The following is a 51,113-nucleotide window of genomic DNA, read 5'->3' as shown; positions in this document are numbered from 1 at the left end:
TCAGCGGGACGGAGCACTGAGCCTAGTCTGGAAATATTCTTCTCCCCACCGCAGCCACTGCATTCAGAAATATAAAAAAGCACATCACCCTATACGGGGGAATGTGCTTGGAACGTCCTCTATTCGTCTATGTATCCAGCTACTCCTTTTTTAATCAAGTATTCCATCTCTACATCCAGGATCTTCTCGACGGTGATCTCATCTAGCTTCACATCTGACTTACCCATGACATAATCTACGAGATCATCAAAATCAACGTCGACATCACCTTTTGCATCTGCCTTCGCACTGTTCATGTACGCTTGCTCATGCTTGAGTACGATCCTGATTTTTTCCGGGTCTACTTTTGTTTTCGAAGCTACATGCGAAACGAGTTCGGTTTCGTTTACTTGCTTACTCATTTGTTGTCATCTCCTATTTCTCTTACCTTCTGTCATTTTACACTATCATTGCGGAAGAAAATATTGTTTCCAAGAGACAATTTGCCCTTATGTCGAGTTGGGTATTCGGGTAATCACTTTTCTGTGAACCAATAAAATCGAAAAAGAAGCTGGGAAAAACGAAACTGTTTTTCCCAACTTCTTTACTTTTGAAGGACTTCTTAGGCTGACTACTCTTCTCTTACGGATAACCAGATGTCTTTGACGAGCTCCATGAAGGTTTGGATTGCGGGTTCTTCTCTTCGGCGCCCCAGACAGACCAGTGATGTTTCTGCTTTCTTGGAAAAGCGGTACAGCTCAATTAGTTCTCCTGTACGAAGTTCTTTTTCCACTAAAACCGTACTGAGCAGGGCTATGCCTGTTTGATTCAGGACTGACCGTTTGATCGTTTCTTCGCTGCTACATTTAATGACAGAAGGTGGGATGTAGTTTAACTCCAACAGGCATTGGGTAATAAATTCATCGAGATTGCACCCCTCCTGATAGGACAAAAAAGGAAAGGTCACGAGTGCATCTGCCAGAGTTTTGTCCTTCATCAAATCAGGAGAAGCAATCAAAGTGAATTGTTCTAAGTCCACGACACTGGAATGAATACCTGGGTGCGAGGTGGTGCCCGCAATGATCCCAATATCCGCCTCGTGGGCTTGGATTTTTTTCAAGGTCTCCTGACTGGTGCATGAAATCACCTGTAGATTGACCTGTGGGTGTGTCTCCACATATGCTTTCAGAATTTGAGGCATGTATTGGATGCAATAAAACTCCGGGGCCGCCACGACCAGCGGCCCTACAGGCATGTCTAAGTAATTAAGTCCCTCCGCCATGTGCTGGAGAACGTAGAAAAGCTGATCCGTATGCTGTTTCACTATTTTTCCGGCCGGTGTCAAAAACGTGCGCTTGCCTACCCGATTGAGCAAAGGATGTCCCAATTCCCGCTCCAATGCTTGAATCTGGAGAGTAATCGTAGGCTGGCTGTATCCGAGTTGCTCTGCAGCCTTCGTCAAGTTCAAATGCTCGGCAACGACCTGAAATGTCTTCAGATTGCGTAACTCCATAATTGATTATCCACTCCCTCACCGAACGACACCCATTCTTCCTGTAAGTGCGTGTTCAAAAAGTCGGCTTTTTGAACAACCTCTGTTAGAAAAAGTGTAGCCGAGAGTAGCTCTATGTTCAACCGATATACCCTATGCGTGCTTCTCTATAATCACTGCCAGCTTGCGAGCATCTACGTTACTGCCGCTCACGATCGTCAGTACCTTTTTCCCTGCCAGTTCGGGTACCGTTCCTTGCATGAGTGCAGCGATACCTACCGCCCCAGAGCCTTCCACCATCAGATGATGCTCCTTTGCCAGCCAGCTCATGGCTTGGGCAACATGTTCTTCCTCTACCAGCAGGAAGTCATCGACGATTTGCAGGGCCAAGTCCAGATTGCCTTGTGTTATTCCCCCATGAAGACCATCTGCGAGCGAATCGCTGTATACCACATCAACCAACCGTTTTTCGCGGAACGAATAGTACCAGGGCGGAGACGCATGTGTCTGAATCCCAATCACCTGCACATCCGGATTGATTGCCTTTGCTGCGAGCGCTACTCCGCAAATTAACCCTCCGCCGCCAGCAGGTACGAGAATGACGTCAAAATCCGGCTCTTCCAAAAGAGCTTCTAGGGCTGCCGTTCCCTGCCCTGCTATGATTTCGTTGTCTTCAAAGGCGTGGACGAACGTTCGCCCAGTTTCTTTCTCCAGTTCATAGGCATATCTTTCTGCGTCATCATAGCTGTCTCCATACACGACCAACTCCGCACCGTAGCGCTTGATCCCCGCTTTTTTGGTCTCTGGTGCGGTTTTTGGCACGACGATCAAGGCCGACACCCCTCGAAGCGAAGCCGCATACGCGACCCCTTGCGCATGGTTGCCTGCTGAAGCGGTAATTACGCCCCGAGCTAGCTCCTCTTCCGTCAAGGATGCGATTTTGTTTAGCGCACCGCGCGCCTTGAATGAGCCTGTTTTCTGCTGGCATTCCAGCTTCAGCCAGACATCAGCATCTGCGATGGCAGACAGCGCGGGTGATGAAATTAACGGGGTATGGACAACCTGCCCCTTTAGATTCTTGTGAGCCTTTACAATATCGAGAAAGGATACCGTCAACGACATGAACCATTCCTCCTTATTAAAATCTTTTCACTAATTGAATCAATAGTTCAACAGCGGTCGGAATGACATCCTCATCAATGTCAAAACGCGGATGATGATGGGGATAGCAGCTCTTTTCTCCACGCATTCCTACAAAAATAAAACTGCCAGGCTTGCGCTCCAAATAGTAAGAAAAGTCCTCGCCACCCATAACCGGCTCTACAATAGCAAGACAGCTCTCGCCAAATTGATCGGTTACGACATCAGCAACGAATCTACTCATTCGCTCATCGTTGACAACAGGCGGGGTCCCCCAATCTACCATGACTTCGGCATCTGCGCTCCATGCCGAACACAATGTCTCAATCGTCTGCTTTAGCTCGCGAGCCAAGAGTTGCCTCGTCTTTTCTGACTGCGCCCGCAGTGTTCCATATAAAACGGCCTGATTCGGGATGATGTTATAGGTCGAGCCGGCTTCCATCCGACAGATGGAAATGACCGCAGGTTCGATTGGGTTGATGCAGCGCGCCACGATTCCTTGAATCGCGTTAATCACCTGGCTTGCCACATAGATCGGATCAACGGTTTCGTGTGGCATCGAGCCGTGTCCGCCACGTCCGGTTATGACGATGCGCAGGTCATCAGCAGACGCCATCATCGCGCCCATACTGATTCCGATCTTTCCTCTCTCAAGAGGCTGCCAGAGATGCAGCCCAAAGACAGCGTCCACATCATCAATCGCACCCTGACGGACGATAGCTTGTGCTCCACTTGGGAGCATTTCTTCTGAGGATTGAAATAGAAAAAGCACATTTGGTGCTACGTCTGCGCGGTTTTCCGAGAGCCATTTGGCTGCCGCTAGCAAAATGGCCGTATGTCCATCGTGACCGCATACATGAGCGACACCTTCATTTTTCGAGAGATACGGCTTCTCTCCCTCTTCAACGACCGGTAGTGCATCCATATCTGCCCGTAACGCAATGGTTTTCTTGCCATCCGTCCCCCGCAACATGCCGACCACATTCGGCGCCTCACATGGAATCAGTTCCATCTTCCATTCCTGTAAATACTTCCGAACATAAGCCGCTGTCTGATACTCCTGACCAGACAGCTCTGGATATTGATGCAAGTATCGCCGTTCACTGATGGCCCATTGTGCAAGAATGGGTGTGCAGAGTGCCATTCATGATCTCCCCCCGTCAATATGGTCCATAACCAATCAGATGCGCGATAACGACTGCTACTGTCGCAATCCCGTACTGCATCAGGATCAGCGGCATAATCCATTTCATCCAGCGTAACCACGGGATGCCAGCCAAAGCCAAACCAGCCATGAAATAGCCTGATGTCGGAATAAAGATATTGGATATTCCATCCCCGAACTGATAGGCAAGAACTGCGGTTTGACGCGTAACGCCAACCAATTCTGCCAAAGGCGCCATGATCGGCATGGTCAAAGCAGCCATTCCGCTGCCGGACGGAACAATAAAGCTGATCACGGTTTGGAGGACGAGCATGCCAAACGCTGTAAGTGCACTAGGCAACTGATTCAAGACACCAGCAGAATAGTAAAGAATCGTATCGAGTATGTGACCGTCATTAAGCACCACAACAACTGCCCGTGCAACTCCAATGACCAAGGCCCCGGCTATCAGGCCAGCAGCACCTTTCATGAAGTTGTCTACCATTTCATTGATACCGAGTCTTCCCACGATTCCGATGATAATGGCCAGCAACAGAAAGATTCCGGATAGCTCGGTGAGATACCAGCCGTATTGAATGACACCAAAGACCAACACGACAAAATTGAGAACAAAGCAAGTCAAGATTCCTTTATGTCTGGCCGTCAGCTTCAAATCTTCACGCAAAAGCTCAGCCGTGTTCTTCCCTTCAAACAACCCGAAGAAGCCCTGCGAACGGTCTTTTTTGACTTTCGACGCATACCGCAGGACGAATGCAGTCGATACGAAGTACATCACGACAAAAACAGCCATTCGATAACCCATTCCCGAAAAAGTGGGCAGCTCAGCGATGCCTTGGGCAACTCCCACCGTAAACGGATTCATTAGTGCAGATGTAAACCCGACCGACGCTCCTACCAGCACAATGGCAGCACCAGTCATTGCATCAAAACCAAGAGCAATCGCCAGCGGAATCATGATCGCGATGTAGGGTAATGTTTCTTCAGCCATTCCCATGAGCGAGCCGCCTGCCGCAAAAAACAGCATCATGATGGGAATAAGCCACTTCTCTTGATTCCTAAGTAGACGCGATAGCGTAACGATGAGAGCTTCAATCGCGCCAGTGGCTGTTAAAATGCCGAATGTTCCGCCAATTATCAATACAAAAAAGATAATGCCTGAGGCCTCCACCAAACCGGTATGCACGCTGTTTACCAGCCCGAGCGGCTTGACTGGAGATGATTCAATCCACTGAAACGACTGTGGATCTATGACACTCCTGCCGTTTACCTCGACTCGTCCGTATTCTCCGGCAGGCAAAATATACGTCAAGATGACCGCAATCGCAATCACGCCAAAAAGTAACGCGAACACATTGACTTCCCACAGCTTCTTCTGCTTTTTCGGCTGCAAATCTACATTAAGCTGACTCATGATATCCCCCCAGTTAGGAATCGTGATCAGAAATGCCAGAATGGTAGAATTTAGGACAAGAGTGTCCCTTTGCTCTCGCCGAAGGGACACTCCTCCTCCCGTTTTATCCGTTATTTGTTTGACTCCAAAAACTCCGATACTTTTGCCAGACCTACTTGAAGCACTTCCGTCGAGCAGGCGTACCCGATTCGTACCCACCCTTCCATGTCAAAGCAACTGCCTGGTGTCAAAAACGCCCCTGTCGTTTTAAACAGGTCAATGCAAAACGTTTCCGAAGGGATATCCAGCTCGTACTTGAGCATTGCGGTTGTTCCTGCCTGCGGCTTTACGTAAGAGACCAACGGCTCCTTCGCCACCCACTCATCGAGAATCTGCAGGTTGTCGCGCACGATCTTCAGGCTGCGCTCCATAATCTTGTCACGGTTTTTCAGTGCATGGACAGCCAGCATGTCATCCAGCATCCCGCAGCTGATGGTCGTATAATCGCGGTGCGTAAAGCAGCTTTTGATCACATCCTGAGGTGCTGCAATCCATCCCAGACGCAAGCCCGCCAACGAAAACACTTTGGACATGCTGCTTGTCGCAATCCCTTTTTCGTACAGGTCGACGATGGATGGTACCACAACCTTCGGGTCTTGGTGCAAATTTCGATATACCTCGTCACACAACAGGTAGGCATCAACGGAGCGGGCAATCTCTACGATTTCTCGCAGCAACCCTTCACCCATCAAAGCTCCGGATGGATTGTTCGGATTGTTGATACAGATCAGCTTGGTCTTGTCTGTAACGAGCGAGCGCAATTCATCCAGATCAGGCAGAAAATCATTTTCCGGCAAGAGTCTGAGCAGCTTGACCTGCGCTCCGAACGACTCCGGTACCGAATAAATTTGCTGATAGGTGGGATGAACGGTAATGACTTCGTCACCAGGCGCAACGAGCGAGAACAAGGTAAGAAAATTCGCTCCAATCGCCCCGTTCATCGCCAAAATGTTCTCGGGCTTCATCGTTTGATACATACTCGCGACGAGGCTGCGGAATTCCGGTGAACCCTCGATATGTCCGTACGTCAGCTTCTTCTGGGCCATCTCGCGGAAAAAATCCTCCGGCTCATCGGAAAGGCGAATCAACTCTTCTACCGTCAGTGAATCAACGCATGTTTCGGCAATATTGTAAACTGCCTCCATCTCGTAGGCGTTCATCCATTCTTCTACTTTAAAAGGTGCAATTCTCATCGTCGTTCCTCTCCTTATCCTTTCACTCTTACAGATCAACTATCGTACCTACACCGCGTTTATCCGCCACTTTCAAAATGTGTGCAGCTGTAAGTAAATCTTGGAACGCGATCCCGGTGCTATCAAAAATCGTGATTTCTTCTACATGTTGTCGTCCTTGGGCATTACCGGAGATGACATTGCCGATCTCTGCTGCGATATCGCCTTCTGTTAACAGACCCTTTTTTACAGCTACCTTCGTCTCTCCCAGGCGTACAGCCTGTCCAACATCATCAACGAAGACGCGCGCTTTTGCAAAAAGCCGTTCATCGATTTCCTGTTTTCCTTCCATGTCTGCCCCTATGCAAGTAATATGCGTCCCCGGCTTTACCCACTCCGCTTGGATCATCGGTTCACGTGAAGAGGTTGCGGTGATGATAATATCTGCTTGTCTAGTCGCTTCTTCGAGGTTCTCCACTGCAATAAACTGCACGTCACAACGGCTGGCAAACCGCTCGTACTCTTCTCCTGCATATTTGGAGACGAATCTGGTCAATAAGCTTTCTTTGATGTTGGCGGCAAAGCTTTGCGCCTTTTCTGGTGATCGCGGATTGCAGATGTACACCCGCTTGATCTCTGTCATCGTCATCAGTGTCGCCATGATTTGAAAAGGAGCCTGATGTCCCGTCCCGACAATCAGCAGGTTCTCTGATTCGGGACGTGCCAAATACTTTGCCCCGATTCCACCGGCAGCTCCTGTACGCATACAAGTGATGTGCTCTCCACTCAAAATCCCCTGCGGTACGCCAGTTTGGCTATCCAATACCATCACCGTACCCACTAATTGTGGCAGGCCTTTCTTGTCATTGTCACCGAACCACGAGACGAGCTTGAGTCCAAATATATCGGCTTGGGGCAAATGACCGGATTTGATATCCATGTCGGCTTTCCCCTCTACGAACTCATGAAAAATGAGCGGAAACAACGTCGCCTGCTGACTCGATTTCATTTGATAGGCTTGCTCGACCACTTCAATCACGCTGGCCATATCCAGCACATCTTCCGTGGTTTCCTGATTGATGACGCGAAATGGAAACATGTCTATCTTCCCTCCCCACTGTTTCTTTCACACTAACACAGTTTTTCAGGGCGAAAAAATTGAAAGATCCAATGGTTCCTATTAAAAAAAGCAAACCCTCCACCAACAGATGCTGGAATGGAGGGTTTGCTTATGCTCCGCCGATTCTTGCCGAAATCGTCGCAGCCTGACGCTTCACTTTTTCGATGAGTTGGGGCAATCGATCTTCTGTCACCCGAAAGCACGGAGCATTGATCGAGAGCGCTCCGACGAGTTGATTTCCGTAGCCGATGATCGGTGCGGCAACTGCCATGGTGCCTTCCGTCTTCTCCTCGTAGCTGATCGCATAGCCACTTTTCTTGGCTTCACTCAGCTGCTCCAAAAATGACGGCTGCTTGTCTCGGGCAAGCTGGGCGGAAACGACTTTTGTAATCGCATCCTGTTTCAAATACGCGAGAATGATTTTACTGGGGGCGCCGATTGTGAGAGGTATCCGCTCCCCCAGGTTCTCGTCGATGCGTATCTTCAGTGGACTTTCTACTTTTTCGATCGGCATCGAATCCGTCCCCGCCAATACGTTGAGGAAGATACTCTCCTCGACTTCATTCGCCAGCTCCTCCATGAAAGGTTTCGCCACAGCCCGCAGGTTCAGCTTTTCATGCAGGATAAAACCGATTTCCATCCACGTATATCCCGGTTTGTAATGCTTGGTGACTGGATCCTGCTCAACCAATCCGAACTGGATCATGGATTCGAGAAAACGGTGGAGCGTACTGATTGGAAGACCTGTTGCGCTCGCCAGCTCCGAAATCGGCCAAGCATGTTTTTCGTCTGAAATCAGTACCCGAATAATTTTCATCGCCCGTTCGACTGATTGAACCATCCTTCTTTCGTCCTCCATGACATAAAGTTACGCTGCAACACTCGTGTTATCTTTCGTTTGTTTAGTGGGGGCTTTTCCTTTGGCAAGTCTTGCTTCCAGCTTGTTCACGAAATACGAGAAGATCATGATCAGCACGAGATAGTACAACCCGACGACCATATACGTCTCCAACTGCTTGTAGTTGGAAGCTGCTTCACCGAGGCCCGTTCCCCATAAATCCTGCATCCCTACGTAGGCGACCAACGACGAATCCTTCAACCCGATAATGAACTGGTTGCCAAGCGATGGGATCGCCCGACGGAACGCCTGCGGCAAAATGATTCTGCGCATCGCCAACGGATACGACATTCCGAGTGATCGGGAAGCCTCCATCTGCCCGCGATCGATTGACTGGATGGAGCCTCGGAAGATTTCTGCAATATACGCACCATTATGAACCGCAAGCGCGATGGCCCCTGCCCAAAACTGGGACAATGTCACCATATTCGCCAAGCCGAAGTACAGAATACAGATTTGCACAATCAAAGGCGTTCCACGAATGACGGTAATGTAGGTGTGTGCGATGTAGTTCAACACTTTGGAATCGGATATTCGGAAAAAGGCAATGACAAGACCTACCCCACAACCGAGGATCAGGGCAACTGCCGTCAACTGAACCGTGAGCCATGTCGCTTTTAGAAAAAGGGGATAACTGGATAGAAAAATATCAATAATCACGTTCAATCCTCCTCACATGAAGCGTTAAAAAGGGGGGCGTCCATCACGGACACCCCGTTGCCCACTCACTGTTTTTGCAAGATATTGCGACCAAACCATTTTTGGCTGATCTTTTCATAGGTACCGTCTTTGACGATCTCATCCAATGCCTTGTTGATCCGCTCCACTGCCTCCTGGTCACCCAAGCGCACAGCAATCGCTTGCTCGTCAAAGCTGAGTGGTTCACCTACATCAATCACTTTTCCGCCGCCTTCTTTAATGAAACGCAAGCCTACTACCTGGTCGGTAATCACAGCATCGAGACGTCCTGTCGGCAAGTCCAGCAAAGCGGTGATATCGCTATCATACTGAGTAATTTTGTCTTCATCGGTCAGCTTTTTCGCCCAATCCAAGTAGTTGGATGCTTTCACGACGCCGATCTTTTTGCCTTTCAAATCCTCTTTGCTCTTGATCGCTGTATTGCCTTCTTGCACGAAAATTTGCGAACCGGAACGGTAGTATGGATTCGTGAACAGAACAGCTTTTTGGCGTTCAGGTGTGACGGTCAAGCTCCCGATGACAGCGTCGTATTTTTTCGCGTCCAGACCGGGGATGATCGTTTCGAATGGATTGGTGATCGGCACTGCATTCATGCCCATTTTTTCTGCCAGCGCTTGTCCGATCTCTACGTCAAAGCCGGTCAATTGCCCGTTTTCCTTGAAACTAAACGGCTTGTATACGCCACTCATGGCGTACGTAAAATCTTTCTTTCCCCCGTCTCCAGAAGCTTGTCCACCTGCTGCTGGCGCACTTTCCTGTGATCCACAAGCCGAGAGCAACAACGAGCCTACCAGAACAGTGGACAACAAAATTCCAGACCATTTTGCACGTTTTTTCATTGGTGATTCCCCCTGTATTCATCTCTATTATTCGTGATCAAAAGACGCCTTTTTGAACTAGCTTTTTCGTGGATTTTAACGGATGCTGCCTAAAAATTGCTTGGTACGATCATGCTGCGGATTTTCAAAGAATTCTCTCGGCGGTCCTTGCTCGAGGATTTGCCCATCGTGCATGAACACCGCCCGATCTGCTACTTCACGAGCGAAGCCCATTTCATGCGTCACGACGATCATCGTCATTCCTTCTTTGGCGAGCTGCTTCATGACCTGTAACACTTCACCGACGAGCTCGGGATCGAGTGCAGAGGTAGGCTCATCAAACAGCATGATCTTCGGCTTCATCGCTAGTGCCCGTGCGATGGCAACCCGCTGCTTTTGTCCACCGGAGAGCATGTCCGGGTAGACATCGGCTTTGTCCTGCATATTTACTTTTTTCAGGAGCTCATACGCTAATTGTTTGGCCTCTGTTGGATTCATCCCTTTGACGTGAACAGGTGCCTCGATCACGTTTTCTAACACGGTCTTGTGCGGAAACAGATTGAAGTGCTGAAAAACCATGCCGACCTCGGCTCGGAACTGATTCAGATTCGTCTTGTGTGGATCAATCTGCTGACCACCGATTCGAATCTCTCCGCTGTCATAAAATTCCAGAAAATTCAAACATCGGAGTAAAGTACTTTTGCCTGAACCACTGGCCCCAAGCAAGACGACAACTTCCTTTTCTTCCACCGTGAGCGTAACGCCCTTCAACACGGTTAACGGGCCAAAAGATTTGACAAGCTGCTTAACCTCAATCATCCTGCTATCCCCCATTTATCTCCCGGATGAATTGCGTATTAGTTTTTCCGAATACCGGAAATGATTTCTGATTTAAATTATAATTATATATTTTCTGATATTCAAGAAAAATATGTTTTATTGAATAAATATTCATGATAGGAATATGGAATAGTTTTCCTCCTTGCGTGGAATGAATAAACGGGAGTGTTTTATACATCAAGGAGGACCGTGATGAAAGCAGCAACGTATTTCTCTGTAGGACTCATCATCATTTTTCTGTTCTCCGCCTGTTCACTGCCAGGTCCACAAGCAGCACCACCGCCACAGCAAACGGCTCCATCTGACCCTGAACGAGAAGTGAAAAGACCTGCAACCGATGAGATCAAAGGTCGAACCATAAACAATCAGTTCACGGTGCCGATCCCGATCACCGAGACATTTACTTTTACCATTCCGCCCTCTTGGACAGGAAATTACATCGTGAAGGAGTTTTCATCAACACCAAAACGTCCGCCTCGCCAACAGCCACTGGAGGGCAAGCTGGATGTGCCGACGAAATACGAAGTGCATTTTATGTTCGCTCCCAACCAGCGAAAGGAGGAACAATCCTCACTCCTTACCATTTTTGTCATGACGGTACCCCATTGGAATCACCTGTCCCAAATGGAAGGACCTCCGCTGGGGGATGTACTGGAACAAACACATGGGCTTGTCTACGCTGTTTCCTTGCCCCAGTCCAATCCGTATGATCCCGCAACTCCAGACGGGAAGCTGTATGGGCAGATGGTCATGTCGCTTGATCAGGTAAAAAATGCATTTTCCGTTCAGTAGATAGAAAAAAGTGGTCGACAGCACAACGTCTGCTCAACCACTTTTTTTCGTAAAGACAAATAGCTTCCCATCCGCGTTTAACACTTGTGTCCCTTGGGCAAGCTCGATCCAAGACCGCTCCCAGTGAACATGCCCACAGCAGACGAGTACTGGAGGATACTGCTGCAAGCACTCACGAATTTCAGGCAAGCCTTGCAGATCGAATGAAGGCTCATCCGGACCTTGATGAAGTAACAAAATGTCAGGCTGCTTCCGAAGCAGTTCCCGCATTCCATTCAGGAACTCCTTCCTTTCCCTCCGATTCGGTTTATCCGCACGACCTACGATTCCACCCAGGCCCGCAATACGGAGCTGGCTGATTTGCACCATTTCAGGATCATTGATTACGGTGATGTCTGCCATGCGTTGAAGCTGTGCGAAGGAACCCGAGTCAAACCAATCGTGATTGCCAACAACCCCGACCACCTCTCCAAACTCGCGTTGAAAGGCCTGCCATACGGAGGAAGGGTCCCCGCTACTTCCCCGTTTCCAAGGATCGGCATACAAGTCTCCGCATAGCAAGACCAGAACGCGTTCCCTTGAAATGGATGACTTTTCGATCTGGAGTAACAGTGATACTATCTCTGGCAACGCTTCGCCAAGCAGTACCTGCTGCTGCCCGTGCCAAGACTCTATCACCCCTTGCAGATCGGAAGTAATGATGATCGCCTCATAAGCTTCAGGAATATTCGCCATTTCCCCAAAAAAGATAGGCAACATGCTCGGAACAACACCTTTGCCATTCGCGCCTGCTGCTAGATAGGGAACCTGCTCGACGGGTTCTTCTCCGATTTTGGTAATCCGAATCACGAACGCAACTGCTCCCTGACTGCCATCAATGCAAAACCGAGCAAATTTTCTCCCCGCCATTTCTCGGGCTGTTCCGCATGCGGATGATCTTGGGCCATCCCGATTCCCCATATCCGATCATAAGGACTCGCTTCGACAATAATGCGGTCACCTGTGTCCAAGAGGTATGCTTTCAAATCGGCATGCTGGCTGAATTTTAACAGGTTTGCCTGACGTACAATCGCCGTCTTGTTCGCATTCCACACAGCCTCGTCAAAGGAATGAACCTTTCGTCCCAAATCCTTCGCTTGTTTTGGATGGCTTTTCTTGAGTATTTCATCACGGATGGCAAGATCGCCGAACAGCTCAGCCTTTTTCGCCATCATGTAATGCTCAGCGGTCAGGTACGTGATACCGTCCTCTACAAATGCGGCCGGATACCATTGGCTGAAGCAAGATTTATCGATCGTGCCTGATTCCTTCTGTGTATGTCCCCAAAAGAACAAGTATTTCACTCTGGTCTTTTGCGATTCTTTGATTAAGGTTTGGACGTCATGTATGTGCGCCATCGTTGTATCCCCATCTTTCTTTTATAAACAATCCCATGTATACGAAGCCTTTGAAAAATCCCGACGAAGCAGATCCTCCCTGCGAACGAAGAAGTTGCCCACTCCGCTATCTCCCCACGAGACATAGCTGAAAATTCACCGCCTGTGGATCTCGATGAGGGACGTACTGCGACTCTAGTTTTCCTGTCAGCTTGTATGGCCCACCTAGTACCGGACTGTACACATCAGGATCCTCTGGTGTAAAGGGGGGGTTATTTGCATCTAAGAAGTTCAAGGAAGATCACCTCGGATATTGAACCATATGGAAAATGGTTACATTCATTTTATCTGAACCATCTACCTATCCGCAAATTTCTTACATCACTTGCGCAGCAGGATGCCAGCCTGTGGTATACCAAGCCAGAAGCCAGAGGTAGGCATGGCAATTACCCCGACCACACATATCCCGAGTAACGTCCACCCAAAGGCAGCTGGCGTCTCCATTCCCTTCTTTTTCATCAGCCAATCCGCCATATATCCGAGCAACATCAACAAAAAGCCAAACATCAGAAACCAGAAAGCAGCACCCTCTTCTTTCCCTACCGCATTCCAAAAGCCGTTTACGACGATCTGCTGAAGCGGCTCCGCGTATAAAAAGAAACCAACAACCGTATGCAGCAGTCCTGTAATGATTAGAGTGAAACCCATTTGGCGCTTGATCCCACTTACCATGTCAATTCTCTCCTCTCAAGTTGGCCTATTCCTTAGAAATGTTGATTTTATGAGCTCTCGGACGGTCTTGTTCATCCTGTAACACATCAATCATGCTGTCGATCACTGATCGCGATGCGAGTAGCCATTCTTGGCAGGCATTTTTCACATGGCGCTCGGTTCCGTACTGTTCCATGTTCGTAAGAATTGTCAGCACCCGATTCAATCCTTTACCTCTCAATGCTGAGCAGCCCCTTCCCTTGCGCTAAAACGAATGATCAGCCGATCTTCCGCATATTTCGCTCCTGTAACCCGTCGTCCCATTAATACGCGTGGCAAGATGACTTTTCGTTTGTAGGCACCTGCATTTACGGTCAATTCATCCCCTGTTTGCGTTAAATCCAAGGCTGCTTTATCCACAAAAGGAATCATCAGCTCCAAATGCAGCTCGCCGTCCACTTCTCGAATCAGTTCCGTTCTGCCCTGATAAAGCCTGGCCGATGGGTCTTCTGTTCCAAAAACGATATCTGCCAATTCTTCTAAAACAGGAAGCCCAATCACTTCTTTTGGCATCATCGGTGCTTTCAAAATCGGCAGCGGCTGAAAGTTTTCCACGATTTCGTTCTCATACTTTCGTTGCAGCTCTCGCCAGTGGGCAAAAAAGCCTTCTCCTGCTTCGTCCGGAAGCACCCGATTCACGATGATGGCATCCGTATTGAACCCGAACAGATTCAAGTACGTGAACGATCGCTTTGCTTCCGCAAGCACCATTTTCTCCGGGTTTACTACGATCCTCACTGATGTAATCTCCGGGTCCAAAACAATGCGTTGCATTTCCTCCAGCCCTCGAGCGAGCTGCTCGACACTGTCTAGTACATCATCAGAAGGAAGCTCTACTTTGTTGACGATCTTGGCCACTGGGCGAACCAGTTTGATTAGCTTGCGCTCGGTCGGAAAAATTTTCTCCAGCCACCAATTCAATACATTCGGATAACTAAGCAGACGCAGTGTTTCCCCGGTTGGGGCACAATCCACTACCAGGACGTCGAACTTCCCGCTCATGGCGTGTTCCTTGATCTGTAGTAAACTGAACATTTCCTCCATGCCAGGAAAAACGAGCATCTCTTCCGTTGTAATATCAGTCAGCTGTGCTTTGTCGAGCAGTGTTGTCAGCCATCCCTGAACGGCTCCCCAGTTGCGCTCGGTTTCCCGCAAGCTGTTTACTTCCTGGCCCCATAAATTTTCACTGATTGGTACGGGATCTGGTCCGATCACAGTCCCCAATGAATCTGCCAAACTGTGTGCGGCATCCGTACTGAGTACGAGTGTCCTCTTTCCCTGCTTTGCCAGCTTCACAGCCGTTGCTGCTGCAACACTCGTCTTCCCAACCCCACCTTTACCGGTGTAAATGACGATTCTCATCTCGACTCTCTCCTTCACGATCCATTTAATACGATTTCGTAGTAATTAGACAAAAAAAGAAGCAGGCTCGATCAGACTATTCCTCAATGTTGATCTTGATGGAACGAACCTTTGTTTCACGAGGCTTGACAGGTCCTCCGTCCTGAAATACCTTGGCGGCTTTGAGTAAAAGGGTAGTGAATTGCTCCATTTCTTCCGGCGTAAATGCCTCTTGAAGCCTTCCCAGCATCGTCAGCATCATTTGCTCCGATTCTTTGGCGAGCTGTTTGCCTGGTTGTGTCAGCGTGACGAGCTTCACCCGTTGATCCTCTACAGAGGTAGCCCTCGCGATGTATCCCTTGCGTTCAAGCCGTTTCGCGATGCTAGTCATCGAACTAAGCGGCGCCCCCATCTCCGCAGCCAGCTCTGACATCGTCAAGTCTCCGCGGAAAAGCAGGATGAGGAGGGTCGACAAATCAGAGCGAGTCAGTTTTTCTTCCAACTGCATCGTATCGGACATAAAGGCGAACGGACGTAAACCGGTTTTCAGAAAGAGGTCGTATAGTTGATGCATACCGGCGACTCCTTTTAGTACGATTTCGTAGTAATTTCTATCTTCAATTTATTACATATTTTAGGGAATGTCAACAGGCGTAAAAAGTATACCATGCTGGGCTGACGTACATATTAAAACTGTTACAAATGACAGGAGGAATCAAAATGAATATACAGCGCGCGAAAGAAATCGCCGCTTCGCCCGTTATGGCGAATGTTACCTGCGACGGAATACCTGTATACATCCAGCATATCGATGATGACAACGACATGGCGAGGATTTACCCGCTCAACCAGCCGGATCAGGAGATGAGTGTTCCTGTAGCCAGCTTGCGGGAGCATAGTGAGTACTGATTTTTGTCACGACAACGATGGAGGGGACCTGTAGCGAATATGCAGGTCCCCTCGTCTTTTTCTTTTTCATTGTACAAATGGCCTTACAGCAAGCCTTGGATGAACGGCAGCTCCAAATTCTCGATCATTTTTTTCTGACTCGCCGCCAATTTTGCTGCGATCTGCTCCTTGCGTGCGATTGCCTCCCAGGTGCAGGAAAGAATTCGTTCACCTAATTGCGGCTCGCCTGTTGACACGATGAGCTCTGGGAGATCCAGTGAATAAGCGAAGTCTATGCCCTTAATGCGGTACGCCAAACAAACGAACGGAACACCCGCAGCGGCACTCAGCACATTCGCATGCAACTTAAAGTTGATCGTCGCCTGAAAGCCTTTCATCAGTTGCAGCATTCGTTTATGATCGTGCAGCTCCAGGTCGAGGATTGTATGAGCTGGATCGTCGATTTTTTTGTACAGTCTTTTAATGGCTTCCCGATCCGGTCCCCACATGGTGAGCAAGTGGATATCGTAGCCTGCCTTGATCAGCTTCTTGGCTGCATGTACAAGCCCATCCTCTACTGCGGTCTCGTTTTTCCCATAAATCCGGTTATAGGACGTACCCCAGTTGATGCCAATCGTGGATCGCTTGCTTTTATCTACCACTGTTGGCAATGATGCGGGGAGAAGCAGCATCCCCGGGTCTCCGCTAATCGCTGCCCTTTCTCCCACTCCCGCTTGCTGGAGGTATTGGAGTGTAAGTGGTCCGCGTACACCAAAAAACGTGGCGTGCTCAGCGATTTTTTGCAGCATGTGGCTCATTTTATCTTGGCCAGTTATCAGCTTGTTCGTCAATCTGCCGGAAGAATCCAGCTCGACTTGATCTTGCGAATCAAATCCGCTTCCCCAGACCCATAGATTTTTTTTCTGTTCAACAGCACGATAAGCTACATCCACATACCCCGGGATGAGAAGCGATCCTCCCCCCAAAACGACGGTGTCATATGGGCTTAAATCCTTCAGATCAACCCCGGGCAGGGAAGGTATTACCTTGTATTGTGTAGGGTCGAGGTATTTGCATGACAAATCGTAAAAGGCATGCCACATCAGCTCATCGCCCAAATTGTTGAAACCTAACCAGCCAACGTACAAAATTTTTTTCATGCTTGTCGCCCCCCCTCCATTCTTTATTTGTGCATAAACGGTAAGCAAGGAGGCACATTTTTGCGTGATATGAAAATGGTTTTGAATCCACGCTCTTCCTTTACCTCCTATTTCCTTCAAATAACTCCGGTCGCTACATGCTTGACGCAAAGCACTATCAATCAACGAAGGAGACGGCTTCTGCACGGAGGAATGGTCACCGAAGTAACAGTCCCAAGCCAACTCGTAAGACGAAGGTTCGACCAAACCGACGTAGCCATGATTACCGATTGCAAGCACAGGCTTTCCACACGCCATCGCTTCGAGTGCGACCCTCCCTGTTCCAATCACCAAATCACTGATTTCGTAATACGGCCGGACATCTGTTTGCTCCCCCACAATGTGAATATAGGGCTCCCCAGCGGCTTTATTCAGAGCTTTAGCCAACTCATGAACATGAATGGCCTGGGCACCTGAACCCACCACCACGATATGCAGGTTGGGGATTTCACTCCGCAGTGTTTTGGTTGCCCGCAACACCATGTTGCACACCGTCGCTTTTTGCCAAGCCAACCGGCTCACGTACGTAACCACCATGGCATTAGGCGGCAATGACGGCACATCAGCCTTACTTGCAGAGCCAGACTGAAACTCTTCTACATCAACCCCATTGGAAATGAGTGTGGTTTTTACCCCTCGCCTTTGCCAGAATAGTTGGACAGGCTTACTCACACTGATAACAGCGGAGCAGAGCTGGGCTACTTTTATCGCCTCATCCTTTGGATAGTACGTTCCATGCAAGGTGAACACGACAGGAATGCCGAGCTCATTGGCTGCCGTAGCAGCAAGAAAACCTGATGGCGTCTGGTGCACATGGACGATGGTAATACGATGCTTCTTCATACATGCACGGTAACACTCGATCAGATGCTGTCTGCGTGCCTGGAGCGGCTCACGTGCGGATTCTATTGGTTCTATCAAAAAGCCTGCATCAACAAATTCTTGGTAAAAAGGGCCATTGCCACCTGCATAAAACAGTTGCACGCCTTTTTTCCTCAATGCTTTACCCATGCTAAGAACATATGTCTCCGTTCCGCCTGTCCTCAAACTGTCCAGCACCATCAATATCCGATCATTACTGCTAGTCAACTTTTTACCCTCCCTTCTTCCGATAATAGTGGGCCGAACGCTGCTCAGCGTGGGTGCGGTAATAATACAATGCTTCTGCTATATTGTTCACGCCTGCTCTCGCATTCAAAGCTTTGGCGATAAATTCGTAGTCTTCTGCACCCTCAATCCGGCGTGTCGGGCCACCAATCTGGTCAAACAATCGCCCTCGAAACATGCAGGTTCCGTGACAGACGCAGTGTCCCCCGTTTCCGTATACTTTGCGAATGTCATCGCCGTACTTGATCCATCCAGCAAGCTGCTTATTTTCCGGCTGATCGGACGAAAACGCGTAGTAATTCGTACCGACCAAATCGACCTGGGGATGATTTTTCAAGTATTCAACCTGCCGCGAAAGACGCAGGATATGGGAGAAATCATCCGAGTCCTGAATCGCGATGAACTCGCCTCTGCTCAGGTAATGCCCGACGTTGATGGCACCCGAAAAGCCAATATTGCGAGGGAGCTCATGAATCAGCACCTGATTCTCTCTTGGAAAAAAACTTTTACTCTCTTCCAGCCATTCTCTGGCCACTTCTACGGAATGATCTGTCGATGCATCATCGATCAGGACAATCTCCCAATTCTCATAGGTTTGCTGGAGGATGCTGTCCAAGCATTCACGTATATAAGCAGCCCTATTGAAATTGGTAATGACAACACTTACCAGACCTTCTATTCTCTCTCTTGCCACTTTCATTTCCTCCTTCCAGTCTTCTTGTTTTCAAATCGCATCACGTCACCGCTCATTTGCCAGAAACTGCAAAGCTTCCACGTGGTCACCCGCAATCTGTTCGACGGCAGGGGGCATTCCAGAGCTGGCGAAGTGTTTTTCTGGCCGGAGTCGGTTGGAGGTGAAGCTGTTCACCTGATGAACCAATTCCATCTTTACACCTGCTTGTGCGTATGCTGCTTGGGCTTTTGGCGGGCAGAGCAGTATGGGCCACCCGAGCGGAGCAACCGCTTCCCTTCGTAAGGCAAAGGGGACGGTCACCATAGACCCGATCCCCAAATCCTTACGATTTAAAGCCAAGTTGAGAGCTTGGCGACAAGCCACAAAGACATTGTCTACGCAAGGTTGATTCAGAAATACAGAAACGTCATTTAGGGCCACATCCACGCCGCACTCGCATGCGAGAACAAATGGATACAGATCATAGGCGGTTATAATCGTATCCGCATCGACAAACAACAGGATGTCGCCTTTCGACAGACTTGCTCCAATTGCCCGTCCTGTATCTACACCCAATGCATAAGGGAACTCTACGGTCGTCGCGCCGCATTCACGGGCAAGCTTTGCCGTTTGATCAATCGAGCCATTGACGACCACGATAATTTCAACAGGCTCCAGCCGAAGAACTTCACGGATCACTTGCTGGATCGTCGCTGCCTCGTTTAGGGCTGGAATGATCACCGATACCGTCTTCCCACCGTAAAGAGTTGTTCGTCGCAAGGGCCATTTGCCTACCTGCATCACAGGCATACCCCAGTTTTTACCGCCCACATTCTCTGCTACATCTCTTCGCCGACCTCCATCGGACAGTCCGCCGCGAAAAGGAAGACGCGAGACGAGATCAAGCTGTTCGGCAATCACCAGCTTTTCATACAAAGAGAGCTCTTTGAGCAACGAACCGTGAAGCTGTGGCAAAAACATCCGTTCTTCCGTCCCTGTTCCCATGGTTTGCGCGGTAATGGACAGCCCGCTCATGACCGCCCGCTTGTGCGCTTCGGCAGGCTGTGCCAACTGTTCCACTCCGATTTTGGAAAGTGCCTCTCTGGTTATTGCGTGAGGTGTGTCAAGCAAGGAAGCTTCGCGCAGATCAGCGCGACCGAAGAGGTTATTTACCAGCAGGGAAAAACTGTGGATGGGCCTTGGTTTTGTCATCCTCCTGTGTCGCAGATCATGCTGGGGCAAAACGACCTGTGCATTGCCATATAAAATCGGGAACAAGAAGCGCTGCAATCCAGACAGCGTTTCGATTTGTTCTTCGCCGAGAAAAAGCAGGACACTCCCTTTTGCATGCTTGGCAGCCTCTCTCCGCCATGAGAATAGATTCTCGACTGCCTCTGCAAGAACGACGCGCACACCTGCTTCATGTTCCAGTGCCCTTTTCGAAATCACGATGATCTCCAGAGGTGCAAGCTGTTTACATACCGCAATCAGCTTTGGCAAATGAGCTGTCCCATGCACGGCAGGAATTAGAATGGATAGGGGCACTAGGCCCCTTCTCCCTTGCTGCTCTGCCATTAGAGAACGCGCACATACGTGATGCGATCGAGTTGAAATACCACTGTTTGGCCACCGCCATAGCCGGGCTCACTTGCTGCAAGCACGGTTAATGTCGAATTGGTCACGCCGAGCAACTCACCGGTAGTCACGTCCAATCCGGTTATGACTTGTACACTATCGCCTATAAACGTTCTCAATTTCTGAACATAGTTCATTTGTCTTCTCCTCCTTACACCTCATGAACATAATTAATTTGCGTGAAACGAATCAGCACACGTGTACCGCTTGACTCTATGATTTCAGCATAGTCCCGGCCAACCTCGTTCAGGACCCCTGTGACACTTCCTGCATCTGTTCCCAGCTCGACGGTTTCATGCAAATAGCGCAGCAGCACTTTACGAAAAGAATCTTGTCGCAAATCACTGTGGTTTTCTTGCAGAAACGCGGCGAATTCTTCTGCATACAGCTCTTTGCGAAGCGAACAACGAACTGCTTCTTCCTTCTCATTTTCGACTTCTTCGTCTCTTTGGTCTTTTCCCCAAACGAGACGTCGCAGCCCTTGAAAATACTCTTTCAACTCTTTTTCATTCACAATTATTTTCATCTGGTCACTCTCATCTCCTTGATCCTACTCTTTTGATTTTTTTTCGCCGCTTGTACACGGTATACAAGTAAGTTCAAAAACGTACTAGGACAACTGTGTAATTTTTTGGTTTTAATGAAAAGTTCACAGGGTTTTTACCGAAAAACAAAAAAAGACTGCGAAAAGTATTCGCAGCCTTCCTTCTGTATTCTACAACTCTTTCATTGTTACGTACTGTTCTGTCTAACTCTTTGCCACCTGTGCCTTTTCGTCCCTGTTCTTGCCTAGCTCATGCTTGATGAACAAATAGCTCTCAATTTCCCGAAGGAGGTAGAACAGCGAGGCACGCGTCTCAAATTCCTCTCGCGTTCGCGGCAAATCTGCTGCCTTGATCTCCTCTTGCATCACGCGCAGTTGGTCGATAAAGCGGTAGGCGGTATTGCCCGGATGTACCGAGTCGCTGATTCGCTCAAGAAAATCTGCGATCCGATGGCTCTCCGCCACCTGATTGTCCAAGGAAGAGACGATCGGCATCATGCGTTCCAGTAGCTCGAACTGCTTTTGCCGCATCACAAAATACTCGTAGTACGAATCGTTACGACGGCCCAATCGATTGCCAACATCTCGTGAAGCCAAACGAATCGCCGTTTCCAATACACCATTTGTTTCGATCAATTCTTTCCCGTCCCACTCACTTTCCCCGTGACGCAAGTAGTAGCAGAACTCCCGCAAGATTTTGCTGAACAGCTTCTCCACCTTTACTTGCATCCCTTTTAGCTCTTTATCCAGGCTCGGCATGTACAGATTGACCAGTAGGGCTACACCCACACCGATGACGAGCAAAGCGACCTCATTTAGCAATAGCATCCCGTCGATTCTCTTTGAAGAATACAGATGCATAAGCACAACCATGCTGTTGACGAAGCCTTCCTGAATGCCAAAACGTACCGCGAGCGGCAAGAAAAGCAAAATGAAAAGGAGAATGGCAATCGGCGTATAGCCCATAAGGGAAAACAGGCAGACACCGATTCCCAGACCCAATAAACTGGCCAGAATCCGATTCCACGCTGTCTGAAACGATTGCTTGACTGTTACCTGAATACACAAGATCGTAATGATCCCCGCTGAAGAAGCAAACATCAAGCCTAGCTGCTGGGCGATCAGAATCGAGATAGCCGTTCCAATGGCTGTTTTTAACGTACGATAACCAATTTTAAACTTGAGAAAGCCCAGTCTTGTTCCCCTCCGCTGTCAAAAATGCTTTCCTGTTTACTTTAACAAAAAGTGTCCGCGAACCAAAGACAAGGTTTCATAAATTTTTGCAGGAATGTCGGCGCGGGTATTTATGCGGTGAGGAGTGGCTGTTCAAGCATTTTCATAAGTTCATTATCGCCTGCCAGTACGCCGTTTATCACGATCAACAATAGGCCCAATAAAAAAATCCGCCAATGCGACGATCTCGCACAGCGGATTTTTGGGCATGTTGATTATACTTCCAGCTTTTTCGCCAGTGTTTCTACGTTCAATACGTTTCCTACAAGGAAGTTGCCGAATTCACCGAAGCGCGCACTCACTTCGTCAAAGCGCATTTCGTAGACGATATGCTTGAATTCCAGCGGATCGTTGGCAAACAGGGTAACACCCCACTCCCAATCGTCGAAACCAACGGAGCCACCGATGATTTGCTTCACGCGGCCAGCGTAGGAGCGACCGATCAAGCCGTGGGAGCGCATCATTTCTTGGCGCTCCTGCATGGAGAGCATGTACCAGTTGTCTTGCAGATCACGTTTTTTGTTCATTGGATAGAAGCAAATGTGCTCCCATTTTGGCAGGATCGGATAGAGGCGGTCGCGCACATGCGGGTTCGCTTTTGGATCTTCGCCTGGGTTATGTACATAGTTGCTCAGCTCTACTACGGATACATACGAATAAGGAGCTTCTGTATAAGCAGCAAAGCGGGTTTTATTGAACGCTGTTTTGATCTCATCGAGTTCTTGCATAGTTGGACGCAGGAACATGAACACGAGGTCTGCTTTGTGTCCGAGGATGGAGTACACAGCCGTGCTTCCTTGGTTCTCGCCCTCATTCGCTTCCCATGTGCGGATCAATGTATTCAGCTCGTCCAACGCTTCTTGGCGTTCTGCTGCGGACGCTGCTTTCCACTTTTCCCAATTGATGGTGCGGAAATTATGATACGTATACCAACCTTCTAATGTAAGCAACGCTTCGTTTGCGCTCATTAAAATCAGCTCCTTTGAAAAATCTGGTGACCTTCTTGCAACATTCCCAGTATAGCATAAGGAACAAGTTCGTATTCGGAACAGATTGGTGAACAAGCAAAATGAAAACCAAGCGGTGCATTAGCTGCCGCTTGGTTTGGTTCCTGCCAGTACGGAGGTGGTCAGCTTGCTCGCTGCTTCCTGATCTACAATAACGGTTACATCTCTATGCAATTGCAATAAGGAGGCTGGGACATCTGCCGTAGGCTCTTCTTCTAGCATTAATCGCACTGCCTCTGCCTTTGCCTCTCCACTTGCGAGAAGTACGACTTTTTTAGCGCCAAGAATCGTCTTGATTCCCATAGAAACGGCCTGAGTCGGCACCTGATCCACACTATCAAAATAGCGGGCATTTGCTTCGATAGTGCTGTCAGTGAGTTGGACGACGCGTGTCAATGAATCGGCAGGGGAGCCAGGCTCGTTGAAGCCAATATGGCCGTTATTGCCGATCCCCAGCACCTGGATGTCGATCCCACCTGCCAAACGAATTGCTTCCTCATAGCGTGCACACTCTGCCAAATGATCTGGCGTATTCCCAACTGGCACATGTGTATTCTCCGCAGGAATGTTGATGTGATTGAACAAGTTTTCTTGCATATACGAGCGATAGCTTTGCGGATGAGTCGAGGAAATTCCGACGTATTCATCCAGATTAAAGCTGCTCGCTTGCGAAAAATCAATGCTCTGTGCTTGCGACAGCTTGATGAGCTCACGGTACATCCCTACTGGCGTGCCTCCGGTTGCAAGACCAAAGACGGTTTTCGGATTTGCTTTTACTTCGCTCACGAGCATTTCAGCAGCTTTTCTGCTGAGCTCCGCGTAATCTTTCACGATCACGAGCTTCATTTCCAACCACTCCTATTCCATATAAGGTAAACCACTTAATATTTTCTCTCCAGGACAGCCTTCGCTGTTCTTTCTTTATATAAAAGGGCCTTTTCCTTGTTGCGCATCGTGATTGTCGTACTAATGACATCCAGTACATGCAGCTGCGCAATTTTGGCTGCGAGAGAGCCTCCCTGCAATGGACCTTCTTGCGCAGCGGTCAATAGCGTAATGTCCGCTACGTTCGTAATCGGTGAGCGTCGATAGTGCGTCAGGCAAATACAAGTTGCGCCTGCCTGCTTGGCGACTTTCAATGAATCGATCGTGTCTTTCGTACTGCCTGATACAGACAAACCGATCGCAACATCCCCCGGTCCCAGAGTAGCCGCAGCCATCGCTTGCAGATGCGATTCATTAAAAGCGTCCACGCGAAGCCCGATCCGCAAGAATGTGTACTTGGCATCCTGGGCTGTTACCGCTGACGTACCTACCCCGTAAAAATGGATCGTGTTTGCTTTTTGCAAAAGGTCTACACAACGCTCCAGTTGTTCGATCTGAAACAGGGCCGAGGTATCCCCGATCGCCTGTTGATTGGCTGCGGTTACTTTGTGCGTGATGATGTCCAGAGAATCGTCTTCTCCTACTTCGCCATGCAAGTTTTTGACTGGATTGACTAATTCCTGTGCCAATGCCAGCTTGAACTCCTGATAGCCATGGAAGCCTATTTTCCTGCAAAATCGCAAAACGGTCGTCTCGCCCACTCCTGCCTTTTCGGCAAGGTCAATCACCGATGAATAAATCACGCTGTCTGTCTGCTGTAAGACGATATGGGCAACCTTTTGCTCCGATTTCGTAAAGGAGGGAAGGAGACTCTGAATATGCAAAAGCGTATTTGTCTTCGTGATGGTAGCTGTCAATGGATGGGCCAGCTCCTCCTGCTGTTTCACCATATGGCTCGCTCCCCCTTGTTGTTTTTCCCCAAAACAAAATAGCTGTATTTCTACAGCCATTATATCAAAAAAGGAGTTATCCGCCATATTTTTATTTTTTAGTGGAGCGATTCTCCAGAACATCAAAATGGGGTAAACAAGATGGTCGGACATGTTGCGACTCGAAAAGATCCACTCATAGCTGCTGGAACCAGAACTAGGTCGAGCGTCACGATTTCCCCTGCACCTAGCGTCGCTGTCCCTCTCGCTTCTCCACTCCCCAACGCATTAGCTACAACCAAGTAGGTGCCAGGAGCAAGACCAGTCACCTTGTACCTCCCGAAGCTGTCTGTTTGGACGACCACAGTCGTTCTGTTTGGTTGATTTACCGTTTGCACATATACGGTCGCTCCAGCAACTGGCAAGCCTGTTAAACCAGATCGAACCGTTCCTTGTATCGTACCCGTTTGAGAAAGGCGGATGATGATAAAGGTTGTTTGGTTCGGCAAAACGACTGCTTCTGCCTGACCGATACCAATGCCTGGGATGGTCCCGATAACGGTATACGTCCCCGGCGCCACATTGACAAAATGGAATGTGCCATCCGGCTCAGCTAGGATATTTTGCAGGCGAATCTGGCTTGAATGAAATAACGACAATTGAATATTGTTTCCGCTGGCTTGACTTCCGTCTGGCAAGAGGACAATCCCGGATATCGTTCCAACGAATGGCAATAGCTCGACTGTCGTTACGGTCGTCTGCCCGCCTGCGACCGTAACTGTGCCGTAATGTGTACCGAAGCCATCTGCACTTGCTATGACATTGTAAACTCCGGCTGTCAAGCCATTCACCTGGAATTGCCCGCTCTGATTTGTTACGGTGTTGGCAATAAATTGGCCATTGGCAAACAGTTGCACGTTAACAGCCGCTCCCGTGATCGGGAGTCCCGTCAACTGATTGGTCACCTGTCCCATGATGTTGCCTGGAAGAGGAGACATCGTGAGAATGACTCCGCTTATTGTCTGTCCAGTCGGCACTGTTATGCTTTGTGTTGCTGTTGCGTAGCTATCTTCACTTGCGCTAATCAAATAGGTCCCAGGCGGAAGGTTACCAACAGAGAAATTGCCCGAGTCATCCGTAATTGCACTTCCGAACAATGTTCCATGTGAATCCTTCACCTGTACCAATGCTTTTGGAACAACGCCTCCGCCAGCAGCCTGTACCTGACCTGTTACAGTAGCTGGGAAGGGGGGAAGCCCCACATCAATCGTAGTCGTCTGCCCGGAAAAGATCGTCGCACCAACAGGCTGGGTGGTGTAGTTTTGAGCGCTTATCGCAAGTGTATAGGTTAACGGAGCCAAGCCGTCGATTTTAAACTGGCCGAGACCGTCCGTAACGGTACGAGATAACAAGTTGTTTGTACCAGGGAAAAAGATCAATACTTCCGCTCCTACCAGCGGCGTACCATCAAGTGCATCCCTGACAGTGCCCTGCAAAATACCAGGATTCGGGTCCAGTGGGATATTGACTGTAGCTGTTCCCCCGGGAGCTACATCAAAGGAGACACTCTCCCTCTGATAGCTTTCGTTCCTTGCCAAAATCGTGTAATTGCCAGCCACAAATCCATCAATGAAGTATATCCCTTGAGCGTCTGTCTGGGTAGAAAAGAGAATCGTGTTATTGTTGCCCAGCAAGCGGACAAGTGTATTCGGCAAAGGTGTGCTGAGAAGGGCGTCACTAATTTCGCCTGTGACGTTCGCAGGCAGATTCTGCAAAGAAAAATCAAGGCCGGTAGTCGCCCCCAATCCGACCATAGCTGTTGAAGCCTCAGCAGCGAATCCCGTAGCACTTGCGATCAGTGTATAGCTCCCAGGAGACAGTCCACTCACCATATACTGACCCTGCGCATTCGTCAGGACAATAGCCAGTATCGTTCCAGACGGACTTCCTTGTCGTACAGTAATGACCGCACCGGCAATCGGCCAGGCCGAACCTTCCTCTCGCACTGTACCAGCTATCCCACCGGGCAACTCGTTTAACGCAAAGCTTAATACAGACACCACCCCTGATTGTATCAGTGCGCCAGCTACATCACTTGCATATCCAGTTGCATTGACATTGACGGTGTATCCTCCAGGAGCCAGCCTATCAAGCGAAAAGTTACCATTTGCATCTGTCAGTACGGAGCCCACAGCGGCACGAGTACTGTCGTAGACGATAACTGTTGCGCCAATGATCGGCAAGCCCGTCTCCAGATCAGTCACAACACCGGATAAACTGCCGGGATTGGGAACTAATGCCTGCTGATAGTTGGTGGTAATGCCCCCTTGCAAAATAACCGCCTGCGAAACGGATACAAAATTCGGCGCAGAAACAGTTACATTTACGACACCCGGCGGAAGCTTTTCTGCCAAAAAATTGCCTTGATCGTCTGTCAATAATTGAGCAAGCACAACTCCTTGGCCATCCGTAATGAGTACGGTGCTTCCCGGAATCCCGAATCCCGACATCTGATTCGTCACCACACCCGAGATAGCCGCAGGCAAGTCAGGTAATGTGACGGTCGTTGAAGTTGCAGTATTGGCCGTCACGATCACGCCGATACTTCCTACGGCATAGCCAGGCGCTGACGCGATCACGGTGTAAACGCCGGGAGCGACACTCCCAATGAAAAATACACCCGATTCATTCGCGAGCAGGCTCTGTTTGACGGCTTGATTGCTGTCCAACAGCTTGACGTTGATTTCGCTACCCGTTACAGGTGCCCCCAAGCTGTTTATGACGCTTCCCACAATGGACCCAGGCATTGGCAAGAGCGCCACACTAGCCCCCGTCGTTTCTCCACTGACTACATTGGCCCCTACTGATTGATCAGCATAGCTAGGCGCACTTACCGTGACGGTATAAGCACCAGGCAGCAGATGTTGAATGAAATAGCTGCCCGTCTGGTCGGTACTTGCTGTAGCCACTACATTTCCGTTACTTATGGACCGTATCAGTACAACGGCGCCTGCAATGAATACCGCGGGATTCGTCGCGTCCGTCACCTGTCCACTAACCCCGCCTGCATTTGCCTCAAGAGTGAAGTCTACTCCGGTCTTATTTTCACCGGGTCCAAGTGTAACACCAACCGAGCCTGTAACATATTCAGGGGCACTTGCCACCACGACAAATGATCCGGAAGGCAGGTTGCCAATTGTATAGGCTCCGTTTGAATCTGTATAACCAAAGCCTATTGTCGTCTCATTCAAATCCAGCATACGGACAACGGCATTGACAATCGGCTGCATACCCGTGTCTTGCACAGTTCCAGATATACTGGCCGGATTCGGGGTAAGCGTAAATGAAGCGCTAACCGTCTGCCCAGGCTGTACAATCGCCCCAACAGATTGAACAGCGTAGCCTGGGGCCGTAGCTATAAGGATATAAGAGCCTGGTGCGACTCCTAAAAATGAAAATGCCCCATTCCCATCTGCGACGACAGTACCGACCAACAGGTTATTGATATCAAACAATTGAATGGTGGCTCCCGGTACGACAGGTGCTACTGTACCATTAATAAAACCGATATCCTGATTGAGCTGGAGCTGGACAGGAGTGGTGGTATTCGCGTGCACAATGGCTCCGACATGATTGGACTGAAAGCCATCCGCTGATGCACGGATGACGTATTGACCTTGAGCCAAGCCCGTAATAACAAAGCTTCCTTGACTATCGCTGTATACCGAATGCACGATGGAGCCATTGAAATCGAGTGCATTTACTTGGGCACCGGCAATCGGCTGCAACGTCCCTGCAGCGAGCACCTGCCCTTGGACCTCACCCGGACTCGCAAACAATGATAAGTTGACAGTCGTATTCGTATTCGCTAGTACAGTGGCGGAAGCACTGTTCGTTTCATAATTGGCAGCACGAGCGGTAATGGTGTAAACGCCCGGTGCAAGCCCTGTGATCTCGTAACCGCCAGAAAGATCGCTGCTGGCATGGGCGACGATTGCCCCCGCTTGGTTCAACACACTAACTTCTATCGAAGCACCTGTGATCGGAAGACCCGAGGTAGCATCAAAAATAGAACCTGAAATGCTTCCCGGCAAGTCTGCCAGCTGTACATTCACCGTTGTTGTCGTCAATGAGGCGACAATTGCCCCTGTGATCACTGTCGTTTGATTCGGAGCAGATACGATGACAACGTACGCCTGCGGTAGCAGATTAGGTACCACATACTGTCCGTTCCCATCAGTCAATACAGTAGCGACAACAGCACCTGCTGCCGTATTTTCCCTAATAATGACAGTGGCCCCCTGAATCGGCTGATTGCCGCTGTCGACTACCTGTCCTGCGATTGATCCCGGAGAAGCTTGCAGGACGAAGGCAAGGGACGATATTTCCTGAGGCTGTACAGTTGCCCCCAACACAACAGTCGAATAACCAAAAGCAGAAGCGGTTACGGTATACGTGCCTGGGGCCAAGTGCGGAAAGGAAAAGGTACCAGCGCTATCGGTAATGGTCTGCGCCACAGGAACAATTCCCTTCATAACAATGACAGTGGCATTGCCCAGCGGATTACTCCCTGTGTCCGAGACAGTCCCATTCAGTACCCCTGCCAGTTTTTCCAATTGGAGGTCAACCGGTGTAGTTACTCCAACATTGATCCCGATCCCAACTGTTTTCCCCGCATACCCCTCTGCAGAAGCCGTAAGGACATAGTTTTCTGGACCAAGCAAGGATAAAGTGTAGTCTCCATTCGCGTCGGTTAATGTCTCTCCTACAGCAATCCCCGAGCGAGTTACCACCTTGATGCTGGCATTTGGGATTTCCTCACCCGTTTGCGCATCGGAAATGGTTCCACTTACCGTTCCAAATGCAGTCGTCAAAGAAAAATTAAGAACCTTGGCATCGCCCGCTTGCAGACTGATTCCAGCTAATTGTGTGGAAAAGCCCGCGGCACTGACACGGATTTGATAAATACCTCCTGCGAGCTTGGTCAGCAGATACGTGCCAGCTCCATCTGTAGTCGTTTCCGTCAGCGTAATTCCTGTCTGGTTCAGCACTTCCACCAATGCCCCGGCAATCGGTATACCGCCAGGACCTGTTACAAGTCCGGAGAGCTGGGCAACGGATGTTTGGAGCGCTACATTTTGTGTAGTCGTCTGGGCTCGAATAACATTGATTGCAACGGTTGCTGGTTGGAATGTATCCGCACTGACTGCCAGGGTGTAGGCACCCGGCACGACATTCGTAAACTGATAGGTCCCCCCGCCCCCAGTCACTGCCTGGTTTACTGTCACACCTGTCGTATTTATTAGCTTTACCACTGCTCCTACGATGGGAGCCAAACCGGTATCTGTTACCGTCCCGTTCACCTGACCCGGACTCGGAGGAAGCAAAATGTCCGCTCTTGTGGTCTGCCCTGCCAAAACGCTCACGAATTGGATTTTGGGATCATAAGTCGGCGCGGTCACCGACACAGAATACAGACCAGGAGCCAATCCGGTAAACGAATAGGCACCATCTGTGTCTGTTGTCGTTGTTCCGATTAGGACAGGAATCGAATCATACAGCGCGACCTGCGCACCTGCAACAGGCAAGTTCGTGGATTGGTCAAGCACCACCCCAGCAACACTACCAGCCAAGTTAACCGTGATGACGATATTATCCTGGACAGGGGAAAGCGTCCCGCCAGAAAAGCTGTCTACACCCGTGACTGTCGCTGTGTTTAACCGCCGTGTTCCGCCGGGAGAGACCGCGAAAACTCCACTAACCGTAAATGACAAGCTGGCAGTAGAACCAGCAGCCAAATTGCCGATCGTCCAGCTGAGCACCTTCGTAAGGGAATTGTAGATCACAGAGCCGATACTTGTTGCGTTTACCGTAAAAGCCGTTACCTGATCCAGCTCGATCAAATCGTTGACAACAACTGTCGTTGCCTGGCTCTTCCCGGTATTGGTGACAGTGATCGATCCTGTCCATTGCGATAGTTGTCCTGTGGTAACGACGGCTGGTCCTGCTGTTACTTGCTTGTCGATGGCAAGGCTGGCCCGAACGTCTCCTGTTGCTACCGTAGTCGTATTGCTCAAGGAATTTTCAAAGCTAAAGCCTTCACTGATTCGCAGAGAATCTTTGTTGTAATTGTTGTCATTTGCAGAAGTAAAAGGGAGGAAGCGAACGGAAGTAAGGGAGGTAACACCGATCGTTGAAAAAAAAGTAGCTGCCGGCATGACGAGATCGATGAAGTAATCGGGATTGCCGCTAAAATTTGAGCCATCATTCGTTAAACGCACACGAGCCGTGTCAAAATTGATAATCGGCGCTTGCCAGTTGGGTGCTCCACTGCCGTTTGTGCCCTCTGCCGGATCATTCCATGAGTTGACTTCTATGACCGTGTTTTGAATCAGGGCAATGCGATTGCGCAAGCCTTGCACGCCCAGCATCCACTGATATGTGCCTGTCACCCCGTTTGTATTGATCAGGTAACCCCAGGCAAAGTTTTGAAAGCCTGTTTTTTGCGAATTTCTTGGATCTTCATTGACTCGCATCCGAAAGTAGAGATACGTTCCATCGTACGCCAAAAAGGCAACGGGAAACGTAGCGTTTCCTACTAGGTCAGCAGAGCCGGGACTTTCATCGTTTGGGACGTCTGCGAATGGACTTCCCCCGAGCATAAACGGGATGAATTGACTGTCAGAAGGATAGGCCATTTTTCTTCCTCACCTCTCCCCTCTAACATATGTACACAGAGTGATATGGCCCCAGCCCTCCCTTTGCTAATTGACTTGTCCGTGCCCGTCCAAACAAAAAAAGGGCTTTCGCCCGCAAATATTTCTTGCGAGGAAACCCTCTTCCTTCCCGTATTGCCTATCTTACATAAATACGCGATAGCCAAGCAGAATAACCAGCACCAAAACGACAATACAGCCGATAAAGAAGCCGATGCTGCCTTCTTGTCTCTTTGCTTTGCCCAGGGACATTTCCATCAAACCAAAGGCGATAACCGCGATGATGCCCTTCACGTAGTAATAGAAATCTGTTGCGTGACCCACGAAAAGCATCCAAGCTCCGGATACAAGAATGATGACCATCATGAGTCTGAGCAGCATATGTACGACCTTGCCTGCTTTTGCTTTGCCCACGCGATACAGGATGTAGGCAACGATCAAGAGCACGAATGCGACTTCCCAGCTACCCACATGCGCTTCAATTAACGCTTTGTACGGCAAAAAATTCAACCCCTTTACTCCTAAATTCAATCTTGTCCATTATACCAGAAGAAGGGAAAAAATGCTGATGTCCCAATGCGTGGCAGTATTGTGACCAGGCTTTTTGAGGGATGAAAAAAAGGCTGCCCGTGATCGGCAACCTCCTTTTTCTCGCAAACGATCCTATCGCAGTAAAAATCCGTCTTTCAGTGGGTCGGTAGGGTCAACGACAAATTGATGCAGACCTGTGATAAACGCCTTTCCTTCTATGCTCGGGATGACAGCCGGATAACTCCCCACCTGCGTGGTTGCTACCACCTTGCCGATAAACTGGCTTCCGACAATTCCTTCATGGACAAACGATTCTCCAAGAGCCAGCTTGCCTCGTGCATGCAAGGTGGCTACGCGAGCCGCAGTACCTGTACCGCATGGGGAGCGATCGATCTGCTTGTCGGCGAAAATCGTTACGTTGCGCAGGTCTGATCCTTCCACTCTCGGCTTATCCGAGATAATCACCCCGTAAATTCCTTTGAGCTCAGGCTCCAACGGATGAACGACCTCCATTTTCGCCTCGATTTGTTCCTTGATTCGTCTGCCCCACTCTTGCAGCTCTGCCAATTGTTCAATATCCACCTGAACCCCGAGATCATCCGCTTGTACTACTGCATAGAATGCTCCGCCAAAAGAAATGTCCACAGAAAAAGTACGTCCTCCCCACTCAATAGAAACGTCCTGTGCCAAAACAAAGGAGGGGACATTTTCAAACGAGACGGAATGAACCAGCGATTCTTTCACAGTGGCGTGTGCAATGATTCTTCCTGCCGGACTGTCAATCACAATACGCTCTGTTGAATCTTTTCGCCGAAGTATTCCAGTCTCAATGGCGGCTGTCACTACCGCAATGATTCCATGCCCGCACATTGTACTGTAGCCCTCGTTATGCATGAACAGCACTCCAAATGCCGCATCCGGGCTGACGGGCTCTGTCATGACACACCCGTACATACCATGATGCCCGCGCGGTTCATACATGAGTACCCGCCGGATATGATCCAGCTCCTCCCGAAAGTATCGTCGCTTCTCCAGAATCGTCTTGCCCGCGAGCGGTGGGATGCCGCCTGTTATGATGCGCAGCGGCTCCCCTCCGGTATGGGCCTCGATCGTCGTAAACAACTGATTGATGTGCATGACATCCTCACCTTTTTATGCGATTGGCAATTATTTGATGGATCACCACGCGTATTTGATCGCGCATGTTTTCGTCGTACTGTAGAAATCAAGCGCCGCTTGACCCTGCTCCCGTGTATGTGAGCTGGACAGCTTCATGCCGCCAAATGGAGCCTGGTATTCTACACCTGCCGTCTCCTGATTGACCCGAACCATCCCCGCCTGCGCCAAATCCAAGAAGCGGTGGGCACTCGCCAAATCTCGGGTGAACAGCGAAGCGCTCAGTCCGTACACGGACTGGTTGCACAGCTGCACCGCCTCGTCAAAACCGTCTGCTGTCAAAAGCACAGCCAATGGTCCGAACACTTCCTCCTGAACGAGGCGATGATCGGCAGCGACACCCTCGACAATTTGGGGACGGATGTAATAGCCTTGCTCCTCTTTTGCATATGAGGGGCTTTGGGCAATGACTGACGCTTCCTCATTCGCCAAGGCGATGTATTGCCCAACCGTCTCAAACTGTGCAGCCGAGGCAACAGGACCCAAATACGCTTCCAGATCACTGGCATCTCCTACCCGGCATGTCTCCATAGCTGATTTCAATCGCTCGACCAGTGGCTGATAGATCGCCTTCTCTACAATGATCCTGCTGGTTGCCGTACATTTTTGACCAGCCGATCGAAACGCGCCACTGAGCAAAATCGGAACAGTTTTATCCAGATCAGCATCAGCCAAAACGACTGCCGCATTTTTTCCGCCCATTTCGGTTTGATATTTCATATTGCGACCCGCGCATGCGATAGCAATCTGTCTGCCTGTTTCCGATGAGCCAGTAAAGCTGACTGCATCGACTTCGGCTTCATTCGTGAGTGTATTTCCGATCTCTCGGCCCTTGCCAATCACCAGATTCAGTACACCCGCAGGCAGCTTCGTTTCCGCAAATATTTCAGCCAGTCGTGTCCCCGTGAGCGAGCCATTTTCTGCTGGCTTCCAGATGACTGTATTCCCGCAAATGAGTGCAGGGGCGATTTTCCAGATGGGGATCGCAACAGGAAAGTTCCATGGTGTGATGACCGCCACGACTCCGAGTGGGACACGACGGCTGTATTGCAGAACATTCGTATCTGAAGAAGGAATCAGGTTGCCGTTGGAACGCATCCCCTCTCCAGCATAATAGCGCAACAGACTGACCCCGCGTGCCACTTCTCCGCGCATCTCGCCAAGCTGCTTGCCCATTTCCCGGCTTGCCAGCTGTGCCAAGCTATCTGCATTTGCTTCTAATGTGGCAGCCATTTGAAAAAGGATTTCGCCACGAGCCGCCCCCGTTTGTTTTGCCCAACCGATCTGTGCCGCACGAGCTGCCTGTTCAGCGGCAAAAACATGTGACCGATCAGACAGATGCAGAACGCCGACTTCTTCTGTGATACGCGACGGGTTTTTGACCGTTAGTTCCTTCCCTGACGGCGTCATCCATTCGCCGCCAATCCAGTTTTTGCTGTGCATCCTGCCCACCTCCCTTATCGTCCACTTGCAGCGCCGACTGCGTAGTCAAACGCCTTTTTAATGCCTGCATAATATTCTTCAGACAGCGGCAGACGTGGCGGACGAGTCGGTCCCACCGGGAAATTCGCCAGCTCCATCATGTATTTGATCGACTGTACCAATTGTGGACTCGCATCATAGTGGAACAGCGGCAACAAACGACGATAAAGCGCTTGTGCTTCGCCGAGCTTGCCTGCCCGTGCAAGACGGAACAGCTCCACACCTTCTTTCGGCAGGGCATTCGGCACACCCGAAATCCAACCTGTCGCCCCAATCAAGCCGCCCTCCATGACGAGATCATCTACACCGACCATAACTTCCAGATCCGTCTGGGCGAGAATGTCCTGCATGCGGCGCACGTCGCCGGAGAATTCTTTCACAGCGACAATATTTTCGAACTTCGCCAGTCTTCCCAAAATGTCCGGTGTCAGGTCGATTTTGTAGTCGTGAGGATTGTTATAGGCAATAATCGGCAGCCCGACAGTATTCAGTGCCTCGTAGTGGGCAAACACTTCATTTTCCAATGGCTTGTAGTTAATCGGAGGCAAGGCCATCACGCCTGCTGCTCCCGCATCCTTGGAGAATTGCACCCATTCCACTGCTTGACGGGTAGACGGTGCGGCAGAGCCTACGACTACCGGAACTCTACCTTTTGCGGCAGCGATCACGGTATGAATGACTTTTGCCCGCTCCTCTCCTGTCATTGTCGCGTATTCCCCCAGCGAACCCGACGGAACCAGTCCGTCTACTCCCTCCTGAATCAACCAGTCACACAATTCCGCCAAACGCTTGTAATCCACCTCATAATCGTTTGTAAACGGCGTGACAATCGCCACGTACACTCCTTCAAATCTTGCCATTTTCATTCTCCTCTCCCATTTGGGTTTTGTTTTAATGATCAGTGGCGGCTGGGATGAGCAAAAAACCATTCGCCAGCTCGTCTTCCGGATTGTAAAAAATCGTATGTTTGCCCATCAGCCAGGCCGATCCTGCAATTCGGGTGATGACAGCAGGTAGCCCTCCTTCCTCCGTCACCTGTAGCACTCTTCCTGTAAACAGAGAACCGACGATACTCTCGTGCACAAACGGTTCGTCTATCCCGATCTCCCCTTTGGCAAACAAAGTCGCCAGCTTGGCGGAAGTGCCTGTTCCACATGGCGATCGGTCTATTCCGCCCGGCGGTACGACGACGGTATTTTTCACATCCGCTCCCGGATTGTCTGGAGCCGTATAGAACTCCACATGGGTCAGTCCGCGAATAAACGGCTTCGCTGGATGAACGATCTCCATCGCCTGATTAATCGCTTTTCGAATCGTAACGGCCGTATCGACAATGGTGGACGCATGGGCTGGCGTCAGTTCGAGATGGAGCTTGCGTGCATCGGTGATGGCATAAAAGTTTCCACCGTACGCAATATCGCAGGTCACCGCTCCAATCCCTTCTACTTCAACAGTCACATCTTTTTGATAAAGGAAGGCTGGAATGTTCACAAATGATACTTCCTTTGCTTTCCCTCCCTCTACCCGTATATCTACCTCGACCAATCCTGCTGGGGTATCGAGCGTTAGCCTTGTCAGCGGCTCCGTCACGGGGATCATGCCTGTCTCTACCAGAGCGGTACATAGACCGATCGTATCGTGGCCACACATCGGCAAGTATCCGCCTGTCTCGATATAGATCACTCCTACATCCGCATCTGGATGGCATGGATCAACGATCAAGGCCCCGGACATCACATCATGCCCGCGCGGCTCATACATCAAAAACGTGCGAATCCAGTCGTACTCGTCCTTCATCTGGAGCATTTTTTCTCCCATCGTGGTTCCGGTAAGCTTTGGCAGACCACTGATTACCGTGCGGGTAGGGTTTCCCCCGGTATGTGTGTCAATGGTGGTAAACACCCTCGTTGCTTTCATGGATGCAACACTCCTTTTTTCGTAAACCGGTCCAAGCGCAGCGGCTCTGTCGGAATGATGGTGTCTGTCTGATCGATCAGCATCTCGGACACCAGCTTGCCTGTGACGGCAGCCAGACTGATTCCATCTCCTTCATGACCAGCCGCGATAAAGTAACCGGGTACTTCCTCTACGCGAGAAATAATTGGCAAGTGATCCTCTGTCCACGGGCGCAAACCGCAATAGGTGCGGATGATGGCGAAGTCTGCGATCTTCGGGTAAAAGCGCAGTGCTCTTCTCGCCATGCATCTGATTACATTCAGATCAATCCGCGTGTCAAAGCCTGCAAACTGACGACTGGAGCCAATTAAGAAGTTCTGGCTTTCTGTCGGTTCAAAAACAAGCGCGACTCCGTACTTCTCTGTCTCCTCGTCTACTTGTCGCACGCCGCCAAACTTCGAGATGAGATAGCCGAACTCCATCACCTTTCGTACGCCGACAGGCATCTGTCTCGAGGCGACGATCAAATGCCCTTTGCGCGGAACAATCGGAATGTCCACCCCGACCATTTGGCCAATGACTGGCGCCCACACCCCCGCTGCGTTGACGACCTGCTTGGCTGTCATGCTGCCTGTACCAAGCCCGATGTGAAACGTTCCCGTCGCCTGATCACGTCTGAGCGACTTAACCTCTGTACGCCGCATAATCCTCGCTCCATGCTTTTTCGCTTCTTCAAACAGGGCAAAGGTCAGCATGTACGGATTGACGGTGGAATCGGTGGCGCACTCCAAGCCTCCCAGCAAGTCGTCTGCAAAGTAAGGCGACTCCTGCCGAATATCCGCCCTATCCAGCATCCGAAACGGCAATCCTGCTTCTTTTTGCCGTCGCACCCATTCATGAGCGGCTTCCATCTCAGCCTCAGATTCGCAGACGAGAATGCTCCCCGGTGCCCGATATTCAAACGTATGGCCCAGCTCCCGGCTTAGCTGATCAACGAGCATCTGGCTTTTCAGGGACATCTGACTGTCAAAGCCGGGGTCCTTGTCGATCGCCAAAATATTTCCGTCACAGCGCGAGGACGTCCCCGATGCCAGCTCGCCTTTTTCCAGGACAACGACATCCAATCCAGCCTTCGCAGCGTAATACGCAATCGCCGCGCCGATGATGCCACCGCCGATTACCGCAATCTGCGCATGGGTTTGTACTGTCATGCTGATTCTCCTCAAATGCGTATTCTGCTACTCTCTTACTTCTTTTTTGTTTTTGCAAAAGCCATGCCAATCGTTCCAAGCGAGATTCTCAAAATATTTCGTCTAAATTCTTTGACAACGAAAAGAGCGAATGTATAATAAATGAGAAAATGTTCAAAATTTTATACACTTGAACGACCTCTTTTAAAAGGGATGATCACGTTGAATCACAAACTTCCTGCCTTAACCGAGTTGATACAGACAAACATGCGGATTTTCAACGATCAAGAGCTTCTCCCTCCTCAGTTGGACGAAACCATTCCTGTATTTGCCCAGCGTCAAACCAACTGGTATGTCGCCGATTCCTCTCATTTCACCGCCCATTTGACGATCGATTGCACACAAGCCCCTTGGGAACCAGCTGCTGTGACGATACTGGATTCAACATTAGCCGATGCCATCCGTCTGCTAGCTACTCACAACTACCTCCTGATCGAAAAACAGCCTGGAGTCCCTGTCGGCTACCTTCATCGAGGTGCAGTCATGCAAGCCATTTTTTCCTCGTACGAGATCTTGGAAGCGTATTTCGAGACGATGATCAAAACCATGGATGCCTCCATATCGGTCATCGATGAAAAAGCGCGTGTGATGGTTTGGACAGAAGGCGCTGAACGAATCTTTTCCTTGAAAGCAAAAGAAACGATTGGTCGCCCGATCACCGAATTTTTCCCGCTCGAAATGCTCGAAACACTCAAATCTCTGCAAAGCGGACAGTCTCTCTACCGTCATCAGCATCAGCCACGTGAGGATCTCGTCGTGCTCATCAATACCAATCCGATCTATTTGCATGACAAAATCATCGGTGCTGTTGCGGCGGAAACCGACATCACGAGCCAAGTCCGACTGAACCAGGAGCTGTTGAACGCCAATAAAAAAGTGAATCACTTGCAACAAGAAATGGCGAAGCTCAGTCCGACGCCCGATCCATTTGCACAGATCAAGGGAACGAGCCTCCCCATTCGCCATATCAAGTCCATGATCCAAAAGCTCAGTGCTACACAAGCAACCGTCCTGATCACAGGGGAAAGCGGCGTCGGCAAGGAGCTTTTCGCCAAAGCCGTGCATGATGTGCGGGAAGGCTCCAATGCGCCCTTTATCGCCATCAACTGCGGCGCAATTTCGCCTACTTTGTTTGAAAGCGAGCTGTTCGGATACGAGAAAGGTGCCTTTTCTGGTGCGGATCAAAAAGGAAAAAAGGGAATGATTGAGCTGGCACGTGGAGGAACGCTGTTTCTCGACGAGGTAGGAGAAATGCCGCTCGATATGCAAGTGAAGCTACTTCGCGTGCTTCAAGAGAAAAAGTATTATTCGGTCGGAGGGACCAAGCAGATTGAGGCGGATTTCCGCGTGGTTGCCGCCACGAATAAAAATTTGGAGGAGGTAGTGAAGGAAGGGAAGTTTCGCCAAGACTTGTTCTATCGGCTCAATGTCGTGACGCTAAAAATTCCTCCACTTCGAGAACGCATTGAAGATACGATTGAGCTCGCCCACTTTTTTCTCTATGAATTCTCTTTACGTTACAACCGACCCATTCATGCCATCTCGCAAAATGTGATGCAAAACTTGCTTCAATATGACTGGCCAGGCAACATTCGCGAGCTGCGAAATGCCATTGAACGATTGGTAGTATTTGCGACAGACGGTATTATCAAAGAAGAAGATTTGCCGTATTCCTTGCAAGGTCAGACGAAACAGGTACCGATTGAGCTCCCGCCTGATCTCTTTTCCTTGCAAGAGGAAATCGAGGCACACGAGCGCCGTGTCATATTGCGCGCCATCGAGCTGGAAAACGGCAACAAGCAAGCCGCTGCGAAAAGACTTGGCATATCGCGGGCCACTCTGTATAACAAATTGGGGAAGTAAAAAAACGTTGTCCTTTAGCGGTTGTGCATGGGGAAGCCCTGCCACATGTTTTCCAGTCGCCTGTATCCTCTCTTCGTTCGGGCGGTCTCCTTCCAAACATGTAACAGGGCTTTCGAGCTGTTAGGTATTCTTCCAACTTTCAAACCGTTTTTGCGGCTCGTCAAGGTGGCTTTTCTGTACTAGCTGATCATCTTGAGTAATCGAAACATGATCGTGTAGCATTTTTGCTTCATTTTGAAGACTCAATGATCGCGAGTTGTTCATCTTCCTTCTTGGATCGACTTGCAATCATGTTTTACAAAAGCCGCGTAAGAAAAAGCGGATTTCCAGTCCAAGCGCCTCTGGAGCCCATCCCAGCGTAGGAATGAATGGCGGGGAATTTAAGCTTCACTTATGGAATACTTCTTCGAAACTTCTACGTTTGAAGCGCTCCCGCCATTCATTCCGGAGCGGACAGTCAATCCCCTTTGCAGGGCGTAGGCCGAAGCGTAGACTGGAAATACGCTTCTTCCCTCCACTACAGCCGCTTTTTACACAAAAACACACGCCAACGCAAACAAAAATCTGGAAACCTTCGCCCCTCTTTAGGCGGCAACACCTCAGACAAAATACGGATCAATTCCATGCTTGATACCTCCTTTGTCGTCGGGTATGTAAGCAGTGCACGAGGCCTACGCACCCAAATACGCCTTGACGATCGAATCGTCTGCCCTAAGAACGTCTGCCTTATTTTCCATGACGATTCGCCCTGTCTCCATTACATAGCCGCGATGAGCAAGCTTCAACGCTGCCTTGGCATTTTGTTCGATCAAAAGGATCGTCGTGCCTTGCCTGTTTATTTCCCTGATGATATTCATGATCTCAACCACAATAATCGGGGCGAGCCCCATCGACGGCTCATCTAGCATCAAGAGCTTTGGACGTGCCATGAGACCGCGACAGATTGCGAGCATTTGCTGCTCGCCTCCGCTTAGTGTTCCTCCCATTTGTTCACTCCGCTCCTTCAATCGGGGGAACAGCGTGAAAGCCTGCTCAATCCCCTCTGCGATAGCGGCCTTCTCTTTTCTCTGTGTAAAACCGCCTAGCTCCAAATTTTCACGCACGGTCAAACCAGCAAAAATCCGCCTGCCTTCTGGTACATGGATGATGCCTGCCTCGACAATTTGGTGAGGGGCCCAGCCCACGAGACTCTGTCCATGAAGCAAGACGTCTCCACGGCTTGGTCGAACGATTCCGGAAATCGTTTTGAGTGTTGTGCTTTTGCCCGCACCATTGCTGCCTAGCAGTGCGACAATCTCTCCTTCATGCACGTGCAGGTCGATGCCTTTAAGCGCTTCAATTTTACCGTAAAACGAATGAATGCCGCTGATTGTCAAAAGTGGTGTCATATCGCCTCGTCCTCCTTGCCCAGGTAGGCTTCTACAACACGCGGATTGCTGAGCACATCCTCGGGAGTTCCCTCTGCGATCTTCTGTCCGTAGTCGAGGACGATTACTTTTTCCGAGATTTTTTTGATCAACCCCATATCGTGCTCGATGATCAGCACTGTCAACTCGTAATGGGTGCGGATTCGCTTGATCAAAGCAATCAGGTCTTCCTTCTCCTCATAATTCAGCCCCGCAGCAGGCTCATCAAGCAGCAACACCCGCGGCTTGGTAGCTAAGGCCCGCGCGATCTCCAAATAACGCTGGGCGCCGTACGGCAAGTTTTTCGCAATGCGCCAGCAACTGTCTTCCATCCCCACGAAACGAAGGCAGTCCCTTGCCGTATCCTCGATCAACTGTTCCTCTCGGTGCTGTTCCCTAGTCTGCCATAGTGCTCCCCAGACGGTTTGGCTCGTGCGGCTGTGCATGCCTGATTTGACATTATCCAAGACCGTCAAATTCGGAAACAGCCGCAAGTTTTGAAACGTTCGCGCCATACCGAGCCGTGTGATTTGGCTTGGCTTTTTTCCCACGAGCTGGTTGCCTTCAAGAATGATCTGCCCCGCTGTCGGACGGTAAAATCCGGTGATCATGTTGAAGACGGATGTTTTCCCCGCTCCATTCGGGCCAATGAGACTGCTGATCGAGCCTGGGCTGATAGCAAAAGACAAGTCGTTTACCGCTGTCAGACCGCCGAATTTAAGCGTTACATTTTTCACTGTCAAGCTTGACGTCATTACCGCTGCCCCCTTCCGTAGCCTCCTTGGTCTCGCCGCGACTAGTGCCTCGTTTCATCTCATAACGGGCAGGCCACAGTCCTTGGGGGCGAAACAGCATCATGGCGACCAGCGCAGCACCGAAGATCAAATAGCGCCAATCTTCCACGGAACGCAGCAGCTCCGGCAAGGCAATGACCAGCACGGCGCCCAAGACGACACCGGGAATGCTGCCCAAGCCCCCCAGTACCACTGCCAAAAGAATCATGATGGACTGGGTAAAGCTAAAGCTGAGCGGCGCAATCGCACTCATTTTGACAGCAAAAACAGAACCAGCCAGACTCCCGATGACAGCTCCGATCGAATACGCCAACAGCTTCATATTAATCCGGTTAATGCCCATCGCCTCGGCAGCATCCTCGTCCTCACGAATATACATCCACGCCCTGCCGATGCGGGATGTGCCCAACCGTTTGACAGCCACCACCACCAAAACAGCAATGATCAAGATCAAATAGTAAAAATCGGTCTGGCCGCCAAGCACATAACTCCCAATAGAAGGACGCGGGATTCCGTAAATACCTGAAGCTGATCCGGTAATAGTAAGATTGATCGCTAAAATACGAATAATTTCCCCAAAACCGAGGGTGACGATTGCCAGGTAGTCACTGCGCAACCGAAGTGTCGGCGCTCCGATGATCACACCCACAATAGCCGCAAATGCCATGGACACAGGCAAGGTCAGCCAAAACGACCATTGATATACCGTCATCAGAATGCCTGTCGTATAAGCACCTACGGCAAAAAAGGCGGCGTAGCCCAAGTCGAGTAATCCAGCAAAACCGACTACCACATTTAGCCCCTGGGCCAAGACAACGTAGAACAAAGCAAGCGTCGCAACATCCAGCCAGTAGTTATTGGACAGAAACGGGAGTACGCACGCGACGGCGAGGAACAGGACAACAGCGATTTTTTTTCGAGATGGATTCATCCGCTACATCCTCTCTGTCACTTTCTCACCCATGATGCCCGTTGGCTTCAATACGAGAATCAAAATCAACAGGGAAAAGGCCACGACATCCTTCCATGAACCGCCGAACATAAATGTTCCGGCTGTCTCCATCATCCCAAGCAACAGCCCGCCCAGCATCGCTCCTGGAATGCTGCCAATCCCGCCCAAAACCGCTGCGGTAAACGCCTTGAGCCCAATGATAAAGCCCATCATGAAATTGACGGTTCCGTAATAAGCACCTGCCATCGTGCCCGCCCCTGCTGCCAACGAAGCACCGATGAAAAAGGTCAAGCCAATGACTTTATGCACATGGATACCCATTAGTTGACAAGCCGTCTGATCGAGCGCAATCGCCCGCATAGCCTTGCCGTACAGCGAGCGATTGATGAATAAATGCAAGCCCAGCATCAAAAGTGCCGAGATGATGACCAGTCCGATTTGGACATACGTGATTTTGGCCCCTAGAAGACTAATGCCGTCGTGAGAAAGCTGCAAAGGATACACCTGATACTGCGCCCCCCAAACAATCATCGAGCCATTTTCCAAAAAGAGAGAAACACCAATTGCCGTAATCAGGATAGAGAGTCGTGGAGCCAACAAGAGCGGCCGATATGCCACCCTCTCGATCCCCATCCCGATGACGCCGACAATCACCATCGTCAGCAATAAGACAAACAATATTCCCATCAAACCTGCTCCAGATGAATCTCCGCCAAGCACGCTGAGCAAGGTATAGCCAACAAATGCACCGAGCATGTAGAGATCGCCATGCGCGAAGTTGAGCAGCTTGATAATGCCAAAAACCATCGTATAGCCCAAAGCGATCAAACTGTAAAAGGCACCAATAACCAGTCCGTCCGCCAGTGTTTGGACGAGAATATCCATTCCTCCACCATCCTTACTTGAGGTAATGATTGACATATACCCTACTTCGCTAACGTGAACTTGCCACCCGTCACTTTCAAAACGGCGAAGTTGGAGGTATCCAGCGTATTTTGCGCATTGAACGAGATCGTTTGTCCGAGTGCCTTGAAATCTTTTGTTTCTTTGATTGCCTTTTTGATGGCGTCACGGTCAGTCGATTTCGCCCGTCCGATCGCATCTGCCAGCAGATTGACCGCATTGTAGCTCAACGCTGAGAAAGGACCCGGTGCCAAGTTATACGCCTGCTTGTAGGCAGAAGTGAACTCCTCTGCCCCCTCGATGAATTCCGCTGTAGGGGTCGCAGTAATCAAAAGACCTTCCGCATTGTCTGCGCCTGCAATCTTGATGACATCCTCACTGAATGAGCCATCGCCTGCGAGGAACAGACCCGATACACCTTTTTGTTTAAATTGCTTAACCATCAGTCCACCAGCCGCATAATAGCCAGTAAAATACGTCGCGTCCGGCTGGAGGCCTTTGATTTTTGTGACCAGCGCGCTGAAATCTTTTTCTTCGGGGTTGATCGCTTCGTACGCGATGACTGTGCCTCCGGATTTTTCAACGGATGCTTTGGCAAAATCGGCCAAATCTTTGGCGTAGGCAGAATTATCATGGATGAGTACGACTTTTTTCGCTTGGTTCGCTGCCATGTAATCTGCTGCGGTTTGAGCTTGATCTGGGGTTAGGCCATTAATCAAAAAGAGGGTGTCATAACCTTGCGCGGGCAATTTGGCTGAGTTGGCTGCGGGAACGATCATGGGAATGTTGGCATTTTTGAATACACCCGATGAAGGTAGTGTCGCACCTGAGCAGTAACCACCGATGACAGCCACTACGTTTTGGGAGACCAGCTTATTGGCTGCCGTCGCCGCTATTTGTGGATCGCAGCCATCATCAGCTACTTCGATCTTCAATTTTTTTCCAAGAACTCCACCGCTGTCGTTTATTTTTTTAACAGCCATTTCAATGGCGTTTTGCATGTCTTTTCCATCCGTTGCATTGTTACCAGTTACTGGTAAAACTACACCAACGAGTATTTCGCTAGCATCTGCGCCTCCAGTAGAAGCTCCTTGATTGGCACATCCCGCTACAGCAAGTGAAAGAGTCAACATCGCCGCGACCATCACACTTCCCCATTTTTTCATAGCCCATCCCCCATTCGAATATTATTCGATTGATGCCCATTTCCAGTCGATTGCGCCTAGACCATCCTGGAAGATTCCTTTTACCTTGTCATTCTTCACCCATGTATGCGTGTAGAAGTAGATCGGCATAATCGGCATTTCGTCCATCATGATTTGCTCGGCTTCACGCAAAATCGCCTTGCGTTTTTCTGGATCACTCTCGGTGGCGGACTGATTCAGCAGCTCTTTGAATCTCGGATTTTCCCAACGCGTATCATTGTTTCCTCCGTCCTTTTCCTTGAACAGCTCCAGGAAGTTGATCGGATCGTTGAAGTCACCCGACCAGCCGAGACGCCCGACCTGATAGTTACCCTCGTGCATGGTCTCGAGGTACACCTTCCATTCCTGATTTTCCAGCTTCACATCTGCACCAAGGTTTTGTCGCCATTGGTCCTGAATCGCTTCTGCGATCTTTTTATGTCCTTCCGATGTGTTGTAGCTAAGCTTGATCGGCGGCAGTTTAGAGATGCCCAGCTCTTTCATTCCTTCTTCTAACAGCTTTTTGGCCGTATCTTGATCATTGTCTTTGAAATAACCGCCCGTATTGAGTCCCATTGTCGGAGGAACTGCTGCCATCGCTGGCTGCTGATTCGCTTGGAGTACGTTGTCAATCAAGATTTGACGGTTAATGGCGTAGGCAAAAGCTTTACGAATCTTCACGTTATTGAACGGAAGTTTCTCTGTATTGAACTTGTACCAGTAGGTAGCACCGACAGGCTTCACTTGCAGCTTTCCGCTATCTTTAAGCGCTGGCATCGCATCTGTTGGCAGCGAGCTTAACGGACTGCCTGCCCAGTCAATCTCGCCGTTTTCGAACATGGACAGCTCTGTATTTTCATCCTCCACCATCGAGAACTCAATCTTGTCCAGCTTGACACTCTCTTTGTCCCAGTAGTTGTCGTTTTTCACGAGTATCATTTTGCTTTTGTGTTCCCAAGACTCCATCTTAAATGGACCATTCCCTACGTGTGTTTTGGCTTCTCCAGCCCATTTTTCATTGGCCTCGACTACTTTTTTATTTACCGGGAAATAAGTTTGGAAGGCGGTTAGCTCCAGAAAAAAGGGGGTTGGATTCGTCAACTCTACTTGAAGGGTCTTGTCATCCAATGCTTTTACGCCGACATCATCCAAGCTGCCGGTCCCTTTGTTCGCCTTCTCCGCATTCTTGATGTAATAGAGTTGATAGGCGTAATTGGACGCTGTCTTCGGATCGAGAGCTCGCTTCCACGCGTATTCGAAATCGTGGGCTGTTACTGATTCTCCGTTGCTCCATTTGGAGTCTCTCAGCTTGAAGGTATATGTTTTCATATCACTCGATACTTCAATTTTCTCGGCTACTGCTTCCTCTGGCTTGCCCGAAGGCCCGATGCGTGTCAGCCCATCAAAAACTGCTTTGACGATAGCTGCAGAAGTCGTGTCTTCCGCAAGTCCAGGATCACCTGTAGGAGGTTCGGAGTGAAGATTCCAGCGGAGGACTTGTGCTTTTGCTGATTCTTTCGCCGTGGCGGCAGGTGCTGGCTGCGTGCCCGACTGTCCACTCTGTGCCGCTTGCTCGGCTGGCTTCGCTACAGGCTGTCCGCCTCCACATCCTGCCAACGCTACTCCCATGACTGCTAGACTACTCATTACTGCCAACATGTTTTTTTTCATTTGATCAACCCCCATTGTTCAGTCGTTATGCACTTGTTTTCAGAATTATCAGAATGCAAAAGGTGTGCCAAAAAATGAATGCGGCTGTACCTTCGTTCTAGCCTTGGTTGTTGTAAACTTTTTTGTACACTGTATACCTTGTCGTGTTTCAAATCTTAGACACCGCTGTTAGACAAAAAAAGCCTCAGCCCATTTACTTGGCCAAGACTTTTGTCTCTCGATTTACAAAATGATCAATTCGCGCGGTGAATGTGTCAGCACCTCATTGCCACTCTCTGTGACAATCAGATCGTCTTCGATACGGACCCCACCAAGCTCTGGGATATAAATCCCCGGCTCTACGGTCAAAATCATGCCTTCTCGGAGGACAGTCGTGCAACGTGTGGACATAAATGGCTCCTCATGAATATCGAGACCCACTCCATGCCCCATCCCATGTCCAAATCGCTCGCCATAGCCGTGCTCCGTGATGTAGTCCCGTGCGAAGGCGTCAGCCTCTTTCCCGGTAATGCCAGGACGAATGCCTGCAACAGCCCGATTGCGTGCTTCCAAAACGATCTCGTAGATGGCTTTGAGCTGTTCATCAGGATTGCCAACAGCAACCGTACGGGTAATATCAGAGCGATACCCTTGGTACAATGCACCAAAATCCATCGTGACCATATCGCCCGCTTCAATCGTTTTTTCACTCGCTACGCCATGGGGAAGTGCGGAACGATAGCCAGAAGCAATAATGATGTCAAAAGCAGAACCCGATGCCCCTTCCTTTCGCATGAACATTTCCAATTCGTTTGACACCGCGAGCTCTGTGATACCAGGGCGCAGAAAAGAAGTAATATGGGAGAATGCCGCATCGGCAATTTGCGCAGCCGTTCGAATGATCGCCAGTTCTTCCTTTGTCTTTATCATCCGCAATCCTTCAATGACACCTGACGTCGGAATGAATGCTGTTTGGACCGCCTCACTGTATTTACGATGCAAGGCAAACGAGACATTCTCCTCCTCAAAGCCGAGATGGTTGATCCCCATCGCTTCCGCCTGGCGCGCTACTTCGCTGTAAATGGATTCTTTTGTCGGCAAATAAACGATCTCAAAGCCTGTTGCTTGTGCTTGCGCTTGGGCTGTGTAACGGAAATCTGTGAAGAGCTTGGCCTGGTCCCTTGAAATGAGGACAACTCCGTATGTACCTGTAAAGTTTGTGAGGTATCGGCGATTTTGTCCATTGGTGATCAACATCCCGTCAATCCCAAGTGAATCGAATTGCTCACGCAGTCTTGTTACTTTTTCCATCTCTGTCATCCCTCTTTTGTTTGTCATGATTGGGCTAGTTCTTTGAGAATATTCAGCAAGTATTGTGCCAGCCTGGACGATTTCAATCGCTTTCCCATGGCACGACACTTGCATTTTCATCAAGCAAGAATGAAAGGAGGCTTCATCATGGAATCGCATCTATTGATTATCTGCCGTTGTGAAGAAGTAACTCTCGCTGAATTGGAAGAAACCGCCCAAACCTACCAATGTACCGCACGCGAGCTCAAGCTACGGACCAGAGCCGGCATGGGCTGCTGCGGTGGTAGAACCTGCCGTACATTGATCGATCAGGTCATTCAGCAAGTAACTGGCCAAGCGCCTTCTCATACTGTACCTCTTGGGTACCAACCGCCTATCCGTCCTGTCTCATTTCAAACGCTTGGGGGACAACGTACATGAGTCAACGAATTGATCACCATCCGGTTCTCGGTTCACTCGGGGTTAGAAAGCAGCTTCCTTTTTATTATAACGGCTCTGTCTATACGGCTTACGAAGGCGAGACGATTGCGGGAGCCCTATTGGCCGCAGGTGTCCGTACGCTTCGGGTGCATGAGGAAAAAGGAACACCGCGAGGAATTTACTGCAATATCGGTCATTGCTATGAATGTCGCGTCCATGTAGACGGTGTCCCTACCGTGCGTGCTTGTATGACGCTTGTGCAGGAAGGCATGCGAGTGAATGCGGGTTCTGTCCTTCCTACTCCCTTGAAAAAAGGAGGGCATGGTGGATGATCGATCTTGTCATCATCGGGGCTGGACCCGCGGGCTTATCCGCAGCAATTGCAAGTGCCAAGCAGGGATTGGCTGTTCGTGTAGTTGATGAGTTTTATCGTCCTGGGGGCCGCTTGCTAGGACAGCTTCACGAAGAACCAGACGGTGTGTGGTGGAATGGGCTGGATGAGGCAGCCCGGCTCACGGAAGAAGCGATTGGGCTTGGCGTAGAGATCCGTTGCGGCGTTTCCGTCTTCCATTTGACCCAATCTCAAAATGGCTGGATTGTTTCTACCACAGTGGGGGAAATGATAGCCCCGTTGCTCCTGATCGCTACGGGGGCTTCTGAAGCAGCTGTACCCGTGCCAGGGTGGACGTTACCTGGCGTGATGTCCATCGGAGCTGCTCAAGTCATGACGAACGTGCAGCGCGTGCGAGTAGGACAACGCGGAGTTGTCATTGGAATCAATATCTTATCGGTGGCGATATCCCGTGAATTGCAGTTGGCTGGAGTTACGGTGGATCGAATGATTCTCCCACCTCGTACGACTGTCAGTGGCACTGCGGGGCAACCGCAAGCAGTGATGCAATCTTTATTGCGTGTCGCCCATCTTGCCCCTTCTCTGATGATTCGGCTGGGGAGTAAACTGATGGGAAATTCATGGATGCAAAAGCTGGCAGTGTCCCTCTACCCCTCCAACGGTTTTTCTATGTGGGACATCCCGATTCAACTGCGAACAGCAGCACTGGAAATCGTCGGAACCTTTCAAGTTGAGGGTGTCCGTATCGCCCGAGTTGCTGCCGATGGTTCACCAATAGCTGGAACCGAACAATTCATTCCAGCTGATTTCGTCTGTATCGCAGGCGGATTAAGTCCACTCGCTGAATTAGCGGCGATTGCCGGGTGCCCTTTTGCCTATGTTCCCTCCTTGGGTGGGCATGTCCCCTTACACAATGAAAGCATGCAAACACCAGTCCCCGGACTCTATGTTGCTGGCAATATCACGGGAATTGAAAGTGCCAAAGTAGCAATGGCTCAAGGTACAGTCGCGGGACTTTCTATCGCAAAAGCTCGGGGAAAGCTGAAGAATGAACAACCATTATCGGATGCCATTCAACAGGTGAAAATCGTCCGCCAAAACGCAACGATTCAGTTTCATCCAGACATTGTGGCCGGGCGAGCACTGGTAGGGCAAATGACTGCAGAATGGATTGCGCACTAATTCATTCATTTAATAGGGAAAAGGCAGCCTGTTATTCCTTCACGGCAGGCTGCCTTTGTTTTTTTGAATCTACAGGAAACGTACCGTCTCGTTTCTCTGCTTGTTCCCGATAGTAAGTAATGAGCTCAGGGTATTCCGCGATTTCTCTTTCCCCTGTCGGCGTGATCGAATACAGCCCTCGTTGCACACGGGTAAACCACCCATAATGATTTTGGATAAGAATCGACGAGGTTTTCTCCCCTGCCCCTTTACTCTTGAGTAATTTCGGCGATAACGGCCCATATTGCTGAAGCAACGTTGCAATTTGAATGCAGTTCTGCTTGTAGGCCGTCATGAGCTTGGTTTGATAACTGCCGCCAACATTGTAATCGCCGTATCTTCCCCGCATCTCTTCAATGATGCGGCTTCGCTTTTTTTGATTGAATTGCTTGCTTTTTACCCGATCAAACGGTCCAGGTGAAATATTCACTTCCATGACTGCGGGCCCTCTTTTTGGAAAGGACACAAGTATGAGACCGAGCTCGAGACGTCTAACCAAGTAGCATATATCTTGCCATTTTTTCGAAAACAATTTGTATTTGGGCTTCGGGATTGCCATATAAACAAAATCGGTGTAGCGTTGTCGCTTGGTGGCCTGTATGAGCAATTCCACACTTAGGTTGCGCTTAAACTCGACAATAATCAATTCCTCGCCTTTAATTGCAGTTAAATCACAATGCTTGACCTCGCCAAAAACGTCATATCCTTGCGCGACAAAATAATTCCGAATCGGTTCGTACATGTCAGCTTCATATTTTTTCTCTGCTTTTGGTTCCATGTGCTCCCCTTCTCTTATAGGAAAAAGAGCCAATCCAGTGGATTGACTCCTCTCTTCGTTATTCCTTCAAAACTGAATATGCATGATTGCTAAGAATGTGTGGATAAGTCCTCGACCGATTAGTATTCGTCAGCT

The 51,113-nt window shown here is 49.8% G+C and carries 48 protein-coding genes; 6 read left to right on the top strand and 42 right to left on the bottom strand.

The window, feature by feature from the left end:
- Positions 1–119 precede the first annotated feature (119 nt).
- The 11 genes from KB186_RS26975 to KB186_RS26925 form a co-directional block, all read right to left on the bottom strand.
- A complete protein-coding gene (locus KB186_RS26975) occupies positions 120–401 on the bottom strand; it encodes a hypothetical protein (RefSeq protein WP_173612023.1) in 282 nt (93 codons plus the stop codon).
- A gap of 209 nt (positions 402–610) precedes the next feature.
- A complete protein-coding gene (locus tag KB186_RS26970) occupies positions 611–1,492 on the bottom strand; it encodes a LysR family transcriptional regulator (protein WP_173612024.1) in 882 nt (293 codons plus the stop codon).
- 132 nt (positions 1,493–1,624) lie between these two features.
- Positions 1,625–2,593, bottom strand: coding sequence for a threonine ammonia-lyase (locus tag KB186_RS26965; RefSeq protein WP_232774741.1), 969 nt, complete (start codon positions 2,591–2,593; stop codon positions 1,625–1,627).
- Positions 2,594–2,609: 16 nt separating this feature from the next.
- Entirely contained in the window at positions 2,610–3,755 is a 1,146-nt protein-coding gene (locus KB186_RS26960; RefSeq protein WP_232774740.1) for a M20 metallopeptidase family protein, read from the bottom strand.
- Between the two features lie 16 nt (positions 3,756–3,771).
- Positions 3,772–5,187: a YfcC family protein gene (locus tag KB186_RS26955; protein WP_106778699.1), complete on the bottom strand. Its 1,416-nt coding sequence runs from the start codon at positions 5,185–5,187 to the stop codon at positions 3,772–3,774.
- 110 nt (positions 5,188–5,297) lie between these two features.
- Positions 5,298–6,419 carry an aminotransferase gene (locus tag KB186_RS26950; protein ID WP_232774739.1) on the bottom strand — a complete coding sequence of 374 codons (1,122 nt, stop codon included), beginning with the start codon at positions 6,417–6,419 and terminating at the stop codon, positions 5,298–5,300.
- Between the two features lie 28 nt (positions 6,420–6,447).
- A complete protein-coding gene (locus KB186_RS26945; RefSeq protein ID WP_173612026.1) occupies positions 6,448–7,497 on the bottom strand; it encodes an ornithine cyclodeaminase family protein in 1,050 nt (349 codons plus the stop codon).
- A 130-nt stretch (positions 7,498–7,627) separates the two neighbouring features.
- Complete coding sequence (locus KB186_RS26940) at positions 7,628–8,359, bottom strand: IclR family transcriptional regulator (protein WP_173612027.1); 732 nt, start codon at positions 8,357–8,359, stop codon at positions 7,628–7,630.
- A gap of 27 nt (positions 8,360–8,386) precedes the next feature.
- Entirely contained in the window at positions 8,387–9,076 is a 690-nt protein-coding gene (locus KB186_RS26935) for an amino acid ABC transporter permease (protein WP_056491238.1), read from the bottom strand.
- A gap of 65 nt (positions 9,077–9,141) precedes the next feature.
- Positions 9,142–9,954, bottom strand: coding sequence for an ABC transporter substrate-binding protein (locus KB186_RS26930; protein ID WP_173612028.1), 813 nt, complete (start codon positions 9,952–9,954; stop codon positions 9,142–9,144).
- A 75-nt stretch (positions 9,955–10,029) separates the two neighbouring features.
- Complete coding sequence (locus KB186_RS26925; RefSeq protein WP_173612029.1) at positions 10,030–10,752, bottom strand: amino acid ABC transporter ATP-binding protein; 723 nt, start codon at positions 10,750–10,752, stop codon at positions 10,030–10,032.
- A gap of 213 nt (positions 10,753–10,965) precedes the next feature.
- Between KB186_RS26925 and KB186_RS26920 the strand changes: the two genes are divergently transcribed.
- Positions 10,966–11,565 (top strand): hypothetical protein, encoded by a 600-nt coding sequence (locus KB186_RS26920; protein WP_173612030.1) that lies wholly within the window; start codon positions 10,966–10,968, stop codon positions 11,563–11,565.
- Positions 11,566–11,598: 33 nt separating this feature from the next.
- Here KB186_RS26920 and KB186_RS26915 read toward each other — a convergent pair whose 3' ends face one another.
- The 7 genes from KB186_RS26915 to KB186_RS26885 all read right to left on the bottom strand — a co-directional run bounded on the left by KB186_RS26915 (position 11,599) and on the right by KB186_RS26885 (position 15,627).
- Positions 11,599–12,414: a metallophosphoesterase gene (locus KB186_RS26915; RefSeq protein WP_173612031.1), complete on the bottom strand. Its 816-nt coding sequence runs from the start codon at positions 12,412–12,414 to the stop codon at positions 11,599–11,601.
- Positions 12,411–12,962, bottom strand: a complete 552-nt coding sequence (locus KB186_RS26910) for a riboflavin biosynthesis intermediates N-glycosidase (RefSeq protein WP_173612032.1) — start codon at positions 12,960–12,962, stop codon at positions 12,411–12,413. Before KB186_RS26910 ends, KB186_RS26915 begins: the two co-directional genes overlap by 4 nt.
- A gap of 21 nt (positions 12,963–12,983) precedes the next feature.
- Positions 12,984–13,097 (bottom strand): DUF1963 domain-containing protein, encoded by a 114-nt coding sequence (locus tag KB186_RS26905; RefSeq protein ID WP_269137342.1) that lies wholly within the window; start codon positions 13,095–13,097, stop codon positions 12,984–12,986.
- Positions 13,098–13,322: 225 nt separating this feature from the next.
- Entirely contained in the window at positions 13,323–13,673 is a 351-nt protein-coding gene (locus KB186_RS26900) for a DUF6463 family protein (protein ID WP_173612034.1), read from the bottom strand.
- A 25-nt stretch (positions 13,674–13,698) separates the two neighbouring features.
- Positions 13,699–13,869, bottom strand: a complete 171-nt coding sequence (locus tag KB186_RS26895) for a hypothetical protein (RefSeq protein ID WP_232774738.1) — start codon at positions 13,867–13,869, stop codon at positions 13,699–13,701.
- 20 nt (positions 13,870–13,889) lie between these two features.
- The gene (locus KB186_RS26890; RefSeq protein ID WP_232774737.1) at positions 13,890–15,074 is read right to left on the bottom strand and encodes an ArsA family ATPase; all 1,185 of its coding nucleotides are present in this window, start codon (positions 15,072–15,074) and stop codon (positions 13,890–13,892) included.
- A 76-nt stretch (positions 15,075–15,150) separates the two neighbouring features.
- Positions 15,151–15,627: a MarR family winged helix-turn-helix transcriptional regulator gene (locus KB186_RS26885; RefSeq protein ID WP_173612037.1), complete on the bottom strand. Its 477-nt coding sequence runs from the start codon at positions 15,625–15,627 to the stop codon at positions 15,151–15,153.
- Positions 15,628–15,773: 146 nt separating this feature from the next.
- On the opposite strand from KB186_RS26885, the gene KB186_RS26880 reads away from it, so the two are divergent.
- Complete coding sequence (locus tag KB186_RS26880) at positions 15,774–15,962, top strand: small acid-soluble spore protein H (RefSeq protein ID WP_173612038.1); 189 nt, start codon at positions 15,774–15,776, stop codon at positions 15,960–15,962.
- A gap of 83 nt (positions 15,963–16,045) precedes the next feature.
- Here the strand turns inward: KB186_RS26880 and KB186_RS26875 are convergent, their stop codons facing one another.
- The 16 genes from KB186_RS26875 to KB186_RS26800 form a co-directional block, all read right to left on the bottom strand.
- Positions 16,046–18,229, bottom strand: coding sequence for a glycosyltransferase (locus KB186_RS26875; protein WP_221866708.1), 2,184 nt, complete (start codon positions 18,227–18,229; stop codon positions 16,046–16,048).
- A gap of 4 nt (positions 18,230–18,233) precedes the next feature.
- A complete protein-coding gene (locus KB186_RS26870; protein ID WP_173612040.1) occupies positions 18,234–18,941 on the bottom strand; it encodes a glycosyltransferase family 2 protein in 708 nt (235 codons plus the stop codon).
- A 45-nt stretch (positions 18,942–18,986) separates the two neighbouring features.
- Positions 18,987–20,465, bottom strand: coding sequence for a glycosyltransferase family 2 protein (locus KB186_RS26865; RefSeq protein ID WP_232774736.1), 1,479 nt, complete (start codon positions 20,463–20,465; stop codon positions 18,987–18,989).
- Positions 20,466–20,494: 29 nt separating this feature from the next.
- Entirely contained in the window at positions 20,495–20,692 is a 198-nt protein-coding gene (locus tag KB186_RS26860; protein ID WP_173612041.1) for a hypothetical protein, read from the bottom strand.
- Between the two features lie 14 nt (positions 20,693–20,706).
- Positions 20,707–21,081, bottom strand: coding sequence for a DUF2642 domain-containing protein (locus tag KB186_RS26855; RefSeq protein WP_221866711.1), 375 nt, complete (start codon positions 21,079–21,081; stop codon positions 20,707–20,709).
- Between the two features lie 222 nt (positions 21,082–21,303).
- Positions 21,304–22,272, bottom strand: coding sequence for an aromatic acid exporter family protein (locus KB186_RS26850; protein ID WP_353057226.1), 969 nt, complete (start codon positions 22,270–22,272; stop codon positions 21,304–21,306).
- Between the two features lie 275 nt (positions 22,273–22,547).
- Positions 22,548–23,300 (bottom strand): hydrogen peroxide-dependent heme synthase, encoded by a 753-nt coding sequence (hemQ, locus tag KB186_RS26845; RefSeq protein WP_017252188.1) that lies wholly within the window; start codon positions 23,298–23,300, stop codon positions 22,548–22,550.
- Between the two features lie 120 nt (positions 23,301–23,420).
- Positions 23,421–24,185 (bottom strand): glucosamine-6-phosphate deaminase, encoded by a 765-nt coding sequence (nagB, locus tag KB186_RS26840; protein WP_221866712.1) that lies wholly within the window; start codon positions 24,183–24,185, stop codon positions 23,421–23,423.
- Between the two features lie 35 nt (positions 24,186–24,220).
- Positions 24,221–25,114, bottom strand: a complete 894-nt coding sequence (locus tag KB186_RS26835; protein ID WP_221866713.1) for a MurR/RpiR family transcriptional regulator — start codon at positions 25,112–25,114, stop codon at positions 24,221–24,223.
- A gap of 122 nt (positions 25,115–25,236) precedes the next feature.
- Complete coding sequence (locus KB186_RS26830) at positions 25,237–31,791, bottom strand: carboxypeptidase regulatory-like domain-containing protein (protein WP_232774734.1); 6,555 nt, start codon at positions 31,789–31,791, stop codon at positions 25,237–25,239.
- Between the two features lie 162 nt (positions 31,792–31,953).
- The gene (locus KB186_RS26825) at positions 31,954–32,319 is read right to left on the bottom strand and encodes a YisL family protein (RefSeq protein WP_232774733.1); all 366 of its coding nucleotides are present in this window, start codon (positions 32,317–32,319) and stop codon (positions 31,954–31,956) included.
- A gap of 153 nt (positions 32,320–32,472) precedes the next feature.
- The gene (locus tag KB186_RS26820) at positions 32,473–33,477 is read right to left on the bottom strand and encodes a proline racemase family protein (RefSeq protein ID WP_173612047.1); all 1,005 of its coding nucleotides are present in this window, start codon (positions 33,475–33,477) and stop codon (positions 32,473–32,475) included.
- Between the two features lie 42 nt (positions 33,478–33,519).
- Positions 33,520–34,959, bottom strand: a complete 1,440-nt coding sequence (locus KB186_RS26815) for an aldehyde dehydrogenase family protein (protein ID WP_232774732.1) — start codon at positions 34,957–34,959, stop codon at positions 33,520–33,522.
- A 14-nt stretch (positions 34,960–34,973) separates the two neighbouring features.
- Entirely contained in the window at positions 34,974–35,858 is an 885-nt protein-coding gene (locus tag KB186_RS26810; protein WP_173612049.1) for a dihydrodipicolinate synthase family protein, read from the bottom strand.
- 31 nt (positions 35,859–35,889) lie between these two features.
- Positions 35,890–36,915 carry a 4-hydroxyproline epimerase gene (locus KB186_RS26805; protein WP_173612050.1) on the bottom strand — a complete coding sequence of 342 codons (1,026 nt, stop codon included), beginning with the start codon at positions 36,913–36,915 and terminating at the stop codon, positions 35,890–35,892.
- A complete protein-coding gene (locus KB186_RS26800) occupies positions 36,912–38,105 on the bottom strand; it encodes an NAD(P)/FAD-dependent oxidoreductase (RefSeq protein ID WP_221866715.1) in 1,194 nt (397 codons plus the stop codon). Before KB186_RS26800 ends, KB186_RS26805 begins: the two co-directional genes overlap by 4 nt.
- A gap of 141 nt (positions 38,106–38,246) precedes the next feature.
- Between KB186_RS26800 and KB186_RS26795 the strand changes: the two genes are divergently transcribed.
- Positions 38,247–40,007, top strand: a complete 1,761-nt coding sequence (locus tag KB186_RS26795; RefSeq protein WP_221866716.1) for a sigma-54 interaction domain-containing protein — start codon at positions 38,247–38,249, stop codon at positions 40,005–40,007.
- Between the two features lie 671 nt (positions 40,008–40,678).
- On the opposite strand, the gene KB186_RS26790 is transcribed toward KB186_RS26795, so the two are convergent.
- The 7 genes from KB186_RS26790 to KB186_RS26760 form a co-directional block, all read right to left on the bottom strand.
- Positions 40,679–41,395 carry an ABC transporter ATP-binding protein gene (locus KB186_RS26790; protein ID WP_232774731.1) on the bottom strand — a complete coding sequence of 239 codons (717 nt, stop codon included), beginning with the start codon at positions 41,393–41,395 and terminating at the stop codon, positions 40,679–40,681.
- Positions 41,392–42,168, bottom strand: a complete 777-nt coding sequence (locus tag KB186_RS26785) for an ABC transporter ATP-binding protein (protein WP_173612056.1) — start codon at positions 42,166–42,168, stop codon at positions 41,392–41,394. The genes KB186_RS26790 and KB186_RS26785 overlap by 4 nt, the downstream gene beginning before the upstream one ends.
- Positions 42,131–43,138: a branched-chain amino acid ABC transporter permease gene (locus tag KB186_RS26780; RefSeq protein ID WP_232774730.1), complete on the bottom strand. Its 1,008-nt coding sequence runs from the start codon at positions 43,136–43,138 to the stop codon at positions 42,131–42,133. Before KB186_RS26780 ends, KB186_RS26785 begins: the two co-directional genes overlap by 38 nt.
- A 3-nt stretch (positions 43,139–43,141) precedes the next feature.
- Positions 43,142–44,044: a branched-chain amino acid ABC transporter permease gene (locus KB186_RS26775; protein WP_232774729.1), complete on the bottom strand. Its 903-nt coding sequence runs from the start codon at positions 44,042–44,044 to the stop codon at positions 43,142–43,144.
- Positions 44,045–44,085: 41 nt separating this feature from the next.
- Complete coding sequence (locus tag KB186_RS26770; RefSeq protein ID WP_232774728.1) at positions 44,086–45,228, bottom strand: branched-chain amino acid ABC transporter substrate-binding protein; 1,143 nt, start codon at positions 45,226–45,228, stop codon at positions 44,086–44,088.
- 21 nt (positions 45,229–45,249) lie between these two features.
- Entirely contained in the window at positions 45,250–46,917 is a 1,668-nt protein-coding gene (locus KB186_RS26765) for a peptide ABC transporter substrate-binding protein (RefSeq protein ID WP_232774727.1), read from the bottom strand.
- Positions 46,918–47,139: 222 nt separating this feature from the next.
- Positions 47,140–48,207 (bottom strand): M24 family metallopeptidase, encoded by a 1,068-nt coding sequence (locus tag KB186_RS26760; RefSeq protein WP_232774726.1) that lies wholly within the window; start codon positions 48,205–48,207, stop codon positions 47,140–47,142.
- Between the two features lie 147 nt (positions 48,208–48,354).
- Here KB186_RS26760 and KB186_RS26755 point away from each other — a divergent pair, with 147 nt between their 5' ends.
- Genes KB186_RS26755 through KB186_RS26745 form a run of 3 tightly spaced genes read left to right on the top strand, consistent with a single transcriptional unit; the run spans position 48,355 to position 50,161 of the window.
- Entirely contained in the window at positions 48,355–48,627 is a 273-nt protein-coding gene (locus KB186_RS26755; protein WP_173612062.1) for a (2Fe-2S)-binding protein, read from the top strand.
- Positions 48,624–48,959 carry a (2Fe-2S)-binding protein gene (locus tag KB186_RS26750; protein WP_232774725.1) on the top strand — a complete coding sequence of 112 codons (336 nt, stop codon included), beginning with the start codon at positions 48,624–48,626 and terminating at the stop codon, positions 48,957–48,959. Before KB186_RS26755 ends, KB186_RS26750 begins: the two co-directional genes overlap by 4 nt.
- Positions 48,956–50,161, top strand: coding sequence for an NAD(P)/FAD-dependent oxidoreductase (locus tag KB186_RS26745; RefSeq protein ID WP_232774724.1), 1,206 nt, complete (start codon positions 48,956–48,958; stop codon positions 50,159–50,161). The genes KB186_RS26750 and KB186_RS26745 overlap by 4 nt, the downstream gene beginning before the upstream one ends.
- Positions 50,162–50,192: 31 nt before the next feature.
- Here KB186_RS26745 and KB186_RS26740 read toward each other — a convergent pair whose 3' ends face one another.
- Complete coding sequence (locus KB186_RS26740) at positions 50,193–50,978, bottom strand: DUF2161 domain-containing phosphodiesterase (protein WP_221866724.1); 786 nt, start codon at positions 50,976–50,978, stop codon at positions 50,193–50,195.
- Positions 50,979–51,113: the final 135 nt, after the last annotated feature.

This window comes from Brevibacillus sp. AF8 (genome assembly GCF_021270385.1).
Taxonomy (GTDB): Bacteria; Bacillota; Bacilli; order Brevibacillales; family Brevibacillaceae; genus Brevibacillus.
Note: the sequence above shows the minus strand (reverse complement) of the source record. Positions and strands in the feature narration are given on the sequence as shown.

What these genes read in the sequence shown, in the direction of transcription:
- KB186_RS26975 (WP_173612023.1), bottom strand. Translation starts at nt 401, where the DNA reads ATGAGTAAGCAAGTAAACGAAACCGAACTCGTTTCGCATGTAGCTTCG.
- KB186_RS26970 (WP_173612024.1), bottom strand. Translation starts at nt 1,492, where the DNA reads ATGGAGTTACGCAATCTGAAGACATTTCAGGTCGTTGCCGAGCATTTG.
- KB186_RS26965 (WP_232774741.1), bottom strand. Translation starts at nt 2,593, where the DNA reads ATGTCGTTGACGGTATCCTTTCTCGATATTGTAAAGGCTCACAAGAAT.
- KB186_RS26960 (WP_232774740.1), bottom strand. Translation starts at nt 3,755, where the DNA reads ATGGCACTCTGCACACCCATTCTTGCACAATGGGCCATCAGTGAACGG.
- KB186_RS26955 (WP_106778699.1), bottom strand. Translation starts at nt 5,187, where the DNA reads ATGAGTCAGCTTAATGTAGATTTGCAGCCGAAAAAGCAGAAGAAGCTG.
- KB186_RS26950 (WP_232774739.1), bottom strand. Translation starts at nt 6,419, where the DNA reads ATGAGAATTGCACCTTTTAAAGTAGAAGAATGGATGAACGCCTACGAG.
- KB186_RS26945 (WP_173612026.1), bottom strand. Translation starts at nt 7,497, where the DNA reads ATGTTTCCATTTCGCGTCATCAATCAGGAAACCACGGAAGATGTGCTG.
- KB186_RS26940 (WP_173612027.1), bottom strand. Translation starts at nt 8,359, where the DNA reads ATGGTTCAATCAGTCGAACGGGCGATGAAAATTATTCGGGTACTGATT.
- KB186_RS26930 (WP_173612028.1), bottom strand. Translation starts at nt 9,954, where the DNA reads ATGAAAAAACGTGCAAAATGGTCTGGAATTTTGTTGTCCACTGTTCTG.
- KB186_RS26925 (WP_173612029.1), bottom strand. Translation starts at nt 10,752, where the DNA reads ATGATTGAGGTTAAGCAGCTTGTCAAATCTTTTGGCCCGTTAACCGTG.
- KB186_RS26920 (WP_173612030.1), top strand. Translation starts at nt 10,966, where the DNA reads ATGAAAGCAGCAACGTATTTCTCTGTAGGACTCATCATCATTTTTCTG.
- KB186_RS26910 (WP_173612032.1), bottom strand. Translation starts at nt 12,962, where the DNA reads ATGGCGCACATACATGACGTCCAAACCTTAATCAAAGAATCGCAAAAG.
- KB186_RS26900 (WP_173612034.1), bottom strand. Translation starts at nt 13,673, where the DNA reads ATGGTAAGTGGGATCAAGCGCCAAATGGGTTTCACTCTAATCATTACA.
- KB186_RS26890 (WP_232774737.1), bottom strand. Translation starts at nt 15,074, where the DNA reads ATGAGAATCGTCATTTACACCGGTAAAGGTGGGGTTGGGAAGACGAGT.
- KB186_RS26885 (WP_173612037.1), bottom strand. Translation starts at nt 15,627, where the DNA reads ATGCATCAACTATACGACCTCTTTCTGAAAACCGGTTTACGTCCGTTC.
- KB186_RS26880 (WP_173612038.1), top strand. Translation starts at nt 15,774, where the DNA reads ATGAATATACAGCGCGCGAAAGAAATCGCCGCTTCGCCCGTTATGGCG.
- KB186_RS26860 (WP_173612041.1), bottom strand. Translation starts at nt 20,692, where the DNA reads ATGAACTATGTTCAGAAATTGAGAACGTTTATAGGCGATAGTGTACAA.
- KB186_RS26855 (WP_221866711.1), bottom strand. Translation starts at nt 21,081, where the DNA reads ATGAAAATAATTGTGAATGAAAAAGAGTTGAAAGAGTATTTTCAAGGG.
- hemQ (WP_017252188.1), bottom strand. Translation starts at nt 23,300, where the DNA reads ATGAGCGCAAACGAAGCGTTGCTTACATTAGAAGGTTGGTATACGTAT.
- nagB (WP_221866712.1), bottom strand. Translation starts at nt 24,185, where the DNA reads ATGAAGCTCGTGATCGTGAAAGATTACGCGGAGCTCAGCAGAAAAGCT.
- KB186_RS26835 (WP_221866713.1), bottom strand. Translation starts at nt 25,114, where the DNA reads ATGGTGAAACAGCAGGAGGAGCTGGCCCATCCATTGACAGCTACCATC.
- KB186_RS26830 (WP_232774734.1), bottom strand. Translation starts at nt 31,791, where the DNA reads ATGGCCTATCCTTCTGACAGTCAATTCATCCCGTTTATGCTCGGGGGA.
- KB186_RS26820 (WP_173612047.1), bottom strand. Translation starts at nt 33,477, where the DNA reads ATGCACATCAATCAGTTGTTTACGACGATCGAGGCCCATACCGGAGGG.
- KB186_RS26815 (WP_232774732.1), bottom strand. Translation starts at nt 34,959, where the DNA reads ATGCACAGCAAAAACTGGATTGGCGGCGAATGGATGACGCCGTCAGGG.
- KB186_RS26810 (WP_173612049.1), bottom strand. Translation starts at nt 35,858, where the DNA reads ATGGCAAGATTTGAAGGAGTGTACGTGGCGATTGTCACGCCGTTTACA.
- KB186_RS26805 (WP_173612050.1), bottom strand. Translation starts at nt 36,915, where the DNA reads ATGAAAGCAACGAGGGTGTTTACCACCATTGACACACATACCGGGGGA.
- KB186_RS26800 (WP_221866715.1), bottom strand. Translation starts at nt 38,105, where the DNA reads ATGACAGTACAAACCCATGCGCAGATTGCGGTAATCGGCGGTGGCATC.
- KB186_RS26795 (WP_221866716.1), top strand. Translation starts at nt 38,247, where the DNA reads ATGAGAAAATGTTCAAAATTTTATACACTTGAACGACCTCTTTTAAAA.
- KB186_RS26790 (WP_232774731.1), bottom strand. Translation starts at nt 41,395, where the DNA reads ATGACACCACTTTTGACAATCAGCGGCATTCATTCGTTTTACGGTAAA.
- KB186_RS26785 (WP_173612056.1), bottom strand. Translation starts at nt 42,168, where the DNA reads ATGACGTCAAGCTTGACAGTGAAAAATGTAACGCTTAAATTCGGCGGT.
- KB186_RS26780 (WP_232774730.1), bottom strand. Translation starts at nt 43,138, where the DNA reads ATGAATCCATCTCGAAAAAAAATCGCTGTTGTCCTGTTCCTCGCCGTC.
- KB186_RS26775 (WP_232774729.1), bottom strand. Translation starts at nt 44,044, where the DNA reads ATGGATATTCTCGTCCAAACACTGGCGGACGGACTGGTTATTGGTGCC.
- KB186_RS26770 (WP_232774728.1), bottom strand. Translation starts at nt 45,228, where the DNA reads ATGAAAAAATGGGGAAGTGTGATGGTCGCGGCGATGTTGACTCTTTCA.
- KB186_RS26765 (WP_232774727.1), bottom strand. Translation starts at nt 46,917, where the DNA reads ATGAAAAAAAACATGTTGGCAGTAATGAGTAGTCTAGCAGTCATGGGA.
- KB186_RS26760 (WP_232774726.1), bottom strand. Translation starts at nt 48,207, where the DNA reads ATGGAAAAAGTAACAAGACTGCGTGAGCAATTCGATTCACTTGGGATT.
- KB186_RS26755 (WP_173612062.1), top strand. Translation starts at nt 48,355, where the DNA reads ATGGAATCGCATCTATTGATTATCTGCCGTTGTGAAGAAGTAACTCTC.
- KB186_RS26750 (WP_232774725.1), top strand. Translation starts at nt 48,624, where the DNA reads ATGAGTCAACGAATTGATCACCATCCGGTTCTCGGTTCACTCGGGGTT.
- KB186_RS26745 (WP_232774724.1), top strand. Translation starts at nt 48,956, where the DNA reads ATGATCGATCTTGTCATCATCGGGGCTGGACCCGCGGGCTTATCCGCA.
- KB186_RS26740 (WP_221866724.1), bottom strand. Translation starts at nt 50,978, where the DNA reads ATGGAACCAAAAGCAGAGAAAAAATATGAAGCTGACATGTACGAACCG.